Here is a 57671-nt window from a genome sequence, read left to right as displayed (position 1 = left end):
CGCAGCTGCCGCTCGGCCCCGGAACCGACTTCATCCAGGTCGTCGACGCGCACGGAAAGGTGGTCGCGCAGAGCCAGAACCTCACCGGCCGCCCCGCCCTCGCCTCCACCGGCACTCATGAGGGCCATCGGACGTACAACCTCGACGCCCTCGGCGAGAAGCACGACCAGCGCGTCACCACCGTCACCACCGCCACCCCCACCGGCCCGGTCACCGTCCACGTCGGCGCCTCGCTGCGCACCGCCGACACAGCCGAAGACATCACCACAGCGGCGCTCGCAGCCCTGAGCACCCTGCTGCTCTTCACCGTCGGCGCCCTGACCTGGCGTACGACGGGCCGCGCGCTGCGGCCCGTCGAAGCCATCCGCTCCGAGGTCGCCGCGATCAGCGACCGCGGCCTGGACCGCCGGGTGCCCGCCCCGCGCGGCGACGACGAGATCGCCCGCCTCGCCCAGACCATGAACGCCATGCTGGAGCGACTGGAGGCCGCGGGGATCCGCCAGCGCCGGTTCATCGCCGATGCCTCCCACGAACTCCGCAGCCCTCTCGCGGTACTCCGCACCCAGCTGGAGGTCGCGCATACCCACCCCGACCCGAAGGTGCGCGCCACCCTGGCGGAAGGCGCCCTCCAGGACACCGAACGCCTCCAGGCACTCTCCGCCGACCTGCTCCTGCTCGCCCGCCTCGACACCACCGTGCACAGCCGTCCCGGCGAATCGGTCGACCTCACCGAACTCGTGCGTGCCACCCTGGCCGCACGTTCCGCGGACCCCCATACCGTCGCCCTGCACACGTGCGGCGACATCACCCTCTGCGGCGACGCACTGTGGCTCGGCCGCCTGCTGACCAACCTCCTGGACAACGCCCAGCGCCACGCCCGCCACTGTGTCGCCGTGCGGCTGACGAGGGACCCGGAGACCGGCGACGCCCTCCTGGACGTCACGAACGACGGTCCCCCGATCGCCGCCGCCGACCGTGAGAGGATCTTCGAACGGTTCACCCGCCTCGACGACGCGCGCAGCCGCGACGACGGCGGCACCGGTCTCGGCCTGTCCATCGCCCGGGACATCGCGGCCCTGCACGGCGGCACGATCACCGTCCAGGACACCACGGACGGCACGGCCTTCCGAACCCGCCTCGTCGCCACGGGAAGGAAGGTGGCGACGAGGTACGACAAGTGAGCGTTCCTCTTTCACGGCACGGTCACCCTCGCCGCGATCCGGCTACGGCTCCGATGACGATTCACCGGGCAGCCCGTAGCGCCTGCTGCGTTCTACCCGCAGGGGAAGCGCCGGGTCACGGAATCGTCAGCACCTGGCCGACGTTCACCGCGTCCGGGTTGTCGATGCCGCTGGCTTGAGCGATCTCACGGTAGCGGTTTCCGTCGCCGTAGAAGCGTTCGGCGACGGCCCACAGGGTGTCGCCGGGTTCGACGGTGTAGGTGCGCGCCTCGGGGGCAGGTGGGGCTGCGGCGTCCGGTTCCTCGGCGGCGATCGGATTGTCGGTGCTGGTGTCCGATGCCCACAGAGCGCCGCCGTCCTTGCCGTACAGGACCACGTTACGGTCGGCCTGCACGACCAGCCGGTCGGCGTCCTGGCCGTTGGTGTCGGTGGCCCACGCCGCGCCGTCGCCGGTGTAGAGGGCGAAGTTGCCGTCGTCCTGGAGTACGGCGCGCTGAACCCCCGTGTCGTGGGTGCTGGTCGCCCACACGACGCCGCCCGGTTCGCAGAGCACCAGGTTGCCGTCGTCCTGCAATGTCAGGGTGTAGGCACCACCCTGCAGGGATTGACCGAGTCCGAGTTCCTCACCCACGTGCAGCGTGTCACCCATGAATGTTCCCTTCGGGAAAGAGTATTCGCCTCGCCGGCAACGGCCGTTCGCCACCAGCGGTTTCGTGGCCATACGAGAGGCATGACCAGCAGAAACGGTCCCGCATGCGGGATGTCACCCGAACGGACCATCACTTCGACACCTCCCCGATAGCGACAACTCAGCGGACACGCCCCAGTCCTGACGGGATAACGGCTGGTCCCAACGGCCAGTCCCCTGCGCCTCACCCCGTAGAAGATCGTTTGCGGGACACCCTCAGACTGCGGGCACCGGGCACGAAGCGCCAAGCGTCCCCGCGGCCAGCCGCGCTGCGGGGTCGGCGATGCGAAGCCGCTGCCCTTGAGAGCCGCTCAGAGCAGGGGCTCGGTGGGTTCGTCTACGGGGTGGGCAAGACCGTCGACCTCGACGTATGCCTCACCCGGGGGCCATGCGGTGTCGGTGTAGGCGATCAGGACAGGGGGAAGCCCGCGGGATTCCGGGGCGAGTTCGACCCGGTGGTCGCTGCCGCGGAAGTGGCAGCGGTGGATTCGGGTGCGGACCTTGCCCGGACCGGGCGTCACGCTGAGCCGCAGCTGACGCGGTCTCAGGAGCACCGGGCCCCGTCGCGCCGCACCGGCATTGGCGGTCAGTTTCAGGATGCCGAAGGCGGTGTCGGCCTGCAGGCCCTCGATGCGGGCGGGAACAAGGTTGGCTTCGCCGAGGAAGCGGGCGACGGCGGTGTCGGCCGGTTCTCGGTAGAGGTCTTGTGGCGCTGCCTGTTGGACGATCCGGCCTGCCCGCATGACGGCGATGGTGTCGGCGAAGGAGAGTGCCTCGTCCTGGTCGTGCGTGACGAGGACGGCGGTGGTACCGGCCGCGCGCAGGGTCGCGGCGACCTCGGCGCGCAGGTCGGTGCGCAGCGCGGCGTCGAGAGCGGCGAACGGCTCGTCCAGGAGCAGGAGTTCGGGGCGGGGGGCGAGGGCGCGGGCGAGGGCGACGCGCTGCTGCTGGCCGCCGGAGAGCTGGTGGGGGTGGCGTCGGCCGAGCCCGGAGAGGCCGACCAGGCTGAGGAGTTCGTCGGAGCGGTCGCGGCGTAGGGCGCGGGGCAGACCGAAGCCGATGTTGGCCGCGACGGTCAGGTGCGGGAAGAGGGCGCCGTCTTGCGGTACGTAGCCGATGCGGCGGCGCTCGGCGGGCAGTCGCCCGCGTCCGTCGTCGAGCACCGTGTCGCCGAGCGCCACGTGTCCGCGCCGGGCGGGGTGGAAGCCGGCGACGACGCGCAGGAGGGTGCTCTTGCCGCAGCCCGAGGGGCCCAGCACGCAGGCGAGTGCGCCGTCGGGAACGGCGAGTTCGACGCCCTGCAGGATCGGGGTGCGGCCGTGGGCCGCGTGCAGGTCGGTGATGGTGAGGCCGCTCATCGGGGGGTCTCCGGCGTGGGGTGGGAGCCGAGGGCACGGCGGGTGAGCAGAAGGACGGGGGGTACGGACATGAGGACCATCAGCGCCGCGTAGGGGGCGGCGGCTCCATAGGCGAGACCGCTGGTGTAGACCCAGAACTGGGTGGCCAGGGTCTGGGTTCCGGTGGGACGCAGGAGCAAGGTGGCGGTCAGCTCGGTGCTGGCGGTGAGCGCCACCATCGCGGCGGCGGCGCCTAGTCCGGGCAGGACCAGAGGCAGCGTCACCCGGGCGAGCACGGCGAGCGGGCGGGTGCCGAGGGAGCGGGCGACCTCTTCGACGCCCGGGGGCACCTGGGCGAGAGCGGCGCGGACGGCGGTGAGGGCGAGGGGGAAGAAGAGGATGACGTAGCCGGCGACGAGCATCGGGGGCTGCTGGTAGAGCGGTTGGGCGTAGCGGATGGCGAAGTAGACCACGGACAGGGCGACGGCGATCCCGGGCAGTGCGCGCGTGAGGTAGGCGGCGCGTTCGGCGCTCCGGGCGAGCCAGGTGCCGCGCCGCCAGCCGTACAGGGCCACCGGGACGGCGGCGGCGGTGGAGACCAGCGCCGCACTCACGGCGTAGCCGAGGGTGGTCAGCGCCGAGGACCACACGGAGGCCGGCGGGAGCGACGTCGAATCCCCCTTCACCAACCAGTAGCCCAGCGCGTAGAGCGGGACGCCGAGGGAGAGGGCCACGACCGCGGCCAGTGCCGCCAGGGAGGGGAGCCTCCAGCGGCCCAGGGCCGCCGGGGCGGCGCTGCGTCCCGTGCTGCCCGCCCGGGTGGTCCGCCCGCGCCGGCCCGCCCAGGCATCCAGCCCCACCAGCAGCAGGGCGAGCGCCACGAGCACCGAGGTGAGCAGGGAGGCCGACGCGGCGTCGAAGCCCAGTTTGTACTCGGTGAAGATGGCGGTGGCGAAGGTGGTGTAGCGCAGCATCGCGAACGCGCCGTACTCACCGAGCAGATAGAGCGAGACCAGCAGCGCGCCACCGGCGAGAGCGGGCCGGGCCAGGGGCACGGTGACCCGCCACAGGGTGGCCCAGGGGCCGCGGCCCAGGCTGCGTGACACCTCCTCGGCGGCTCCGTCCGTCCGCCGTAGGGTGGCCGCGACCGGCAGCATGACCAGTGGGTAGAGCGAGCAGGTCATCACGAGGACCGCTCCCCAGTAGCCGTGCACCGACGGCCAAAGGGAGACCCAGGAGTAGCCGCGGACGAACTCGGGCACGGCCAGTGGCAGCGCCAGCAGCACGGTCCACCAGCGGCGTCCGGGCAGGTCGGTCCGTTCGGTGAGGTAGGCGGCGCCGAAGCCGATGACCGCGGTCGCGAAGGTGACGGCTGCGGCCAGGGTCACCGTGTTCGTGATCAGGGTGGCGAGGACTGGGCGGCCGAGCAGCCGCTGTGCCTGGTCCCAGCCGGCTTGAGCTGCCTGCACGGCGACGAAGGCCAGCGGGGAGACCACCAGCGCCACGACGGCGAAGGCGACCGGGGCAAGCGGGGAGAGCGGGCCGTTGGCCCGCCACCGCCGCAGCGGTGACAGGCCCTCGGCGCGGTGTGGGGTGGTCACTGCAGGAGGCCGGTGTCCTGGAGGAGTTGCAGTGAGGCCTTGCCGTCTCCGAGGTCGGCGACGGGCACGACGGTTCCGATGGTGTCGAGCGGGGTGAGTTCGGCCTTGCCCGGTACGCCGGACAGGAGGGGGTATTCGTAGCTCTGGGACCCGGCGATCAGCTGCTGGGCGTCCTTGCCGTCGAGGTAGGCGAGGAAGGCCTGGGCGGCGGCCTGGTGCTTGCTGGACTTGAGGATGCCAGCCCCGGAGATGTCGACGAGGGCGCCGGGGTCGCCCTTGGTGAAGTAGTGGAGCTTGCTATGGGTGCCGGCGGCGGTCTTCTCGTCGCGCAGGCGGTACCAGTAGTAGTGGTCCACGACGCCGCCCTGCACCTCGCCGCTGTTGACGGCGACCGACAGGTCCTCATTGCTGTTGTAGACCTTGGCGTTGGCCTTCAGTCCCTGCAGCCACTTCTTCGCGCCGTCGGTCCCGTCGGTCTTGATCATGCGGGTGACGATCGGGGCGAAGTCGGTCTCGGCGGGGGCGATGCCCAGGCGGCCCTTCCACGCGGGCGTGGCGAGGTCGCGTACGGAGGCAGGCGGGGCGCTGTCGGCGGCGGTGCCCAGGTGCGTGACGAACGCGGCGGTGCGGGCGGACACGCCGACCCAGCCGCCCTGCGGTGAACTGTCTGTCGCCGGAACGGACTTGAGGGTGCCGGGTGCGACGGGTGCCAGCAGGTTCTTCTCTTCCAGGACGGTCAGCGCCGGTGGGTTCTCGGCGTAGAACACGTCGGCCGGTGAGGCCGAGCCCTCCTGCAGGATCTGGTTGGCCAGCTCGGCCTCGTCGCCCGAGCGCAGCTTCACCGAGATCCCGGTGCGCTTCTCGAAGTCCGCGGTCAGGGCCTTGACGGTCTGCTCGTGCTGCCCGCTGTAGACGGTGATCGACTGGCCGGCCAGGGAGGAGGGGCCGCCCGCCGCGGGTGTGCCGTCGGCGCTCGCGTCGCCCCCTGAGCTGCCGCAGCCCGCCAGTGCGAGAAGCGATACGGCCGTGGTCGACAGGGCCAGGAACGGCCGTCCAAGTCTGGGCACGATGAACGTCCTTACATCGATCGGGGAGCAGGCAGCACGCGGTGAGGGGTAAATACCGCTGGGGGAATTGGGGAGGAACCGCACGAGATCGGGCGCCGCACGGTTAGCTGAGGCATACCTTAATTAGAAAACCGAGCTACGTCTACACGCCTGTAGACGTAGATCTGCTCCCCGGCCCGGCCGCCCGCACCGCCGTACTCCCCCGGCGCCGCAGCACCGCAACGCGCGTACGCTCGCTCGATGCCATCGCCCAGGCATACGGCTCCACGTCCTCGTACCCGCTGAGGACCGGCGCCCTCTCGGGGCCGGCTTCAGCCCCCTTTGGCCCGCTTCATCACCTCGTGGAGGTCCTGGACCGCGTCCGCGGTGCACAGCGCGGCAGCCGTGAGGTAGACAGCCGCGACAGCTCCCCGCCATCTGCCCCCTGCCGGCCGGGGCGAGAGCAGGGCGGCGACGCGCCGCGGAACGGGCCCCGGCTCCTCGCGGCGCCGGGGCCCTCCGAGCAGCCCCAGGGCCGCGGCCGGCAGTCTGCGCCGGCCTCCTGAGTTCTTCGCCGCGAGCGCGGCCTTGCCCACGGTCACGGCCACCCGGCGCCGGTCACCGCTCTCCAGGACAGCGGCCTCGTCCGCCCAGCGCTCCAGCGTGTACGCGACCTGGCCCGCCAGCGGGCGCAGCAACGGGTTGACGGCGGCGGCCAGTTGAACGGCTGCCGTGAAGAGGTAGTGCTGACCCCGCAGATGGGCTCGCTCATGGGCGAGCAGGATCTCCCGCTCGGCGGCGTCGAGGGACTCCAGCATGCCGGTGGACACCACGATGCGGCCGGGCAGCCCCGGCATGGCGAACGCGTCAGCCGCCCGTTCCTCCACTATGACCAGCGGGTTCTGCCCGGGAAAGCAGGCGGCCTCCAGGAAGGCCGCGCACACCGCCCGCACCCGCCGGTAGGCGAAGCGCGAGCCGGCCACCGAAGCGGCCACCAGCAGCAGCGCGGCCACCACGGCGACCGGGACCCGTGCCGGATCGTCGCGCGCCAGCACCGCAGGCGACAGCTCCGCCAGCCGGGCGACCAGCGGTATGCGGACCAGACCCGCCAAGGCCAGCAGCCCCAGCACCGTGGTGCTGCCGGCGGCCAGCACCACCGCACCCGCCGTCAGCAGCCAGGTGGCCGGCCGCGGCTCCAGGCGATCGGCGAGGCGACGGGCCCCCGGCGCGGCGAACAGCGGGAAGAGCAGCGGGAGATAGACGGCGAGATGCACGGCGGACCCCGCCTACCGGCCCGCGTCCAGGTCGCCGCCCAGCAGCCGGCGCAGCAATGCCTCGTCCCGGCTGGAGAGGTCGTCGACGAAGCGCGTCAGAACCCCCTCGCGGTCCGGCACCTCTTCCATCGCCTGGCGCATCTTCCGGGCGGCGAAGCCCGGTTCGTCCGTGGCGGGAGCGTAGGCGAAGGCCCGGCCGTGCGCCGCCCGGGTGAGGACGTCCTTCTCGTACAGACGGGTCAGGATCGTCACCACCGTGCTGTACGCCAGGTCACCGCCGATGCGCTCCAGCACCTCCCGGGGCGTGAGCGGTCCGGAGGCCGAGCGGAGCACGGCCACCACCTCGGCCTCCCGTTGCCCGTTGGCCAGGCGGCGGTCCCCCTCGTGCGGGGTTCCGGTGCGGTCGTGCCCGTCCACTGTTGGCTGCCTCCTTGCCCATCCTCTACAGTCACCCTCGTCTTCTACGCGCGCGTAGAAGACGAGGGTCTTCCCCGAGTGTGCCATGCCTGCTGTCCCCCACGCCCCCGCGCCGTTCACGGCGCGACGCCAGTAATCCCCGCGCTCTCTCCGGACGGAGGCAAAGGCGCACCGGCCGGGCCACGGCCCGGCCCACGCTCCACCACCATCGCATCGGACCAACCTCAGGGACGGACGAATTGAGCACCATCGACATCGGACAGGCAACAGTCCTCGGCATCGTCGAAGGCGTCACCGAATTCCTGCCGGTCTCCTCCACCGGACACCTGAAAATCACCGAAGGGCTGATGGGCATTCCGGTGGACGACAAGGCCGTCGTCGCCTTCACCGCCGTCATCCAGGTCGGAGCCATCGCCGCGGTACTGGTGTACTTCTTCAAAGACATCGTGCGGATCGTGAAGGCCTGGGGACGCGGCCTGGCCCACCGCGAGGAGCGCCACCACCACGACTACAAGTTCGCCTGGTGGGTCATCTACGCCACCATCCCCATCGTCGCCGTGGGGCTCGCCGCCAAACCCCTCATCGAAGGCACCCTGGCGTCCCTGTGGGTGGTGGCAGGCTCCCTGATCGTCGGCAGCGGCCTCATGTGGGCCGCCGACCAGATGGGCCGCCACAAGCGCGGCGAGGACGACACCACCCTCAAGGACGCCATGCTGGTGGGCTCTTCACAGATCCTCGCCCTGCTCTTCCCCGGCTTCTCCCGCTCCGGCGCCACCATGTCGACCGGCCTCATCCTCGACCTCGAACGCGTCGCCGCCACCCGCCTCTCCTTCTTCCTGGGCATCCCCGCCCTGACCGGCGCGGGCCTGTACGAGCTCAAGGACGCCATCGGCGCCGGCGTGGACACCCTCCCGCTGGTCGTCGGCACCGCGGTGTCCTTCGTCGTCGCCTACGCCTCGATCGCCTGGCTCCTGAAGTTCGTCGCCAAGCACTCCTTCAACGCCTTCGTCACCTACCGGATCGCCGTCGGAATCCTGCTCTTCGGCCTGCTCACCACCGGCGTCCTCACCGCCTGACGGCAACGCCCGCCGTCACGGGCCCGCCGGCCGGTGCCCCGTCCATCGGCCTCAATCACCGCCTCGGCATCGTCTACAGTGCAGTAGACCGTCCATGGGACCGCAGTCACCCCGTACTCCACCCTGCGGCCCTCTGCCCGGCCCCCATGAGAGGCCCCACCTGCATGGCCGCTTCCGTCCACGCCGCGACCGACCCAGCGGTCACCTGTGCTCGACGCCCCTTCCCCGCCGGCCGCGATCGGTGTGCTGGGCGCGGCGGTGGTGCCGAGGGATCCGTCCGGCGCGCGCCCGCCCGGCCTCCGGCCGAGGCCTGACGTGCCTGGGCGCATCCTGGTCGTCGAGGACGACCACGCCCTGCGGGACGTACTGCTGCGCGGCCTTCGCGACGAAGACTTCGACCCGGTCCCGGCACCCGACGGCGCAGGCGCACTGCGGCTGGCCCAGGACGGCTTCGACGCGGTCGTCCTGGACGTCGCACTGCCCGACGCGGACGGCAGGGACGTCTGCCAGGCGCTCAGGGCACGCGGATTCAGCGCCCCGGTCCTCTTCCTGACAGCACACCACCACCTCACCGACCGGCTGACCGGATTCGCCGCCGGAGGCGACGACTACCTCCCCAAGCCCTTCCACCTCGCCGAGCTCGCGGCCCGTCTGCGGGCGGCCCTCAAGAGGGCGGGCCCGCAGCCCCCCGCCGCCGCGGGCGACCTGCTGCTCGACCCGATCCGCTACACCTGCACCGTCGCGGGAACACCCGTGGACCTGACACCGACCGAGTTCCGACTCCTGGCGGCACTCATCACCGCCGCAGGCGCACTCGTGACCCGCCGCGAACTCGTCCGCGCCGGCTGGCCCGAGGGCGCCCAGGTCAGCGACAACACCCTCGACCAGTACCTCAGCCGGCTGCGCCGCAAGCTCCGTACCGCCGGCAGCGACCGCGCGCTCACCACCAGCCGCGGCATGGGGCACCGCCTGTCATGACACTGCACCCGCGCGGCTGGAGGCCACGCACCCTGCGGGGCCGGCTCTCCCTGGTCGCGTGCGCCGCCGCGGCACTGCTGATGGTCGTGCTCACCGTCGGCTTCAACGCCGTCGTGCGCCAACGGCTCCAGCAACAGGCCGACGACCACCTCTACACCCGCGCCGCCGCCATCGCGGCGACCGTGGACACCACCGGAGCCACCGCCCGCGTCGTGGAAGTACCCAACGACGACGCGCTCGACGCCGACGTCTGGATCTACGCCGGGCCGGTACGCCTCGAAGCCCCGCCCGGCACCGTACCCGGCGGCCGGCTCGACAGAGCCGCGGACGCACTCGCCGCCGACGGCGGCCGTCACTGCGCCACCGCCGAAGCACCGGAGCCGGTCCGGCTGTGCGTCCAGCCCGTCACCGGTTCCGGCAGCGCACCAGCCGCTGTGGTCACCGCCCGCGGCCTCGCCCCCTACCGCAGTACCGCAGACACCGTGCTGTACGCGTCCCTCGCCCTGGACGCAGCCATGCTGGCCTGCACCTATGTGCTGACACGCCTCGCGGTGGGCCGTGCGCTGCGGCCCGTACGCACCATGACCGAACAGGCCACCGCGTGGAGCACACACGCCTGCGACGACCGGTTCGGCCACGCCCGCAGGCCCGACGAACTCGCCCGGCTCGGCAGCTCGCTGGACGCCCTGCTCGACCGGATCCGGGCCGGACTGCGCCACGAACAGCAGCTCACCCGGGAGCTGTCCCACGAACTGCGCAACCCTCTCGCCCGGATCATCGCCGAAGTCGACTGGTGGCAGAGCAGGCCACGCTCCGCCGCCGAGACCCAACGCGTCTGCGCCGCCGTCGAAGACGCCGCCCACGGTATGCGCACCATCTGCGACACGCTGCTCGACGACGCCCGCAGCAGCTCCGGCGCCGACCGGGGCACCGCCGACGTCCGGTCCACGCTGATCCGGCTCACCGGGCGGCTCTCCCCGCCACAGCCCATCGACGTCCGGGTCACACAGGTGGCCGGGGACCTCACGGCCGGCGTCCCGCAGGCCCTGCTCGAACGCACCGTGAGCCCCCTGCTGGACAACGCCCTGCGCCACGCCCGCTCCCGGGTCCGGCTCAGCGCGTGCCGCCAGGACGGGAGCATCCGCATCGAGGTCAGCGACGACGGACCGGGAGTGCCGCCATCTTTCGCCCCGGAGCTCTTTCACCCGGGACGGCGCGCCGACCCCGACGACGGGCACGGCGGAGCCGGCCTCGGGCTGCCGCTCGCGCGGCGCCTGGCTCGCTCCGTGGACGGTGACGTACGGCATGACGAAGGCCACTGTCCAGGGGCACGGTTCGTGGTCACCCTGCCGGCCGGCTGACCCGCTCCCCGCCCTCAACAGATCTCGCTTCGCGTGATGCTGCGTGAGGTGAGGCCGAGGAGGTCAGTCCTCCTGGAGGGAAGCTCGGCACGCTTCGACAACGCGCTCCAAGCCTTCCTCCGCCCGCCGGCAGTGCTCTTGGATCAGCGTTGCCGTCGCGTCTCCATCCGACACATCTCGGTTCAGCGCCTCCACGTCCCATCGTTCATGTGGTGAGTGTGACCGCCACCAACCCCCCGTTGCGGGCAGAGCCATGTGTTCCAGGCGCGGGCCCGCCCACACCCAATCCCCACTGACGTCGACAGGACGCCACCGTGTGGGCCCCCATGAAGCAACAGCGGGCGGGCGGCAGGGCTGTCGCGTCCCGGATGTCATGGCACGGACGCTGCCAGCCGCAGCCTGAACACATCCTGAGCGCATCGGCCACCACACCCCGAACGCCCCACCCCAAGACGGCGCCGCGCCTACGCTCCCCGCCATGCAGACCGCGCCGCCCTCCGGAATCCCCCTTGCCGCGCCCCTGGACTTCCTGCGCAGACGGCTCGGACGGGCCTCCTGCGGCGCCTACCTCGCCGCCGCGGCCCTGCCCGCCCCGGGCCTGTGGCTGCGTCACGCCCACACCGTGCCCCTCGGCGCCCACCTGCGCGTCGGCCTCAACATCACGCAACTGCTGCTCGCCGCCGTCCTCTTCACGGCCGGACTGCGGACCTGCCCACACGCCCTGACCCGGCTGCTGGGACGGCCCCGCGTCCTGCTGGCCGGCCTCGCTCTTCACCTGACCGCGCCGCTGCTGATCGTCCCCGTCATCGCCCTCACCCTGCGCTGCTCCCCCGACTCCGACGGCGGAAGCGGCATGATCGCCGCGATGATCCTCACGGTCTCCATGCCGGTGGCCGCCGGAGCCACCGTATGGACCGGCGGTGGCCGCGGTGACGAACCCGCCATGCTGGGCCTGGTCCTCGCCTCCACCGTCCTCAGTCCGCTCACGCTCCCCGCCACCATCGACAGCCTCACCCCGCTGCTGAACACGGACTACGCCCAGAGCCTGGAAGCCGCGGCGCGCGGCACCGGAAGCGGCTTCGCCCTCACCGGCGTCCTGCTGCCCTGCGCCGCCGGAATCGGCTGCCGCCTCCTGCTCCCCGAACGCGCCAAGCCCACAGGACTGAACCTGGCGGCACTGACCGCGGTCCTCGCCTCACTCCTGCTCACCTACGTCAACGCCGCAGGCGCGATCGGGCAGTTCCTCACCCACCCCCGCCCGCTGCTGCTCCTCGCGGCAGCGGGTACCGCCACGGCCGCCTGCGCCCTGTCCTTCGCCTGGGGCCGCTGGTCCGCCCATCTCCTGCGGCTGGCCGCCCCCGCCCGTACCTCCGTCACCCTGGCCTGCGGAATGAGCAACAGCAGCGCGGGCGCCGTGCTCATCACCACCACGATGCCCGACCGGCCGCAGGTCCTGCTGCCCGTACTCGCCTTCAGCCTGATGCAGAAGCTCGCCGCGAACCAGCTCACGCGTCCCCGGCCAGCGGCAGCAACAGGGTGAAGCAGGTAGGAGCCGTACCGCTCAGCGTGAGCCGGGCTCCGGCCGCCTCGGCCAACTCCCGTGCCAGAGCCAGCCCGATCCCCGAGCCGGTTCCGGTGCCGCGCTCGAAGATCGCCCGGGAGTCCAGCGCGGCGGTTCCCTCGTCGACGACGTCCAGGGCGAGCGCCGCTCCCAGATCACGCAGGCGCACCGTCACCGTCCCGCCGCCGTGCCGGTGGGCGTTGTCCAGGAGGACGTCGAGGATCTGGTCGGTGGAGCGGGCCGGTACGGGCAGTTGTCCCGCCGCCGCTTCCCAGAGCAGCGCGAGTCGGCGGCCGTCCCGGGCGAGCACACCGTGCCACCGCCGTTCGGCCGCCTCCAGCAGGTCGCCAACCGGCTGGAGCAGGGCCGGTGCGTGCCTTGCGGCGCCCGACGTGGCCAGGCGGAGCACCTCGTCGATGGTGTGGTCCAGGTGTCGTGACTGCTCCGCCGCCTCGGCGAGGGCGGCGCGCGGATCCGCGCCCGGATCGGCCAACGCCGCCTCCAGGCCGAGCTGCAGTCCGGTCAGCGGAGTCCGCAGCTGGTGGGAGGCGTTGGCGGTGAAGTGCCGTTCCCGCTCCAAGAGCCGGGCCAGACGGCCGACCATCGCGTTGTGGGCCTGCGCCACCCCGTCGATCTCCGCGATCGTGCTGCGGTCCGCCCGCGCCGCCAGATCTCCTTCGGCGATGGCCAGGGAGGTACGGGCGAGGGCCTCCAGCGGGGAGCTGAGCACGGACGCCTGCCTGCGGGCGACGACGACGGCTGCGCCGAGCGCCAGCAGACACAGCCCGAGCAGCGCCGCCCAGCCCCACAGCACCCGGTTCCACACGGTGCGGGCGCTCGTCGAGGCGCGCACCGCCCCGATGACCCGCTCGCCACTGGAGACGGGTACCGCGACGACCAGTTCACCCGCGGACCGCTTCCGCGCCACGCTGCCCGACAGCGCCTGGCGAACGGCGTCGCCGCTCGTGGCCGGGCCTGTCCCGGAGCGCAGCCCGCCGGCGTCGTAGATCCCCAGCCGCACCTCGCCCCGCCCGCCGGGCAGCTCCACGGGGTCTCCGGCGGCGAAGTCGGGTCCGACGCGGGCGACGGCGGCCATGGCGTCCCGTTCCAGCTCGCCGTTCTCGTCGGCGAAGAACGTGAACCGGATCGCCACGGCCAGTGGCACGGCCAGCAGAACCAGGGCCACAGCCGCAGCCACCAGGGCCACTCGCACCACGCGCGCTCTCATAGCGCCCATCATGGCGGCCGCGTGTCCCAGGGCCGCGGCTTCCCAAGCCGACGGCGGGTTTTACCGTCCTCTCACCCTGCGCGCCCCGGACGCTAACCGCCTGCGCCCTAGCGTCGGAAACAGAACAGTCCGACCTCCCGCGAAGGAGTACGAGGACCATGCGCCGCACGTTCCCCCTCCTGCTGGCCGCGCTCGCGGTGACCGGCGCCGCCCTCGCCGGATGCGGCGGTTCGTCCCACCCCGCCGCTCCCCCGCCGGCCGCCACCGCACCCGCCCCGGCGGAGTCCAACCCGGCCGGCGACATCCCCGACAACCAGGCCTACGTCATCTACCGGTACGACCGGGGCGGCGTGACCGTCAAGGTGCCCGAGGGCTGGTCCCGGACGGACATGGCCGGCGGTGGTGTCAGCTTCACCGACAAGCTGAACCGCATCGAGATCGCCACGGCCCCCGCCGCCTCCGCCCCCACACCCCGGACCGTTACCGCGGATGTCGTGCCGACCCTGCGCGCGCACGTACCGGGCTTCACCCCCGGCACGGTCACCACCGTCGCCCGCCCGGCGGGCCAGGCCGTCCTGCTCACCTATCAGGGCGACGCTCCCGCCGACTCCGTGACCGGCAAGGCCGTCCGCGACTCCTTCGAGCGCTACGCCTTCTTCCAGGACGGACGCCAGGCCGTCCTCACCCTGTCCGGACCGGTCGGGGCCGACAACGTCGACCCGTGGCGTACCGTCACCGACTCCTTGCGGTGGCAGCGATGAGCCCGGCCGAGCGCGAGGGCGACGTGCTCACCGCCCGCGACCTGTACCGGTTCTACCGCGCGGGCGAGGAGGAGACCCTCGCGCTGCGCGGCGTCTCCCTCCGGGTACGCCGCGGGGAAACCCTCGCCGTCACCGGCCCGTCCGGCTCGGGCAAGTCCACGCTCCTCGCCTGCCTCGCCGGACTGGACGAACCCGAGGGAGGCGTCGTCCACGTAGCCGGCGAGCGCCTCAGTCATCGCCCCGAGGCCGACCGGGCCCGCATCCGGGCCCGCCGGATCGGCATCCTGCTCCAGTCCGGGAACCTCCTCGCCCACCTCGACCTCCGTGCGAACATCCGCCTCGCACACACCGCCGCCCGCACGCCCCGGCCCACCCCCTCCGCGCTCCTCGATCAAGTGGGCCTGCACGGCAGGGGCGCGGCACTGCCCCGGGAACTGGCCGGAGGTGAACTCGCCCGCGCGGGACTTGCCGTCGCCCTCGCCAACGACCCGGACGTCCTGCTGGCCGACGAACCCACCGGCGAGCTCGACGGGACCACCGAGCAGCGCATCCTCGAACTGCTCCGCGAACGGGCACACAACGGCGCCGCGGTACTGCTCGTCACGCACAGCGCCGAAGTCGTCAGGATCGCCGACCGCGTCATCGCCCTGCGCGACGGAAGGAGCCTGCCGTGACCAGCCCCGACATCCTCGTCGGCTGCCACGGCGTGGCCCGTACCTACGGCGTGGGCGCCGCAGCGGTCGTCGCGGTCCACGGCGCCACCTGCGAGGTCCGCAGCGGCGACCGCATCGCGATCACCGGCCCCTCGGGCTCCGGCAAATCCACCCTGCTGCACCTGATGGCCGCCCTCGAAGAACCCACCACCGGCCGGGTCACCTGGCCGGGCCTGGCCCGCGGACCGGTACCGGACCAGGTGGGAGTCGTCTTCCAGGGCCCCAGCCTGATCCCCGCGCTGGACGTCGTGGAGAACACGGCGCTGCCCCTGGTCCTCGCAGGCCACCGGGAGGAGCCTGCCCGGCGGCGCGCCCTGGACTGTCTCGCCCTCGTCATCGCCACCGGCCTCGCGGACAAGCTGCCGGAGGAACTGTCCGGAGGCCAGGCCCAGCGCGTGGCCGTCGCCCGGGCACTGGCCGCCGCGCCCCGTCTGATCCTCGCGGACGAACCCACCGGACAACTCGACCGCGCCACCGGCCGGCACGTCGTCGACGTCCTTCTGGCCACCGCCGACACGCTCGGCGCCGCCCTCGTCCTCACCACCCACGACCCCACCGTCGCCCGGCGGCTGACGCTGCAGTGGTCCATGGACAACGGCCGCCTGCGCACCGAGCCCCAACCGCCTCGGCAACCGGCGGCGGCCGGCCCCCACGAGGCCACGCCATGATCATCTCGTGGGTGTCAGGACTGCTGCGGCACCGGACCGGACGCCTCGCCGCCACCGCCGCGGGCATCGCCCTCGCCGTCGCCCTCGTCGCCGCCCTGGGCTCCTTCCTCACCGCCTCGAAGTCCACGATGACGGCCCGCGCCGCCCGTTCCGTAGCCGTCGCCTGGCAGGCCGAGGTCCAAAGCGGCGCCGACCCGCACACCGTCCTGGCCATGGTCCGCGCCACCGACGGCGTACGCGGCGCCGAACCCGTCGGCTTCGCCCGCAGCACCGGCTTCCAGGCCACCGAGGCGGGCAGCACCCAGAGCACCGGACCGGGCGTCGTCCTCGGCCTCCCCGACACCTACCGCCAGACCTTCCCGGGCGCCGTACGCCCGCTCACCGGCACCGCCACCGGGGTGCTGCTCGCCCAGCAGACCGCCGCCAACCTGCACGTGGTCCCCGGGGACACCGTCACCATCGGCCTGCCCGGCTCCGCACCGGCCCATGTCACCGTCGCGGGGATCGTCGATCTCCCGCAGGCCGACTCCCTGTTCCAGAAGGTCGGTGCCCCGCCCCCGTCCCAGCCCGCCGCCCCGCCCGACAACGTCATCCTCCTGCCGCAAGCCCTCTTCGCCCGCCTGACCGCACCGGTCGCCGCCGTGGACCCCGCCGCCGTCACCACCCAGATCCACATCGCCCGCGACGCCCCCCTGCCCGCGGACCCCGCGGCCGCCTACACCGCCGTCACCTCCGCCGCCCGCAACCTGGAGGCCCGTACCTCCGGCGCAGTCGTCGTCGGGGACAACCTCGGTGCCGCGCTCGACGCCGCCCGCAAGGACGCTCTCTACGCCCAGGTCCTCTTCCTGTTCCTCGGCGTTCCCGGCGCTGTGCTCGCCGCCTTGCTGACCGCCGCGGTGGCGGGGGCGGGCGCCGACCGCAGACGCCGCGAACAGGCACTGCTGCGCACCCGCGGACTGCGTCCCCGTCAGGTGGCCGCCCTGGCCGGCGCGGAGGCCGCCGTGGTCGGCGTCGGCGGCGGCCTGCTCGGGGTGGGCATCGCCGCCCTGGCCGGCCGGGCCGCCTTCAAAAGCGCCTCGTTCGGGGCGAGCACCGCCTCCACGCTCGCCTGGTCCGGCGTCGCCCTGTTGCTTGGCCTCACCGTGGCCGGCACGGCGGTCCTGCTGCCGACCGTGCGCGACCTGCGCCTGGGTACCGTCACCGCCGCCCGCCGCGAAGTCGGCCGCGCCCGCTCCCCCCGATGGATGCGCTTCGGTGTGGACTTCGCCCTCCTCGCCGTCTCGCTGCTGGTGTTCCGGGCGGCGAGCGGCAACCAGTACGCCCTCGTGCTGGCCCCCGAGGGAGTGCCGAGCATCTCGGTGTCCTACTGGGCGTTCCTGGGGCCCTGCCTGCTCTGGCTCGGCGCCGCCCTGCTGCTGTGGCGCCTCGCCCACCTGGCCCTGGCCCACGGCAGACGGCTTCTGACCCTGCTCGCCCGCCCTCTGACCGGCACACTCGCCGGAACCACGGCGGCGAGCATGTCGCGCCGGCGCCGGCCGCTGGCCCGCGCGATCGTCCTGCTGGCGCTCGCCCTGTCCTTCGCCGCCTCCACCGCCGTCTTCAACGCCACCTACCGCCAGCAGGCGGAGGTCGACGCCCGCCTCTCCAACGGCGCCGACGTCACCGTCACCCAGTCGCCCGGCGCCGGTGTCGGCCCCAGCGCCGCGGCCAGCTTGCACGTGGCCGGCGTACGGCACGTGGAACCGCTCCAGCACCGCTTCGCGTACGTAGGAGCCGATCTCCAGGACCTGTACGGCGTCCGGCCGGCCACGATCTCCACCGCCACCTCCCTCCCGGACACCTACTTCGCCGGGGGCACCGCCCGCTCCCTGATGGCCCGTCTCACAGCCCGCCCCGACGCCCTCCTGGTCAGCGAGGAGACCGTCAAGGACTTCCGCCTGGCCCCGGGCGACACGGTCAACCTGCGCCTCCAGGACGGCCGCACCCATACCCTGCGCACCGTGCCCTTCCACTACGCGGGCATCGTCAAGGAGTTCCCCACCGCGCCCAAGGACAGCTTCCTGGTCGCCAACGCCGACTATGTGGCGCGCAGTACGGGCGACGACTCCGTCGGCGCCTTCCTCCTCGACACCGGCGGCGCGCACCAGAGCACCACCGCCGCCGCGCTCCGCCGCCGGCTGGGCACCGCCGCGACGGTCACGGACCTCACCCAGACCCGCTCCGCCGTCGGCTCCAGCCTCACCTCCGTGGACCTGGCCGGACTCACCCGGATCGAACTGGGCTTCGCCGTCCTGCTGGCGGCGGCGTCCGGCGGCATCGTGCTGGCCCTGGGCCTGGCGGAGCGGCGACGCACCTTCGCCCTCGCCACCGTCCTCGGCGCCAGGCCACGCCAGCTGCGCGGACTCGTCCTCACCGAGGCGGTCATCCTGACGGCCGGAGGACTTGCCGGCGGCGCCCTCATCGGCTGGTCCCTGTCCAAGATGCTCGTCAAGGTCCTCACCGGCGTCTTCGATCCGCCGCCCGCCACCATCGCCGTCCCGTGGGCCTACCTCCTGCTCACGGCCCTCGCCACCATCGCGGCGCTCACCGCCGCCGCGCTCAACGCCGCCCGGCACTCCTCCCGCCCGCCCGTCGAGGAACTGCGCGAACTGTGACACCTACGCCTACGCTGCTCACCATGCGCACGCCCCAGGACCGCAGCCCCGCCCCCGCCCTCCTGGTCATCGAGGACGACGACACCATCGGACGGCACCTCGACACAGGACTGCGCAGCCACGGATACACCACCACCTGGTGCCGCACCGGCAGCGAAGGTCTCGCCGCCGCCGACACGGGACTCCCCGACGTCGTTCTGCTCGACCTCGGCCTGCCCGATGCCGATGGCATCGACCTCGCCCGCGAACTGCGCAGCCGCCACCCCGACATGCTGCTCGTCATCCTGACGGCCCGCACCGACGAGATCGACGTCATCGCCGGCCTCGACGCCGGGGCCGACGACTACCTCGTCAAGCCCTTCACCCTGTCCGTCCTGCTGGCCCGGCTCCGCGCCCACCTGCGCCGCCTCCCCGCCGAGCACGGCGGCCGGGAGGCGGCGTACCGGGTCGGGGACCTCACCGTGGACACCCGCGCCCGCACATGTCTGCTCGGGGACGTGCAAGTCCCCTTGCGGCCCAAGGAGTTCGATCTGCTCGCCGTCCTGGCCCGGCACGTCGGCGCGGCCGTGTCCCGCGAAGACCTGATGGCGCAGGTGTGGGACGAGAACTGGTTCGGGCCGACCAAGACGCTGGACGTCACCCTCGCCTCGCTCCGCCGGCGCCTCCAACAGGCCGGCCTCGACTCCCGCCCGCCCGTGGACGCGCCCAGCATCACCACCCTGCGCGGCTATGGATACCGTCTCGACGAGGACCGCGGTTGATCGAGGCGGGCCGGCGCCCTCAAAGCAACGGCCGCCGGGGCCGAACGGCTCAGGCGCTCTGGCGGCGCCATTCCCCGACCAGCAGCCAGCCGAGGTAGGCGCCTCCGACCGCCATCGTGTAGATGCCGACCGGCAGGTTGTCGAACAGTGGCAGCTGCTGTGCGGCGAGGTCGGCCAGGACCAGCAGCAGTGCACCCATCAGGGTGGACGTCACCAGGTGCGGGCCTCCGCTGCGGGTGACCCGCTGGGCGATCTGAGGCGCTGTCAGGGAGATGGAAACGCTGGCGAAGAGGGAGGCCGTGAGCAGTACCAGGCATCCCACGAGGGCGAGCCCGGCCGGGCCCCGCTTCCCTGCGGTGGGGCCCGGCCGGGCCTGGGTGGCGGTGGTCACGGCGACACGAGGTTGACGTGAGCGTCCCCGCCGATGACGGATGCGGTGATCGTACCGCCGTTCGAGGGGACCGGGACGGGACCGGGGGAACCGAGGGGACTTTGAGGGTCCATCAAGCCGCTTACGGGATGGCTGTCGAGATCAGGACAACGCCATCAAACCGCTTTCGACTGCCCGTTCGACATGAAAGCCTTTCCCTGCGCCCCGTGCCATGGGCGCGCACAACGGGAGGGAAAAGACTGTGAGATCGGCAAGGTTCTTATCCTTATCCTGCGCCGCGGTGATGGCCGCTGCCTCGCTGGCCGCGGGAGGAATTGCGCAGGCCGACGACGGCCCCGCGGGCGGCACCGCCCAGGACACGGGCGGCCCGATCCCGTCGCGGCCCGGCAACGACGAACCCGACCCCGTCGTCGACGAGGAGCAGCTCCCCGAGGCCAGCGTCAGCGACGCCCACACCGAGGAGGCCCAGGAGTCCGGCTTCGACACCAGCGACGCGATCGTCATGCACTGGGGGATGGACGCGGGCGGCACCGAGTGGAAGAGCGAGGTCATGGACGCGTCCGTCACCTCGAACAACGACCCCGCGAATTTCGCCCCTTCACGCGACTCTCTTCCCGCCATCGCCGGTCAGAGTGCGAAATCGGCGGGCTGGGTGTGCTCGACGTGGGCCCGCCCCACCGTGAAGAGCCTCGGGTACCTGTCCTCCTCCAGCCACGAAATCTGCTCGGGTAATTTCCTCTACCACTACACGCGGGGGAAATTCCTGCGCTCCTCGTGGTCGGGGCCGCGCTCCTACACCCGCTGGGCGAATTCGAAGTTCGTGTACTCGCCGCACACCGTCAACGACACCATCTGGTCGATCCGCTGCCCCGGAGGGGGCACGTACAACTACAACCTGCAGGTGCAGACCCACCTGGTGGACACGCGCGGCGACCACGGCGGACCGTACGAGGTAGGCAAGTATGTCCGTGCCGCCTGCGGCACCTGACCAGGGAAGGCCACCATGCCGAAAGCGCCAGGAAGCCTGCTCGCCTTCGGGGACCGGCTGCTGAACCGGGTGGCGACCGCCATCGACGGCCCCTCCCCCACCGGGTCGTTCTCCTCCACGTCGCGCACCCCGTGGTGGCGCAGGCCTGCCCGGCACTACCGGGACGGCTTCGAGCGGCGTGAAGAACGCCGCGAGGGCCACCTCCCGGCGCCGACCGCACGCCCGATGGGGCCCGGGGACTGGCCCCCCGCCTAGCGACTCCCCCAGGCCTTCGATGAAACGGTCCGCCCCGGTGCGCTGCGCACCGGGGCGGACCGCCCATGTACCCGGCTGTCTCCGGGCAGGGGAGACGGTCTAGGGCAGGGCGCCCTCGGGCGCGAAGTTCGCGGGGTCGTTATTGGCGGGGACGGAGGCGTCGAGTACGTCGCTGTGCCATTCCAGGCCCGCGTCGTCGGCTCCGAAGTGCACGACGGACGATCCCTCCTCACCCGTGCCGCCCAAGGAGTTCACCGCGACGGCCGCCGTGGTCGCGGTGAGGGCCGTGAACGCCAGGGCGCCAATGGCCAACGGTCTTGCGATACGCACAGCAGTGTTCCCTTCGGCAGTGCCCGGCCACTCGGCGCGGGCCCACCACCCATCCTGCTGTGCCTGGCCGGGCCTGGCACGGGCAGCAGAGCACCTTGGCCGGATCCGGGGGCGTGATGGCCGGGCAGCCCCGGTGACCGCCCCCTGTGCCATCCGGCCGCGATCACCCAACGTCCGGGAGCCGCTGTTCTCAACTGGCCAGGTGTCGCTGTAGGTCGATGTGCCGCAACTGGTAGACCGCTCCGGCCTGGCGCAGCACGCCGCGGTGTTCATGGGCGTCGGTAAGGAAGGACATGAGGTCACGCGGAAGATGGCGGCGCAGTGCCAGGTAGTGGCAGGCGACGGCGAATGGGCCCCAGGCGGTGGCGGAGAAGGCGACACCCGATCCGATGCAGAGGACGATGCCGAGGCCCACCGTCAGGGTGGACAGAGGCGCCCAGGCGAGGGCCGCCGCCCCCGGTCCCAGCCCGAGGGCTGCCCCGGTCGTGAGAGTGAGTTGCCAGAAGACCCGGCGGTCCCGGGCCCACAGGCTCCGCGGGCCGACGGCCGGAGCGACCGTCCTGGGGCCAGTCCGCGGTGAACGGCTCCTCGAAGTCGCCCTGCTGCTCTGCCTCCTCGACGGCATCCAGAAGCCGACCCCGCTCTGCGAGGTCCGTGGAGTCGAACCCGAGGTGGACCACACCGTTCACCAAGCCGCTGGTGATGACGGCCTGCGCGTCGTAGTAGCGAACGCCGAGGATTTCGAGAATGGGCTGCGCCGAGTGCAGACGGACGCTGACGCTCTGGCCTGGGTCGGCCAACGGATCAGCTCAATCGTGGCGGGCTGTGTGTTCGTGTTCATAACCGCGAACCCACGACAGGTCCTCGACTGCGACCTGGGCCGGGTCCCGCGCCGCTCTGCCACCCCTGCTGCCTCTGGGACGGTCGATGTCAGAGGCATGCGCAAGGATCTTGGCCATGACCGCGACTGCTGCCGACTACGTGTGGCTCAACGAGCGCTTCCCCGATCTCGCGGAGGCGTATTGCTTCACCCTGGTGCACAACCTGGCGCCCCTGGACGTCCTTGCCCGCCTCGAAGGCCACAGCGAGCCTTCCCGGAGCGGGGTGGAGGCGATCGTGGCCGCGGCCTTCGACCTTTTGGACCGTTCGGACCACACCAGGCAGTTCATCGCCATGACCACGGTCGGCGAATGGACCCTGATGATCGAGCCCGTCGGCTACCTCGGCGTCACCGAAGAGCGAGCCCTGCCCGCCTCCGCGGGCACCCGCTGGGTCTCCCACTTCGTCAACATCAACGGCCACGACTCGTTCCTCTGGGCCCAGGACACCACCCAGCGCCTCACCTTCGAGCCCGCAATACCCGACCGCCGCCGGGGAACAACCCCTGACGACCTCCTACCCGTCATGCATCACTGCGGCTTCCAGTTCTGGGGCGAGACCTCCGACACCGAAGAACACCTGGCCGCAGAAGCAGCCTTCGCCCTCGCCGAACACCTGAGCGGTGTCCGCATCACACCGGAACTCCTCCAGGACACCACCTTCATCTGCGGCAACGCAGAGATCCGGTGAGCCGACCTAGATCTCCCTCCTCAACGACGTACCTGTCCCTGTATCCCGGTGCTCGGCAGCTTCGTTGCCGACGCGATGATGTGGATCACCGTCCATATGAGCCCCGCCCTCAGCTTGCGATTAATCCTTCGGAGTCCGGCGGTGCAGGTTCGGTTCCGGCGGCGAGGGTGACCTGAGCGGTCCATGACCAGGGCTCCTGATGGGGATCCCAGCTCACCTCGACGTTGGTGTCGTGGAAGTCTCACGCGAGTTCCGTCACCATCCGGGCCGCCGCAAATCGCGCGTCTTGTGGGTCGGTGTTGATCGGCACATCCAGACGCCCGCAGAGCATGCCGCCTTCCATGGTGAGGACGCAGTTACGCCAGCCCTCTGGCGTCGCCAACAGCACGATCCCCTTCGGGATGCCCCAGTCGGGCCGCTTCTTCTGCTCCTTCTTGCGTCTCACCATGCGGCTATCCAACATCGTTGGGGTCGCGGCGATGAGGTTGGTTGGCAGATCAGCTTGCCGGTTGCCCAGTTCTCCGGGGTCTGGTGCCGATCTTGTGGTGGGCCGGTCGGGTGTAGGACTCTCCGGTGGCGAGGACGCGTCCGACGTCGTGGCGGGTGGCGGGCCGCTGGTTCCTCAAGCCGGGCGGGCAGCCGGGGCTGGGCCGGCTGGGTTTCGGTGCACGGGCTTGCGTGCCGGTCTTCGCATGCAGGTTCCTCAACCCCCGGCGGACTCGGGCGGGGTGAGTCTGTTCGGTCTCTTGCCCGTGTGCAAGCGATCTTTGTGCGCGTGCCATCGGGTCCGAATCGGTCACCGTCTCGGTCGAATTGGTGCATGTGAGGCTGTCGGCTGGCCGGATAGCACCGCGTGTCAGCCGAAGTTCAGACGGCTGCTCCAGGCGGTGCTCCAACCACCCCGCCAGACGGCCAGTCCGGTATGGGTGAAGATGCAGCCGACGCCAACGCCCCAGTCGTCGCCTTCATTCCGGACAGCGGGGTCGGCCAGGGCAGAGCGGAGACCATCCAAAGGGATCACGGTGAAGGCGTCGCTGGCAGCGTCCGGGGTGTGCCGGACCTCGATCCAACCGTTGCGGACGAAGGAAAGCAGCGGGGCGAGTTGCCGGTCGACCCAGTCGAGGCGCTCCATGGAGCCCAGGTCGGCCGGTGGGTCCGGCCAGATGCCGAACGCCCCGGTGAGCATGCCGCTGGTTTCTGCAGCGCAGACCAGGACTTCGCGTTCGGCGATGGTGAGTTCGTCCCAGGCGGGAAGGCCGCTGGTGTCCACTGGTGGGTAGGCGCCGTCGAACCAGTGCACACGTACCGGCTGCGGGCAGTCGAGGGTGAACCGGCAGGGTGAGCTGGGATTCCCGAGCCAGTAGGCCGGGTTGGTGACGATCTCGTGGAGCTCCGAGCCGGTCAGGGCGATGGCGGAGGCAGCAGGAACGTGGCTTTGGCTCTCCTTGATGGTGAGCAGGCCGCGTCCGGCGAGGTCCAGGGCGACGGCCGCGAGCTGCGGGACCAGCTCGCGCTGCTCGTCATCGGTGTAGCTGCGCGGGAGTGGGGCGTCTTCGACGCCTGCCCAGCGCAGGGCCACACCCCTGTCTTGGACCGTTCCGGCCAAGGGCCCCCGGCCATGGCACGACGCATCAACGTCTGCTCGGTGATGGTCAAGGAGTCCCAGGAACGCATGACGTGATCCTCCCACCCCAGACGTCGACGCAGACCCACATCGAAGGCCCGCTCTGCCCGGCAGCCACAGTGCCAGCTGGTACTGGTGGAACCCCGCCACCATGACACGAGGACACGACACGACGGGGCCTCACCCCATGCCCTAGCCCTCCCCCCAGGCCTTCTTCCTCCCGACCTTCCCCGCCTGCAGACATCGCGGGCTTGGCACGCAACGTGGCTGGCCCTCATCGACCAGGCCATCGACGACCTCAAACGACAGGAAACCGAACGCAAGCAAGGCGGTCGGCAGCGGCCACCGGCACCGGACTGGGCAATCGCATACGCCTGGCGCACGTCCAGGCAGCGCGGCCGGACACCGGGCTGCCCCGGATCCCGTGTCGTACGGGCTGATGTCGCCCGCAACGGATTTCACCGGACCCGGCGGAGCCGCCGGTACGGCTGAAAGATCTGAGCCGATACCGGGAATCAGGCCACAACGAGCTCCTGCTCGCGGTCCGGCGTCTTGACCTTGGGCTTCTTGTTCGGCAGCGAGAGCCGGAAGACCTTGTGCCACGCGGAGAACACCTGCTTGGGCAGTGGCCCGGTGACGTACTCCAGCTCGTACTTTTCGAACAGTGCGCGCACCTTCACCGCGACCTCGGCGTACCGGTTGCTCGGCAGGTCCGGGAACAGGTGGTGCTCGATCTGGTGCGACAGGTTGCCGGTCATGAAGTGCATGGCCCTGCTGCCGCTGATGTTCGCCGAGCCCATCATCTGGCGCAGGTACCACTGGCCGCGCGTCTCGCCCTTGATCGACCGGCGCTCGAAGACCTGCACACCCTCGGGGAAGTGCCCGCACATGATCACCGAGTGGGACCAGATATTGCGGACCAGGTTCGCGGTGAACGTGGCGGCGAGCGTGGTGAGGAACGACGGGCCGGACAGCAGCGGGTGGATCACGTAGTCCTTGAGCACCTGCTTGCGGATCTTGCGGCCCACGGCCCTGGCCCGCGCGCGGAACTCCGGGTTCCCCCGGCGGCGCTTGTTCAAGTTCTTGCCGAGCTCCAGGTCGTACGCTGCGATGCCGTACTCGAAGAAGCAGGCGTTGATGAAGTTCCACAGCGGCTGGCCGAGGTGGACCGGGTGCCACCTCTGGTCCTCGTCGACGCGCATGATGCCGTAGCCGAGGTCGTTGTCCTTGCCGATCACGTTGGTGTACGTGTGGTGCAGCTCGTTGTGCGAGTGCTTCCACTGCTCGGACGGCGAGACGTGATCCCACTCCCAGGTGGTGGAGTGGATCTTCGGGTCTCGCATCCAGTCCCACTGACCGTGCAGGACGTTGTGGCCGATCTCCATGTTGTCCATGATCTTCGCCACGGACAGCCCGGCGGTGCCGAGCAGCCACGCGGGCGGGAAGATCGAGAACAGCAGAACGCCCCTGCTGGCCAGCTCGAGCTTGCGCTGCGCCGAGATGACCTTTCGGATGTAGGCGGCGTCTTTCTCGCCTCGGCTGGCGATCACCTCGTCGCGGATCGCGTCCAGCTCGCGGCCGAGCTCCTCGATCTGCTCCGCGCTCAGGTGGGCGGTGGGGTCGATGGCGGTCAAGGTGCTCCTACCGTTCGATGTCGCAGGGGCCCGCCGCGGCGGACACGCAGGTCTGGATGAGGACGCCCGGCCCGGCCTCGGTGATCTCGCCGGTGCGCAGGTCGCGGACGGCGCCGTCCTTGAGCGGTGTGACGCAGCCGAAGCAGATGCCCATGCGGCACCCGGAGGGCATGAGCACGCCGGCCTCCTCGCCGACGTCCAGCAACGGCGTGGCGCCGTCCGCGTCGACGGTCTTGCCTGTGGTGCTGAACCTGACCTCGCCGCCGTCGCCGGCGACGACGATGCTGGGGCGGAAGCGTTCGGTGTGCAGGCGCTCCGGTACGCCGTGCTCGCTCCAGTGCTTCTCGGCGGCGTCGAGCAGGCCCGCGGGCCCGCAGGCCCAGGTCTCGCGCTCGGCCCAGTCGGGCACGAGCTCGTCGAGACGGGCGATGTCGAGCATGCCGTCGGTGTCGGTGTGCACCTCGGTGAGGCGCAGCTTCTTGTCCGCGACCAGGTCGTGCAGTTCGTCGCGGAAGATCACGTCCTGCGGCTTCGGCGCGCAGTGGATCATGACGACGTCGTCGAACTCGGTGTCGCGCAGCATGCCCATCACGGGCGTGATGCCGCTGCCGGCCGTCAGGTAGAGCACCTTGGTCGGCTTGGCCTGCGGCAGCACGAAGTCACCGGTCGCCTGGTCGAGCTGGATCAGCGTGCCCGGTTTCGCTCTGCGGACCAGGTGGTTGCTGACCTTGCCGTCCGGGATCGCCTTCACGGTGACCGTGACGCGGCCGTCGGAGCGGTTGGTGGGCGAGGTGAGGGAGTAGGCACGCCACAGGCGGACCCCGTCGACGTCGACCCCGATCCGTACGTACTGACCGGCCGTGTGGCCGCGCCAGCCCCGCCCCGGCCTGATCACGATGGTCGCGGCGTCACCCGTCTCCGGGTGCACGGCCTCGATGCGCCCCCGCAGGTCGGCGCCCGCGCGCAGCGGGCTGACCAGGTCGAGGTAGTCCGACGGCAGCAGTGGCGTCGTGACCATTTCCAGCAGTTTCCACGCCCTGCTGCGCAGGGCTGTACTCGTCATGACCCCAGCTTGCTGCGTCTCCAGGCGTAAAGTCCTGACCGTAGGACGTGAATTTGATGGTGGGGATTGTTCGTAGGGAATAAAAACATGAGTCATGCAGTCCAGCGGGCCAGCGAGCTGGCCCTGGATGAGACGACGGTCACCGCTCTTCGGGCCGCGCTGAAGACCACGGCCGACGAGGTCGTTCAGGCGATCATCGACGAGGTCCCTCCGTACACCAACGCCCTGTCGGGCCACATGGGCGCCACCATCCGCCGCGCCGTCCGCACCGCCCTGGGGCACTACCTGGACCTCGCCAGCGGGAACACCATCAGCGGCGACGCCAGTGACGCGGCCTACGAGCTGGGCCGGGGCGAGGTGCGCGACGGCCGTTCCATGGACGCCCTGCTCAGCGCCTATCGCGTCGGCGCCCGCGTGGCCTGGCGAGGCCTGGCAGCGGGTGCCGTACCCGCAGGTCTGCCCGCCGCCGAGGTCGCCAAGTTCGCCGAGCTGACCTTCGCCTACATCGACGAGCTCTCCGCCGCGAGCGCCGCGGGCCACGCCGACGAACTGGCCGCCCGGGGCCGGGCTCACGAACGCCATCTGGAGCAGTTGGCCCGCGACCTCCTCGCCGGCGCGAGCCCGGACATACTGCTGGCCTCCGCTCAGCGAGCCGGGTGGCAGCCTCCCGTTTCCCTGACCGCGGTCCTGCTGCCCGCCGCCCAGGCCCGGCCCGCCCACCGCACGCTCGACCCGAGCACCCTCGTCCTGGACGATCTGCCGGACGCCACCGGTGTGCTGCTCGTCCCCGATGCCGACCGATCACATCTCCTGCGGCAGCTGACCGACCGCACCTCCGTGGTCGGCCCGGCCCGGCCATGGACTCGTGCGTCCGCCTCGTACGCACGAGCCGTACGCGCGCGCTCCCTCTCCCCTGATATCCGCGACACCGAGGACCACCTGCCCGAGCTGGTGCTCAGCGCCGACGTGGACGCGTTCGCAGACCTGCGTACCCGAGCCCTCGCACCGTTGCGGACCTTGCCTGCCGCGACCGCACGGCGGCTGGAGGAGACATTGCGGGCGTGGCTGCTGCACCAGGGCAGGCGGGACGAGGTGGCGGCAGCGTTGTTCGTCCATCCCCAGACGGTGCGGTACCGGATGTCGCAGCTGCGGGAACTGTTTCCGGATCTCGCATCGCCACACCGGGTCCTTGAACTGACGCTGGCGGTCGGTCTTCGGGGCAGCTGACGCGTACGTCGACCGTCCACGACCGCGTCCGCGAGCGATCCAGGAATCGTGCCTCGTTCTCGGTGCCATCAGCTGGCTCATCACAAGGCCTCGGGAAGCCCGTCGGGAACGCTGTCTCCGAGAAGCGCAGTGGCGGATACAGCTCGACTGGATCCGGTGGACGAAGCACACCGGCCCGCTCGTCGACGCGCTCATCGAGCATCTGGTCGGCGATCTGGGCCACCATGCCCTGGAAAACGGCTTTCATATCGTCGTGGAAGGCGCGCTGTCCTGGCACGAGCCGACCCGCGGGCGCGCGGCAGGCTGCAGCTGGATGACCGGCGGGGCGGCCAGGCCGGGTCACCAGGGCGAGGCCGGGCCGCTCGCGCCGGGGACCACCGTTATTCTGCGACGGCCCCGCGCCTCCCTTCCGACAGGTCAACCGGACGACCGACCGGGCCGGCCCGGCACACCGCGCAAGGGATGATGGGGATGGAACGACGGAACTTGAGGTCAGGAGCATCCATGGCGAACCGGGTTCACCGACCCCGTGAGGACGCGGAGTTCAATTTCATCCTCGGGATGAGCGGAGTTCCGGTCCTCGCATACTTCACCGGGACATGGCCCAAGGCAATCGAGCCCTGCCGGGTGATGGACCTCGTCGTGGGTGGCATCGCCGACGACTACACGGGCCGCCTGACGGCCATCCGCGCCGACATCACGCGTTGTCCGGCCGCAACCGAGCGATACGGGATCACCGGCGCCCCGTCCTACGTCCTGCTGAAGGAGGGAGAGGCGGTGGCGCACGGCACGGGGCCCATGACCAACACCGAGGTACGGAAGTTCCTGGACGACCACCTCTGAGCAGCCACTGCGGCACGCGGCCGCGACGCCCGTCACGTCTCATCTATCGGAGCTGCGCCGCCTGCAACACCTTGGGGCTGAGACACCCCCACAGGTCACGTAACCCCGTCGAAAACGGCGCCCTACGGCAGATGCGCAGCCGCGCGCACGATCTCGGCGAAGGCATCGGCCAGGGTTCCGCCGCTGCGCGAGCGGACCCTCACCCGGCCCTGCCGCCCGTGACTCGCCAGCGCCCGGAAGTCGTCCCACTTGGGCTCAGCGGCACACCCGGGCGGGAGCTTGGGCTTCTCGCTGGCGGCCGCCAGCGTCGGCTCGGGCCGCGACCAGGAAGAGGGCAGGGTCGAGTCCTTCCCTCATACGCCTTGCGCACTGGCTCAGCTCCCCGAGTTGCCGGGCGGCCTCAGCGGCCTGCCCCGCAGACGGTCGGGCTGCCCCCGACCACCTGCCCGTGCGTACTGCGGCGACGGACCGCGCAGGGCGCTGGAATGGCTACGCGGGTGAGATCAGGCATCATCCGGACCGACCGCCGACGCCGCGGTAGCCAGCCATGCCTTGGCAACGGGGCGGTGCCGGTGCCTCGGGGTCCGGCTGTCCGTGAAGCAGGCGGCGACCGGTCAGGTCACCCCGGGAGGGGCCGCACGGATCCGCTCACGCCGAGGTTCTGGCGTGCCTGCTCGATGTATTCCTGTCGCGCGGCGCGATAGTCGGCATACGCCCGGTCCCAGCTGCCGCTGTGGTCCTGGCCGGGAGTTGCCCGGGCCAGTGCTTCCAGCAGCCACAAGCACTGGTTCATCCGTTTCATCGCCGCAATGGTGTGCCTGTCCGCCAGGAGGAGCAGGGCTTCGGACAGGGCCGTGCGGTGGACTTCCGCCTCACCCAGCCTGTCAAGTACCGCCCCAGTAGGCTCCAGCGGGTGAGGACCGGCGGTCAACCCCCGGGCCACCGCGATGCGCCGGTACTGGTAGGCGAGATCCTTGACCGCGTGCGCATATTCGGCATAGGCCGTCAGGCGCTGCTCGTCCCACCGCACGGATTGCTCACGCCGCCACTTGGCCCGCTCGTTCAGACTCGTCACCACAAAAGACATGGCAGCACCGACAGCGACACCGGCGAGCGGAAGGACCTGACTGGCCATGTCCATGGACCCCCCGATCACGCGACACCAGAACTCCATTCTCCCGCCACGCCCCAAACCGAACCAGAGACCGCGCAGCAAAGACAGCACCGCCCACGGTGAGCCGGGAAGCCACAGCGCGCAAGAGACCGACCCCCACAGCGGCTACCGCGCCCAGGGGCCGCCCCAGAGAGCAGCCCCTGGGCGAGGTGACCGCAGCGCGGGCCACACAGGCGGAAACACCCAACCCATCGTTACCGCAGGCCCCTTTCGCGGATCCCCGGTGCGGAACGCGGACGCCGAGCGGCCGGGCCGCGTTCCATCGACCTGTCCTGATCCCCCGGAGAACCTGGCCGACCCCTCCCCCGAGTTCGCCAGGACGCTCGACCGGCTCGGGTGGCTGTTTCACCTTCTCCGGGAAGCGTTTATCGCCGTCTTCGGGAGTCACGCGTCACTGGTGGAGAAGATCAATATTGGTGAGAACTGAAGTCGCTCACGCGCGCGAGTGCTCGTGCTGGCATGGAGGGGTAGGTGCGACGTTCAGCGATAGTTGGCGTTCGCATGCTACTTGGCCAGCCGAACGCGACGGACTGGGACATCCGCCACCTGGTCAACCGCGTGCGCGCGACCGTGCGCATCGCCCGTGAATGCGACGAACCCACACTCATCGGATCGCTGCGACGGCGCTGGCGACGTCAGAGGCGACGGGCGCGGACAGATGGGACACCGCGCGACGCTCTCGATTCGCCTGCGCGAATCTGTGCGGACCAAGAGAATGCGACCATGGACGCGGTGATCGTCGGCGCTGCGGCGGGCCTGTTGGGAGCCGCGGTAGGTGCTGGAGGTGCAATCGGGGCGGCTGCTTTCGCTGGCCGCCACCAGGCCAAGACACAAAAGGATCATTGGCGACGCCAGTTTCAGCGTGACACCCACGTGGCGTTCGCGGTGGCCTGGGGTAACTTCCACCGAACGCTGATCGAGGCTTCCGACTTGTTCAGGATGGGGGCCATCCCAGCGGCGGAGCAGCTGACTTCAGCCTTGACGCTCGCCGATCAGCAGCGCGAGAAAGCGTCGGATGCACTCTCCGTGCTCCAACTGGACGGTGTCCGGGCAGTGTTCATGCCCGCATGGCAGGCCCACGAACACCTCGTATCTCTCAGCCATCTGCTGCAGAGTGCGTCCGATCCGAACCGCAGGCACGAAGCTGTGTGGGCAGAAGTTTCACGTCACGTGGGGGCGGCGAGACAGGAGTACGAGCACTTCATCGACGCAGTTAACGAGACCAACTCATAGAGGGGGCAGAAGCCCCAGTATTGCCTCCCGCCAATCAATCACGGTCACTCCGCCACCTCGACCGTCTTGCTGTAGCGACAAAAGCCGCTGCCCCAGTGGCCAGATATCTCTGGGCGAACTGGCCAACCACCCTTGAGTACGGACCACTCGTCAGCGAGTTTCCCACCGACCGTGGCCACCTATCGCTGGAGGTCACAGTAGGGCCGTAGCATGGACTCCTCGACGAGGCGGTAGGGGCAACGGCTGTGGAGATCACCGTCCAGTGGATCCGGACGACCTGGACGAAGGAATCGCGAGGCGGGGACGCTGCGGCTCGAAGGAACGCGACCCCGGTCGGCTTCGCACTCCCGCATGAGGCGGCTCCTCTCGCGCATGTGATCCGGATGCATGAGCGCGACGGCTTCGAGCCGTATGAGGGCCGGGAAGCCCTGAGCAAGATCGATGTCCAGCTCCGTGAAGCAGATGATCGGCTGAGGGTATTTCCGCGAGTGCAGTCGCCGTTTGCCCTGCCGCCTCGGAAGCGGCGGCCGCCGGGTGTCCGGCTCGTCCCTGGCCAATGGGTGCGCTGGCAGCTCAACTATCGTTTCAGCAGTGCACTGGGGATTCGGGGCTGGACGTACTGGCTGGACACGTTCAACATCGCATACGGCCCGGTGAATGCCGATGTCTTCTTGTCAGCGCCCCCCGTGTTCATCGATGAGCGCGGACCACTCCGGTAGTTCGTGCGGACGTGGTCACTCGATGGATCGTTCGGCCTGGGCTTTGGTGTGGGCGAGGCGGTAGGAGTCGGTGCCGGTCGCGATGATGTTGCCGCCGAAGGTGATGCGGTCGACGATGGCCGCGCAGAGCCTGGGATCGGTGAATGTCTTCGTCCACCCGCCGAACGACTCGTTCGAAGCGATTGCCACAGAATTCTTTTCCTCGCGCTCCGTCAGAACCTGGAAGAGGAGTTCGGCGCCCCGGCGGTCGAGTTCCATGTAGCCGAGTTCATCAATGCATAAAAGATCGACGCGTCCGTAGCGGGCGATGGTCTTGGCAACCTGCTTCTCGTCGGCGGCCTCGACCAGCTCGTTGACCAGCTTGGTCGCCAGGACGTACTTCACCCGGTACCCCTTCACCGCCGCCTCGGTCCCCAGCGCGATGACCAGATGGGACTTGCCCATGCCCGAGTCGCCGATCAGGCAGAGCGGGTGGCCCTTGCGGACCCATTCGCAGGTGGCGAGGGTGTTGATGGTCGCGGCGTCGATGTTGGGATTCGCGTCGTAGTCGAAGGCCCGCAGTGACTTCTCGCGCGGGAACCCGGCGGCCTTGATGCGCCGCTCCGAGCGTCGGCGGGCCCGGTCGTCGCACTCGGCCAGCAGCAGCTCCGCCAGGAAGCCCCGGTAGGACCTCTGTTCCTGGGACGCCGCCTCGGCGAGATCGGGGAACTGGTAGCGGATGGTGGGCAGCCGGGGCATCCGGCATGCCTGGTCGATGGCGGTGGTCGCGGCTTCCTCGGTCAGCCCGCGGTTGCGTTTGGCGTTCATGTCGCTTCTCCCTCACTCGGAGCACTCCCGCCGCGCCGTCGCAGCAGCTGGTCATAGGCAGCAACCGACGGCAGCGGCCGGGTGTCGGGCGGCAGGTGGGACAGCCGTCAGTCGGCGAGAAAGGTGACGGTGGCCCATGCCGGCCCGACCGCTCCGGGCTCTGGCGGTGGTGAGGGCATCGGCTGGTCCGGCACGTCGCCGTCGGCGATCTTTCGGGCCTCCAGCGCGACCGCGTCCGCTGTCAGCACCCCGGCCCGCAGCGCGACCGCGAGCCCGGCGACCACATGCTCGTGGCTCATGTGCCGGGCCAGCAGCAGCACCTGGATGAGGGCCTTGGTGCCTTCCTTGTCGCCGTGGGCCGCGCGGGCCGCGTCCCACCAGTCGTCGTGGACCGGCGTGAACCGGCCGGCCGAGCGAGCCTGTTCCAGAGCTGTTGACCCGGGGAAGGCGCCCGGCTTGCGCACCAGGGCTTCCAGGTAGTGATCGAGGACCAGGCGCGAGCCGCCCTGCGTGCTCAGCCTCTCGTGCCGGGCCACTTCCCGGCCGTCGTTGAAGACCACCAGTTCGGAGGCGTGCAGCAGCACTCGGAGAGTCTTGCCGATCAGCCGGACCGGCACCGGGTACCGGTTTGTGCGGACCGTGATCTGTCCGTAGCGGTCGACCTGCGGGGTGAACCAGCGGTCCGTCTCGAACGGCTCGACGGGCAGCGGCTTGAGCTGCGGCTGTTCGACCGCGAAGTACTCGCCGATCGTTCGGGGACGGGAGCGGATGCGCCGGCCCTCGTCTTCAAGGTCCCACCGGTCGACCATCTCGTTCAGCTCGGCGAGGGTGGCGACTTCGGGGACCGGCACGAAGTGGTTGCGGCGGAAGTAGCCGATCTGGCCCCCACCCCGCCCTTCTCGTGGGCGCCCTCGATTCCCGGACGACAGTAGAAACTCTCGATCCCCCAGTGCGAACGGAAAGCAATCCACCGCTCCGGTTCCGTGCGCTGCCGGGAGAAGCCCAGGACCTGGGCGACCGCCGTCTTCAGGTTGTCGTAGCGCACCTTGCCACGGGGCACCCCGCCCAGGACGGACAGCGCGTGAACATGGCCATCGAAAAACGCCTCCTGGCCGCAGGAAGCCGACACCCGGTGCACCGCCTTGCCGGAGTACGACAGCCGCAGCGAGAACAGGTAGCAGCGGGTGGGCACCCCCGCCAGCACGATGTGGACATCGCCGACATCGACCTCCGCTTCGTCCCCCGGCATGTGGGACTGCGGGACGCACATCTCCTCCGGGCCACGGCCGGTCCCACCGGATCTCCTTGCGCCGCACCGCGACATAGCCGCGGACCATCTGGTAGGAGATCCCGGCCGCCGCGTGCTCATCCAGCAGCCGGTCGAAGATCCTCTTGACCGTGTGCTTCTGCTTCGGCGGCGCGTCGAGGTCTGCTTCCAACATCCCGTCGATCACCGGCTTAAACGGGTCCAGCCGGGTCGGACGCGGTGCCTGCTTCTTCCGGGGCTCAAGCCAGTTCGAGTCCAGGGCCCTGCGGATTGTCCGCCAGGTCGCCCCGTACTTCCGCTCCAGAGCACGCCTCGACAGACCGGCACGATGGTCACGGCGGATCGCCGCGTACAGCTCGACCTTGCTCGTCGATATGTGCATTCGGACCCCCAGCGGGAGAAGCACACCGATCGTCCCCCTGCAAGGCTTCAAGTGCCGTCAAAACTGGGCAACATCACCCTTCGCGGCACGAAGCCGCCTCCCGCACTGAACGACAAACGCCACCCCTGCTCACCTACATAGCCACTCGGGCTCCGTCGCGCTGCCGGCCGCACCGAGATCTGTTTCGACAGCGCAATGGCCCCGGGCCTCTGACTGACCGGCAGCAATGGACTGCCGATCGCTCAGCGCGCGAGTTTCCATAGGCGGATCGTCTGGTCGGCGCTGCCGCTCGCCAGCAGGTTTCCGTCCGGGCTGAAGGCCACGGAGTAGACGGCGCCGTGGTGACCGGTCAGGGGACCCCCGATGGCGACCGGGCCAGTGGATTCGCTCACGCGCCACAGTCGGATCGTGGTGTCGCTGCTTCCGCTGACCAGGACCTGTCCGCTGGGGCTGAAGGCAACGGTGTTGACGGCGTCCTTGTGTTCGGTGGCGTTGCCGAGGAGCACCGGGCGCGCGGGGTCGGTGACCTTCCACAGGCGGATGGTTCTGTCACCGCTGCCGCTGGCCAGCAGGTGGCCGTTCGGGCTGAAGGTGACGCTGTAGACGCGGTCGGTGTGGCCGGGCAGCGCCGGGCCGATGGGTGCCAGAGGGTCCGCCACGTTCCACAGCCGGACCGCGTGGTCCGACCCGCCGCTGCCCATGACGCTCTCGTCGTGGCTGAAGGCCACCGACAGGACGGCATCAGTGTGCCCGTAGACGGGTGTGCCGACGAGTGTGGGGTGTGCGGAGTCGGTCACGTTCCATAGTCGGATCGTACGGTCGCCGCTGCCCCCGGCCAGCAGGTCCCCGCTGGGGCTGAATGCCACGGAGAAGACGGCGTCGGTATGGCCGGTGGTCGGTCGGCTGGCAACAGCTGGTTTCGCGGGGGCGGTGACGTTCAGCAGCCGGACCTTCTGGTCGGCGCTGGCGTCGGCCAGCAGGTTGCCGCCGGGGTGGAAGACCACCGAATAGACCGTGTCGGTGTGGCCGTCGAGAGGGAGACCGATGGGCGTGGGGTGCAGCGGATCCGTCAGGTCCCAGAACCTGACGGTTTGGTCGCGGCTGCCGCTGGCAAGGACGTGGCCGCCCGGCCGGAAGGCAACTGAGTAGATGCGGTCGGTGTGGCCCAGGAGTGGCTGTCCCAGCGAGGCGGCTGCCGCGTTGGACGTCCTGCTCGGGGCTCCGCGATCTGACGTCGTCGCCGGTCCGGTAGGACGGCGGGTGAGCGTCAGGACGGTGTTGGCGACGGTCAGTCCGGCGGCGCCCACAGCGCTCAGCAGCGTGCGCCGGTCCAGCAGGGGCAACTGCCCGGCCGCAGGTTGCGCGAGGGGTTCCGGCGGTTTCCTGGGGTGGTCAGGGTGGGCGGCGTTGCGGGCGAAGAGGAAACCGTGAGCCCCTCGGGCTCCGCTTTCCACTGGCTCGGGTAGTCCCGCGTCCCGTAACCGGGCGTGTAGTTCAAGGAAGATCCGGTCCAGGCGCAGGTGCGGCGCCGACACCTCGCGGATGCCGTTGCTCACGATGTCCAAGAAGCCTTTGGTGAAGTAGGTGAGTGTTCCGTTGACGGGCGTCTTGGCCTTCTTGGTGCTGGCGCTGGCACCGATGACGTACAGGCCCTCAACCGGGTGAGCCTCTTCGACGTCGGCCGACTGGAACACATGATTGGACTTGGTGGCGAGTTCGGCATGGCAGCAGTCCAAGAGGACGAGCTTGGTCTCCGCCCGGCAACTGCGGAGAATCTTGGCGAGACCCTCATAGAGCATTGCGGTGTAGGGCAGCGCTACCCAGCGTGGGTCGGTGTCGCCCACTGTCAGGGCGAGTTGCCCCTCACCGGTGCGCAGTCCGTGGCCGACGTAATACACCAGAAGTGTGCCTTGGACGTCGCTGACAGCCTTGATCACTTCTCGGGCCAGGGCGTCTGACGACGCCACGTCCACCAAACACGTCACGCGCTCAGCCGGCCATCCGCACAACTCGCTGGTCAGCAGGTCGGCCATCGCGCTGACGCACTGGGCGGCAGGTAGATTCCGGAGTCCTGAGTCCGCGTAGACTCCGTTACCGATCAGGATGGCGCGGGAGCTGCTCAGGTCACGCTCCACCTAGCCATTCCTCCAGCACCGGGCGGGCCTCTTCGAAGGTTTCAGCAGTGATCGTCAACCGGACAGTGCCGTGCCGCACCTTCAGGACGAAGCCCGGCCCCCTTGAGTCCAGCAGCGACTTGACGATGCCCAAGAACACCGCGACAGCACCGCCCGACGCACAGGCTGCCGTCAGCAGGTCCACCGCTGTGCCGAGGTCCTCGGGCTCCATCGGCGCGGGCACGGCATCCACCGCGATCCCGCTGCGGCCTTGCAGCTCACCGAACAGGATGTCGAAATCGTCCGGATCCTCTGTCGAGATCTCGACCGTACCCACCCGCGCCCCCTTCGCGCCTGGCCTTCGGTCCGCCAGCAAACGTCAACAAGATGCCGCCGCCGCTCGCCGCCCTGACCCTGGAGACCTCAGACCGACATATCGGCCCATCCATCTGCCGTCCGCGCCCGGAGATGCGGATGAGTCCTCGACGATAGAGGTGCCGCGGTCACCGTACGCCGCAAGGACAAAACCGTCCATGAATTGTCCGCACATGACTGGCGGCGATGCGGAAAAGCACGGTTCTGATGCTTTCCGGGAGCTGTTTCCGATCTTCAGCTGGCACGTCGCTCGCTCGGCGACGGGACGTTGCTTCACGGTGGGGGTGTGCTCCGGTCGGGGATCGGGAGGTGAGGTTCTCGGGAGGCACATGCCTGCACGCAGTCGTCCCGGCCCTTCGCTCTTCCATCTCCGCTGCCGGCAGGGGCCTGGGGACCGGACATGTCACCTGAAGTGGTGGGCCCGGTCGAGGCCGCGGTGTCACACGAGGCGCCGGGTCACCTCGACGGCGAGGACGAACCTGTGTCACCCACAGCCGAGGCCGCCGCTATCAGCGGGCGCTGCGCGGCGGCTCCCGGCGGGGTTCAGTGGTAGACGTCGACGACGACGCGGTTCGGAGAGGTCAGGGTGAAGATTTTGTACTGGGAGTGGTCGCCCAGCGCAAGGCCGAACGTCACGTTGCCCTCGTAGCCCGCGGCCAACTCCACACCCTTGAGGGAGGGCAGGGAAACGGACTGCACCCGGGGGGTGGCGTAAGCGTCAGGCCCGCTGGGGAGAGCAACAACTCCACCGGAGACGTCGAGGAGCAGGTAGGACTTCCCCGAGATCTGCAGGTGTCTGATCTCGTCGTCACCTGCCGTGTGATACATGCCGTCCGCGCTCGCGGTGGCCCGCACCTGGGGCAGGCCGGTGCCACCCAGGTCGAAGACCAGACGGTCGAAGTCCGGGTGGGCGCCGGCGCGGGCATCCAGAACGCAGATGTTCGGGCAGGAGGTGACGGGGGATGTGGTGCTGGCCTGGGCAGGTGCGGGTCCAGCGAGGACGAGGGCAGCGGCCACGGCGGCACCAGCGGCGTATACCTGTCGGATGATGCTGGTCTTGGGCATAACGGTTCCTCACATGTGCAACGTTTTGTCGTGCTGATGGCATGCGGTGGACGAAGCCGACGGCATCACTGGATGCCGCCGGCTTCCGGTCACGAGGTCCGTCTGGGTCCTTGGTGGTTGCGGGGCTTGGCTGGTGGCAGCGGTACGGGGCGGTGGGGCCGGGCCGACGCCCCGGTGGTCACGGCGGGCCGGGGCGGGCACGGTGGGGCACGAAGACGATTCAGGTTCTGTCGCCGGGGTCCCCTCCGGCTCGATGGACACGATGACGACGGTGGTCGCGCCCAGGGAGATCCCGACCCGGGCGCCCGCCAGCAAGGTCGGGTGCCATGGACTCGGCGAGGAGCAGGAGGGCGATCGTGCTCGCCGCTCGCGCCCCAAGAGCGCAGCCCCGGCCGAGTTTGTCGCCGACCGCCGTTCTCAGGCTCTGAGGTACGGGGGCTGGGGGCTGGGTGGGTCTTGAAGTAGTCGGACCGCTGAGTGGATCTGGCGGCCGCCCAGTGACGAACGCGCCACGATCCTCATCTCCACCCGAGTGGAGCAGGTGGCACCGGTACGTCTTGCTGGGCGATGCCGGGCACGGTTGAGTGCCGGGTAGCTTCGGGAACCATCCTCGTTCTGACCGTGATGGCTGATCAAGTCGCCATCCGCAACCATGGCTTACAGCTCCAGGTGCCAGTTCTGCTCGGCGGGGTCTCCGCCGGCGCACGTCCACAGGGTCACCCAGGTGCCGTTGCCGAAGTTCCCCCCGTAGTTGGTGAGGCACTTGTTGGAGTGGCTGGTCTTGATGTTCCTGAAGAAATCCAACTCGGACTGGTCGAAGTCCTGGCTCTCGGCACCCGTACACGGCCACAGGGTCAGCACCGCACCGTTGGAGTAGATACGGTCACCCTCCGGGGTCAGGCACTTTCCGCTCTGCTCGTGCACGATCCTGTCGCCGCTCCACCTCCAGACCTGGGCGTCACTTCCCGTGCAGTCCCACAGGGTGATGCGCGTTCCGTTCGCGGTGCTGTTGCCCTGAGGTGTCGCACATTTGTGTGGACCGGAGGGAGGGATGTTCATCAACGGCATGCCGGGAATCTCGCCGCCCGAGGCTTCGGCGTGGGCTGAAGAAACACCCGGCAGAGCGAAGCCGAGCAGCAACGCGGCAGTGGCCGCAGCACGTAGCGCGCGAGTGCGCATGATACGAGTCCTCCCGTGGTGATCGCCTGATCTGAACAGGTTGCTGGAATGGCCGCCCGCCGAGCGCTGCGCACCACGCGGGCCCGCATGGTCGGGGTGTACAGCGCTCACGCCGAGACGGCGTCCCCGGCGACACCGAATCTAGGCCGACGCGGTGCGCGGGAGTATGCGTGGCGTGCCGAGCCTCTACACAATGCGTGCACAACCAGGTAGGCAACAGGCACACCGGAGGTGTCCCGGCTGGGGCCTGACGTCGATCGCCGCGTCCGCGCCATCAGCCAACCGGCCCCGGAGAAAGGACAGCCCGGCCGCCATAGCGCCCCCTCCTCCACGCTGCACGACTGGGCTGCCCAACGCCTTCCACAGCCGCGCCGAACCCTCAGCCACCCCCAGGGCCACCGAATGTCCGGCAGGTCACGGGCTGGCTCACCCGCCGGCCCTCCTCGCTGACCGAGGACGACCACCAGCAGCTCAAAGCAGTTCTGGATCACCGCCCCGAGCTGGCCACCACGCACCAACTCGCCCGCGACTTCGGCGACATGCTCACCCAGCAGACCGGCGTGCTCCTGCCCGCCTGGATCGACGAGGCCATCGTGGCCGACCTGCCCGGCCTGAGCGGCTTCGCCCGCAGCCTCACCAACGACATCGACGCCGTGACCGCCGGGCTCACGCTCCGCTGGAGCTCGGGCATCACCGAAGCCGCCGTGAACCGCATCAAAAAGATCAAAAGGCAGCTCTACGGACGCACCGAATTCCAACTACTCCGCAAGATGATCCTGCTCCAGTGACCGCCCGTGACGGCTCCCCGTGATCGCTGACAGAGCCCGCTACCAGCCGTTCAAGCCACCACGGATGCCGCGGACGCCTTCGCGGGAAAGTTCGGCTGGGATCCGCGGCCGGAGGAGGACACCTTCGTGTACCTGTGCGTGACACCCCGGACCGTGCGCGCCTGGCGCGGAACAGCGGAACTGCGCGGCAGGGTCATCATGCGCGACGGGGAGTGGCTGAGCAGCACGGGCGCGTAGGACGAACGCGTCCGCCACAGCCGCTCGTCGACGGCCGCTACGAGGACGGCCTCTCGTAGCGGACCGCGAATTCCCGCGTGAACGCCCCGTCGCAGGTGTCACCGGAACCGGTTCGCCACGGCGTGGAAGGACAGCTTGGGCTCCCACTGCCCGGTCTCCGCGTAGCCGCGCCGTGTCCCGGTGGGATAGGTCTTGACCAGCGCGAAACTGGCAATGTCCAGGTCGCGGCGGCGTCGCGGGGAATGGGGAGAGTCGGGGGCGATGAAGTTGTAGACGAACGCGCCGTGCAGCCGCTCGGCCGCGTAGAGGTCCAGCAACTCGCCGACCTCGTCGGCCTGTTCCCGCTCGTTGCGTGCGTAGCCGTCCTTGACCACGGGAGGCTGCCGCTCCCAGTCCACCACGTTGAACCCCGAACCTCCCCGCTCCTTGGCCCCGGTGAAGGTGCAGCAGCCGAACTCGGTGATGACGACGGGCTTGCCGTGCCGTCGCAGGGCCCGCAGCTTCTGGGTATAGGTGGCCCTGTTGTCCGCGTCGCGGTAGAGGTTGACTCCCAGGACATCGAAGCCGTGCCAGGCGACCTCCTCCCACTCTCCCGAGCTGTAGGTGACCTGTCCGTTGAACAGGGGGCGTACCGTCTTGAGCGCCCTGTCGAGAAAGACGTTGAGCCGCTCCTGGAAGCCGGCCTCGGGGCGTGCCAGCGCCTGGGCCCGCTCGTTGTAGTCCCTGCCGGGCACCAGGCCGGACATGAAGATGGTCAGTTCGGTGCCGACCGAGATGCCCACGCCGGGGTGCCGGGCGCGCAGCCGCTCGGCCGTGCGTGCCACCGAGGCGAGGAAGGCGAGGGTGCGCTCCGCGTCCTTGTCGAACTGGCGCGGCTCGAACCAGACGAACAGGCCATGTGAGGCGGCGATTTCGGCGGCCTGAGCGAGCCGGTCCAGGTCGTGGCCGAGCAGCAGGACCGCGTTGCCGTGCAACTGCTGCCGGATGGCCGCGATCTCCCGGCGCACGAACTCCAGCCGCCAGACCTCGCGGTCCGTATCGAAGTTGACGCCCTTGTAGGTGAACGATCCAGAGGTACGCGACGACGCTGCCGGAGCGGTGGACGGCGTGCGGGCGAACGCGTTGCCGGTGATGCAGGTGGCGGACAGGGCCGTGGCACTCGCGAGGACCGTCCGGCGGGCGATCGGTGCTGATGTCATGGCACCAGCCTGTACGGAGTGCCGTGGGCGGCACGTCGGCCTAAAGGCTCGCGCCCCTTGACCAAAGTCGCTGCCGCGCTTGACCTTCGGCGCGGGGAGCCTGTGACGGCGACGGTCGACCGGTGAGCGGAGCCCGGGACACCGCTCGTGCACGGGGTCACTGCAGCCGGCACACGCCCCGGAGTCGAATCGGTGACGCCGGCTGACGCCGACGCCATATCGGCCCGCCTCGCCAGCTCCGCCGCGATGGTGTCTCAGTCCGGTCCGTGCAGCCACAGGTTCTCGGCCACCTCCCGCATCAGCACCGGCTCATCCGGCCACTGCCGGCTCGACCACCCGCCTTTCGAGAGTCAGTGTGCGGTCATCAGGCGGGTCTGGACCAGCTCGCCCCTGGGGCCGTCGTAGAGCCCCACAAATACCCGGCCGGTCTCGCCCGGCTTGAGTGGACGGTCCCGCCCATCGACGGGCTCGGTGAGCACCTCCTTGTAGCGCTGCGGCTTGCTGTTGCAGTTGAGCAGTCTGCCCTTGGACTTCATATAGAAGTCGGTCCCCGGGGCCGTCAACTCGACGACGAGGGTGCGCCGCAGGTCGGAACGGCACCGGTAGGTGAACTCCACAGAGCTCGGCGCGGTCAGCCGGTTCACCACAATGATCTCGGGCGCCTGGAACGGCTTCCCGCCTGCCTGCGCGGGTACAGCGGTAGCGGCGGCGACCGCGGTCGCCATCACCGTGGCGGTAACGATCCTTCGTAAGTACACGGGCTCCCCTGTTCTGTCCCCATAGGCGTGTGAGTGCGCGCTGCGATTGTTCTCCTCTGGTCGGCAAGGTCACCAGACCGCAAATAACGACCTTGGGAGCGATATCAGCTCCCGGATCTGCGTCGCGGCCTGGGCCCCTGCGCGATCAGGACGCCGCTGACAGGAGTGACGCCGGTCAGGCGGATCGCGGTTGTTGCAGTCTTGACCGGCGCGTCTTGGTCAGGGAGTGGACCGCAGTGGCGGTGCATGCCGCGTCATCCCCGGCGGCTGGAGTAGGGGCGGGGGCTCGGGGCCGGGGTCATCGGTGTCGACGACTCCGGCGGCCGTGTGGTCGAAGTCGGCGGGCCAGCGGGTGTGCTCGCTGGCCCAGGCGCCGGTCAGGCGTGCTTCGGCAAGGTTGGCGGTGCTCAAGTCGGTGCCGCGCAAGTCGGCCATGCGGAGGTCGGCGCGGTGGAAGACCGCGCCGTGGGCGTCGGCCTTGCGCAGGTTTGCCTCGCGCAGGTCGGTCTCGGTGAAGTCGGCGTCACGCAAGTCGGTTTCGACCAGCTTCGCGGCCCGTAGGTCGGCCAGAGTGCAGCGAGCCCGGCGGAGAATCGCAGTCGTGAGGTCGGCGTGCCGCAGGTTGACCGAGACCAGGGACGCCTGGGTCAGATTGGCGTGGTACAGGCCCGCCGCCTCCATCCCTGATCTTGCGTGGGTATCCCCGGCTTCAGCCGGGGAGGGAAACGCATCTCAGGACTGCTCTGACCTGCAGGTCACAGCGGACGTTTTTGCTGCTCGATGTACTGGCGGATCACGGTGAGTGGCGCGCCGCCGCATGAGCCTGCGAAGTAGGAGCGGGACCAGAAGACGGACCCCATGCCGATCCTGTTTATGCGGCCGGGGTACTCGGCCCGCAGGTAGCGGGAGGAGACACCCTTGAGGCTGTTGACCAGCTTCGAAAGGGCGACCTTGGGCGGGTAGTGCACGAGCAGGTGGACATGATCGGCCTCGCCGTTGAACTCCCGCAGTTCGGTCTCGAAGCTGCCGCACACCTCTCGCATGATCTCTTCGCACCTCTTGAGCATGGCGTCATCGAAGACGCCGCACCGGTACTTCGTGACGAACACCAAGTGAGCATGCAGGTTGTAGGCGACGTGGCGGCCGGTGCGGATATCGGGGTTTGGATTCCAGCGCGGTGACATACGCCAAGCGTCGTATGATCACGCGAGCCGACCTGGAAGGGGGTGGGCCAGATGATCCGTGCATACAAGTTCCTCATGCGGCCCACCGTTGGCCAGACGGCAGCGCTCGGCGAGATGCTGCGCGATCATTGCTCGCTCTACAACGGGGCGTTGCAGGAACGTCGTGACGCCTACCGGCATGCCTCCAAGACCTCGATCAAGTACGGGCAGCAGTCCGCCCAGCTCAAGGACATCCGTGCCTTCGACCCGGAACGTCAGGGCCGTTGGTCGTTCTCCTCCCAGCAGGCCACCTTGCGTCGCCTGGACAAGGCTTTCGCCGCGTTCTTCCGACGAGTCAAGTCCGGGGAGAAGCCTGGCTATCCCAGGTTCCGTGGCGTGAACTGGTTCGACACGGTGGACTTCCCCAAGGACGGCGACGGCTGCCGCTGGGACTCCACCCCGCACGACCCCGTCATCCGAGTGCGCCTGCAAGGCGTGGGGCACGTCAAGGTCAACCAGCACCGGGCCGTGACCGGCAAGGTCAAGACCGTCAGCGTCAAGCGCGAAGGCCGACGCTGGTACGTCATCCTGACCGCCGAGCAAGAGCAGCCCGAGCCACTACCCGCGACAGACAGCGTGGTCGGTATCGACATGGGCATAGTCAACTTCCTCGCCGACTCAGGCGGCGGGTTCGTACCCAATCCCCGTCACGGGCGCCACGCCGCAGCGAAGCTCGAAGCCGCACAGCAGGATCTCGCCCGGTTCCCCCGCGTGCGCCGTGACAAGCGCACCGCCAACCACCAGCGGGCCGTCCAGCGCGTTGCCGACCTGCACCGCAAGGTCCGCCGACAGCGCTTGGACCACGCCCACAAGACCGCTCTTAACCTCGTGCGCGAACACGACTGCATCGCGCACGAAGACCTCAAGATCCGCAACATGCTCAAGTCCCCCGCGCCGAAGCCCGATCCCGAACAGCCGGGCAGCTTCCTGCCCAACGGGGCCGCAGCGAAGGCCGGGCTCAACCACTCGATCTCGGATGCCGGATGGGGGGTGTTCCTGACGATCCTGCACGCCAAGGCTGCAAGCGCCGGACGGGAAGTGATCGCCGTGGACCCCCGCAACACCTCCCGGACCTGTCCCGAATGCGGGCACATCTCAGCGGAGAACCGGCCCACCCAGGAAAAGTTTCACTGTCAGTCCTGCGGCCACCAGGCGCACGCGGACATAGTGGGTGCTCTAAACGTTCTACGGGCCGGGCTGGTCCGTCGCGACGCCAACCCGGCATAGCGAGAAGCCCCCACCTTTAGGTGGGGGAGGAGTCACAGCCGTACGGGCCGGGAACACTCCTGTCGGGACGACCGCACCCGGGCCGGGCGAGTGCACGTCACACTCCCGCGTTGTGCTCGGCTCCGCCCACGTCAGGGTTGAGAGGGCAGGCGGCGAGCTCCGCCGAAAGATCTTGCCGACGAGTGAGCACTGTGCATGGTGATGTTGCTGGTCACGGGTCTGGTGTGGACGGGGTTCGGGATGCTCGTACTGGTCGTGGGTAGACGACTTCGGCGAGGATCGTTGACCACCGGGGCCCTTCGTGGTCACCGGGCCCCTTCGCGGTTCTCGGGGCCCTTCGCGGTTCGCGAGAACCAGCGGAGACCTGACCAGGGCGGTCGCCCACGTCGAGTCAGTGCGGACCTTGCCGAGCACGCGTCGGTCCTTGAGGTGGGCGAAGCCGTGCTCTGCTGATGCCCGGACAACTGCCAGAGCGGCGGACGACGGCTGCCGGCCAGGGGTCAGGGGCCGGTTCCGGGGCGGTCTCGTAGCCGGTGAATACCACCGGGTCGGCGCCGGACCGCCGTCGTCGAGCCCAAGCTCTCGTTCGCGCCCACCTGGATCAGCATGGGGGAAATCCGGTCAGGGCGGCGGAGACGACCGGGCTGAGCAAGGGCTGGTGGGGATCGGCTCCGGCGAGGTGCATGGTCCCGGCACGTTCAACGGCCTTACAGGTGAAGATCGGGTGTGGGCGATCAAGCGGTGGTGGGCGGCGGAAGCGTACGTGGGGTGCAAGGGCCTCGGACCGGCGATGGACTCGCTTCGTGAACGGGCCAGCCCCGTACCTCGGCTCTGACCGCCGTTGTCCCGGGACACCCTCAGGACAACAACCCTGGCGACCGGGACACCCCGCGCCGGAGGATTCGATGTGTCCGGAAACAACCGGGTCGGGCCTGATCCCAGGGCCTGCCCCACGGACTTCGGAGCACCGCTCCGCAACGCAGGAAACACTGCGGTGCTCGGCTACGACGGCCAGTTCGTCGAGATCGAAGCCATCGCCGCCGTGCTTGACTCCTGAACCGACAAGCCATCTCCGCCGAGGGCTCTCGCCCCTCGGATTCTCTCAATGACCCGCGAGACGATTTCGAGGTCTTGGCCTTCGTCGCGCGGCCCCGGCCGTCGGTGGTCCTCGTAGCCGTGCACCGGAGCGATGTCCTCGCCCTCCACCGTGGTGCCGTGTTGCGCACGGTCGTCCTGACGCCGTCCGTGAGGACCCGGTGCCCCTGGAGCACGCCCGCGAACTCACGGCCTACGCAGCCCGGTTCCGCAGCGTGGCGGCGCCGACGACAGCACGGAGGGCGGTCGGCCGCACCCACGTACTGCCGCGGCAAAGACCCGGGGGCAAGGCCTGGCCCTCTCGGGCCGGGCCTTGCCCCCGGTGCTGTGATGGTGATGGTGCCGGACGGGCCGAGTGGTCACGCTCTCGGCCCGTCCGGCGGGTGGGGATGTGTCAGGGGCGCGTCCACTGCGCGTTGGTGCCGTTGCCGCACTGCCACAGGCCGACGACGGACGCGTTGGCAGTGGCTTCGCTGAACACGTTCACGCACTGGTTGGGCTTGATGGCGCTGCTGATCGTGGCGTTGTCGGTGTTGACGTTCCACTTCTGCTCGCCGCGGCCGTCGCAGTCGACGACCTTGAGGTGCGAGCCCTGGTTGGCACCGGGCTCGGCGGTGAGGCACTTGCCGCCCGAGCGCAGCTCCTTGGCGGCCGTGGTCACCCACTGCTGGTTGGCGCCGCCCCAGCAGTCCCAGATGACGGCGTCGTTGCCGTTGTAGCTGTCGAGGCAGCGGCCGGACTGCTGGCCGCGGAAGGAGCTGCTGGCCCAGCGCTCGCCGCCGGAGTTCCAGCGCACGACGAGGGAGCCGTTGGTCTCCAGGGAGGCGTACGAGCCGGCGCCGCTCCACGTCTGCGTGGACCACAGGGCGCCATCCCTGCCTTGGCCACCGTCCTTCTTGTACAGGACGAGGTTGCCGTCGTTCTGCATGTGCAGGTACGAGTACCAGTCCCAGGTGGTCTTGCTCCACAGCTCACGGCCGGTGGCCAGCTCGCGGATGAGGACGTTGCCCTGGATGTCCATGAGGAGGACGGTCTTGCCGTTGGTCAGCCACTGGCCCGGCATCAGCTTGGTGTCGGAGGCGAGCTTGTCTCCGCGCGGTCCGGTTCCGGTCTGCCACAGGAGCTTGCCCGTGCCCGCGTTGCCGTTGGTGACGATCTCGGAGACCACGAGGTTGGCGTCGGCGCCCAGCGCCAGGGTGGCGCCCGCGTGACCCCAGGTGCCGCTCGCCCACAGGGCGGAGTTCGCGACGGAGTCGCCGCCACCCTTCTTGTAGACGACGAGGTTGCCGTCGGCCTGCATCCGGGCGAACGCGCCCGGGTTGCCTCCCGTGCCGGACGCCCACAGGGCGCCGCCGCGGCCTTCCCCGCCGGTGCCGTGGTAGATGACCAGGTTGCCGTCGGCCTGCATGACGAGCTTGCCGTACTCGGAGGTGAGCGTCGCGCCGGAGGACAGCGTCGCCCCGGACCTCAGAACCGCCGGGCGCTGCTTGGCGGAGGCGATCCAGTCGTTCAGGCCATCGGTACGGGCGGCGACGGCGCCGGTGCGGGTCTCGGACGGGTTGGTGCCGAGGCAACCGCCCATCCAGGAGCGGCTGTTGACGCCGACCAACTCGCCTGCGGCGTTGAAGAGCGGGCCGCCGGTGTCGCCCTTGCAGATCGCGTCCGTGCCCTTGCCCGTGATGGCCAGGCTGGTCGGGTTGGCGGTGGTGACGGCGAAGGAGCCGGTGTGGAGCTTGCCCGGCACCCACTCGGTGGCGGTGCGTCCGAAGCCGGCGGCGACCAGATCGGTACCGGCGGTGGGGGCGGTGGCGGCGCGCGACGCAGCGGAGACCGAGGTGACGGGCGCGGCGAGCCGGGCCAGGGCCACGTCCCGGTCGTCGCGGGCGACGATGTCGGTGACCTCGAGGGACTTGCCGTCGCTGAGGGTCGCCGTGGTCGCCAGCGCGGGGCGGCCGGAGGGGACGGAGGAGCCGGGGGTCGCGGCGAAGCAGCTGGCGGCCGTCATGATCCAGGACGGGTCGATGAGCGTCGCGGTGCAGCTGCGGCCACTCTCCACGTCGCCGATGCTCAGCTTGACGGCGGAGGCGAGCTGACCGGCGGCGGCCTCCGGGCCGGTGACCGCCTGCGCGGTGCCGACGGTGACCAGCCCGGCGGTGACGGCGGTGGCGGTCACCACCAGACCGGCCGTCCGCATCAGACGGGAATACAGCAGGGACATGCGGAGTGATCCTTCGAACAGGAGCGGGCTTTCGCGCACACGGGCGCGAGCCGCGCGGGGATGCGGAGGCGCAGGAGCGGCCGCCGCGGATTTCGGGGGCGAGCCGCTCAGATCTTCCAGACCTGGTCGGCGTAGCGCGAGTCACAGCCGACCTGGGTCACCGGGGCGCCCCACTCGGGCGTGCGCCACGAGACGTACATGCACTTGTCGGTCACCGAGTTGCGCACCGAGTAGCCGCCACCGGTGACCGGCTCCAGCTTCCACACCTGATCGGCGAAGTCGGCATTGCAGTCGTACTGGGTGACGGGCGCGCCGTCCTCGGGAGTGCGCCAGGACACCACGAGGCAGCGGTTGCTGTTGTGGTTGCGGATCAGATAGCCGCCCTTGACCGGCTCCAGCTTCCAGACCTGGTCGGCGTACTGCGGGTCGCAGTCGACGGCCTGGGCCGGGGCGCCGTTGTCGGGAGTGCGCCAGCCGACGTACGCGCAGCGGGTGCTGTGCGCGTTCTGGAGCGATGCGGTGGTGAAGCGGACCTGCTGGAGCCAGGGGGCGAGGTCGTCCGTGCGGCTGGCTACCGCGCCGGTACGGGTCTCCGTCGCCGGGGCTCCCAGACAGCCGCCCTGCCAGGAGCGGGAGTTGACCGCGCCGATCCGGCCGGAGGCGTCCAGCAGCGGGCCGCCGGTGTCGCCCTTGCAGAGCACGTCGGTGCCCTTGCCGGTGATGGCGAGGGTGGTGGACGTGGTGGCGTTGAGGGCGAAGGTGCCGGTGTGGGGCTTGTCCGGCACCCACTCGGTCTTGGTGCGCCCGAAGCCGACAGCCTTCAGCTCGGTGCCGCTCGCCGGGGCTGTGCCGGACAGGGCGGCGGGGGCGATGGAGGTGACGGGGGCGGCGAGGCGCAGCAGGGCAACGTCGCGGTCGGTGCGCGGGGCGACTTCGGCGACATCGAGCGTCCTGCCGTCGCTGAGCGTCGCCCGGGTGGCGAGGGCGGGCTTGCCCGCCTCCACCGAGGCGCCCGGAGTGGTGGCGACGCAGCTCGCGGCGGTCAGGACCCAGAAGCGGTCGACCAGCGCGCCGGTGCAGGCGCGCAAGGACTCGTCGGTGCCGATCGACAGCTTGACGGCGTAGGGGTGCGCGCCGGTCGCGGCCTCGGGGCCGGTGACCGCGGCGGCGGGGGTGGCGGTGATCAGGCCCATCGACAGCAGGGCCGAGGTGGCGAGCAGGCCGGAGATCCGCGTAGCGCGCGGACGGTGTGCAGACACGTATGTCCTTCGAAGACAGGGTGGGCGGACGGGGCCGCGCGGACGGAGAGGGGGTCGGCCCGGGGGCCGACGGGCTCACACGAGCGGCGGCGCGGTGCGGCGCCGACCGGTCCTTACTTGCTGGTGCGGATTTCCAGGAGCATGAAGTCGCGGCCCTTTTCGTCCGCGGTCTCGCCGACAGCGGTCCACGTGTTCTTGTCGACCGGGAACGTCTTCTGCTCGGTCCCGGTGGTCATCTCGACCTGAGCGGCGTAGTTGTTTCCCTTTACCCCGAACACGGCTGGGACCTCCAGGCTCAGATACCCCTTGTCGCCGGTGACCTTGAAGCAGATCTTCTCGTTCTGGTGGGAGAAGACCTCCATCAGTTCCGGAGCGCCCGTGCAGGGGGCGAGAACGATGTGGCCGTCGCCTCGCTTGAGCTTGATCTTCTGCTCGGCGAGGATTTTGTCGGCGTTCGGATACGCGAAGTCCTCAATGGCGTAACCCGGGCCGTCCTCGGCGACCGGCTTGCTCGCGATGGCATCGCCGTTGGCGCCGCTGCTCGCCCCACCGGCGATGACTGCCCAGGCCAGAGCCCCTGCGGCTGCGGCGGTGGCAGTGATGCGCAGGACGGTGCTACGTACCTTCATTTTCGTCCTCAGATGTCGTTCCAGAGTTTTCCCCGCATGCGTCGGCGCCTCTGGAAGAACACGCGCGCATACATGGGCAAGAGGGTTCCACGATGTATTGCGCGTCCCCCCGGACAGCACCGGAAAACGCCGATGGAGGGGATCTCCGAGGGCGCTGGCCGGTGGCTGACGATCTCCTGAATGAAAGCAGCCATGCAAGATCCAGCCAAGTGGATAAATGGTACATAAACTTGTAAATCCACCACTAGGTCCGTGACTTGGGTCACAGACTCAAATGGTTGTATCGGTTTTGCGAAAACTTGAGGGCGAGATCCAGCCATCTTTGCGCCAGGCGCAGGGTCAGATTCCGGCCAGGTGTTCCCGGACCGCTTTCCGCGCATAAAGTCAGGCGACCGCCGCCACGGTGAGATATCCCGGGCGGGATAGGTCCTCACCCGAGGAATCGAGACCAGAAAGGTCTTTCTGTGCAGGAAACGTTTTGGAGTCGGCGCCGTTTCACGACCGCCGTCGCGGCGGGCACGGCCGCACTCTCCACTCCCTGGCTCTTCACCACGCCCGTGCGGGCCGCCACCGGAACCCCGACGGCCGCAGACGCGCTGGCCCTTCCTGACACCGACCGCGCCAAGGCCGTCAAGGCCTGGATTCTCGGCGGGCGTTCGGTCAAGCAGGCCGCGGCGTACGCGCTCAGCGGCACCGACCAGGACATCACCACCTTCCTCACGGAGCAGCTGCCGCGCGCGACGCGCATCGACAACCGCGTCGCCGCCTTCACCTACCTCGGCAACGGCGGCAAGAGCATCCGCCGGGACGCCACCGCGGCCCTCAACGGTGGCGACGACGCGGTGGCCGCCTTCGTCAAGGACGGGTTCCGCTCCGCCATCACCGAGGACATGCGGGTCACGGCCCTCACCGTGATGGCCAACAGCGGCAGGAGCGTCAAGCGCGAGGGCAACACCGCGCTCAGCGCCGGCACGGACGGGGCACTGGAGCAGTTCCTGCTCACCACCCAGTACAACGCCCGGCTGGAAGACGCCCGGGTGGACATCCTGCGCAGCCTCGCCACGGCCGGACCCGAGGTCAAGAAGTACGCGAACCGGGCCCTGAGCGGGACCGCCGACGACGTGCAGTGGTACCTCGACACCGGAGTCCACATCGCCCGCGCCCGCGACCAGGAGGCCGCCACCATCGGCCAGTTGGTCGCCATCGTGGAACGCGAGAGCGCCCGCGCGCGCGAGCAGACGGACCTCGCCGTCGAGGCATCGGAGCGCGCCAAGACGGCCGCGGAACAAGCCAGGCTGAAGGCGGAGACCGCCGCGGCCGAGGCCGAGCGCGCCAAGGAGGACGTCCGCAGGTCCGCCGAGGCCGCCCGCCAGGCCGCCACCGCAGCGAGCGGCGCCGCGTCCGCGGCCCGGACGGCCATCCACGCCTCCACCGCCGCCGTCCAGGCATCCCAGCGCGCTTCCTGGGCCGCCACCGCGGCATCCCAGGCAGCAGCGGCGGCCGGTTCGGCCGCGACCCGCGCCTACAACGCGGCGATCGCCGCGTCGAAGGACGCCTCGAAGACCGAGGAGGCGAAGAACGCCGCCGTCGCCGCCCGCGACGCCGCCGCCAAGGCCAACAGCGCCGCCAAGGCGGCCGACGACGCTGCCACCGCCTCGGACCAGTCCGCCAGCGCCGGCCTCGCCGCCGCCTCCGCGGCGCGCAACGCCGCCGCGGCCGCCAACGCCTCCGCCCAGGCAGCGAGCGCCTCCGGCGTCGCCCAGGGCGAGGCCGCCGAGGCCAAGCGCCAGGCCGACATCGCCTCCTCCGCCGCCAACCAGGCCACCAACGCCGCCTCCACCGCCCAAGCCCTCGCCTCCACCGCAGCCCGCGCGGCGCGCGCCGCCAACGCCGCAGCGAAGTCCGCCGCGGCACACGCGGAGAACGCGGCGGCCGCCGCGGAGGAGGCCGTCAAGTTCGCCGGGCAGGCCGTCGACTTCGCCAACAAGTCCACGGCGTACGCCGACGAAGCCGTCAAGGCGGCCAACCTCGCCACGCAGGCCATCGCCGACGCGCTGGTGGTGGAGAAGAACGCTCGCGACGCCGAGGCCGCGATGCTCGCCGCCGACCGGCTCCAGGGCATGAAGGAGGCCGCCCAGCTCGCCCTCATCGACAAGAGCGAGCGCGCCGAGGCCCTCAACAAGCGCGCACAGGCCCAGCAGACCGCCCAGGCCACCAAGGACCTCATAGCCCGGGCCGAGCAGACCCTCCAGAGCGACAACCTCGCTCTCGCCGCCACCCTCGGCCGCCAGGCCGCCACCGCGCTGCTGGAGTCCCGGGGCACCTGGACCCGCCAGGCCGCCCGGTTCGCCCTCGCCGGCACCGACGACGACGTCTACTCCTGGATCGACCTCGACCGCCAGCTCGCACAGGCCCAGGACGACCGCGAGACCATCCTGTTCATCGCGCAGGTCTCCGAACCGGCTGTCGCCCGGGCCGCAGTCCAGGCCCTGGCCGGGGGCGTGCCCGCCCAGGGGGACTTCAACACCGGCGGCGTCATCAAGTCCCGGGCGGACGACAACAGGGTCAACATCCTCAAGATCCTCAACTCCAAGCCCGGCAAGACCGTCACCAAGGCCGCCAACGACGCACTCAACGCCAACACCCCCGAAGCCCTCCAGAAGTTCTTCGACGAGGACCTCACCCACGCCATCGCCGAGGACGACGCCGTCGCCACCATGAAGGTGATCGCCTCCGGCGACGCCTACGCCAAGGCATACGGAGAAGTGGCGATGGAGGGCCCCGCCTGGATGCGCCGGCGCTTCGTCGAGACCGTCCAGCACAAGGCCGCCCAGCTCGACTTCGACTCCCTCAGCCACGCCGCCGCCATGCAGGCGACCATCGCCGCCGCCGCCAAGATCGCCCAGGAGGCACAGCGCGACGCCGCGCTCGCTTCCCAGGTCGCGGCCGAGGCACGGGACGCCGGGGTCAAGGCCCAGGAGTGGGCCCAGAAGGCGGTCAACGCCTCCACCGCAGCGGACAGCTACGCCAAGCAGGCCCAGGACCACGCGACAGCGGCAGACAAGTCCGCCAACGACGCCCAGGCATCGGCGAACAAGGCCAAGGACGCGGCCGCGACCGCGCAGGGGGCCTCGCGGGCGGCCAACTACTCCGCCAACCGCGCCATCGACGCGGCCCAGAGCGCCCTGGCCTCCTCCTATGCGGCCGCGGCCTCCGCCGCCAACGCCCACCAGGCCGAGCTCGCCGCCGGGCGGGACGCCAAGACGGCCGCCACAGCCGCCGCCGAGGCCCGCCAGACGGCGGCCGACAAGCGCACGGCCGAGATCCAGGCGGCCGCGCAAGCCGCCGCCGAACAGGCCCAGAAGGACAAGGACGCCAACCGCAACCCCTCCAACTCCACCACCAACGACCAGGTCAACCCGAAGGGGACCCAGCCCGGGAGCGGAAGCCAGCCCGGGACCGGCGGCCAGGGCGGCAAGGACGAGTGGTGGAACGACGCCAAGTGGTGGGCCGACACCGCCGACAAGGTGAGTGTCGCCGCCGGACTCCTGGCCACCGGCTTCGGCATCGCCTGCGTGTTCTGGCCCGCGGCGCCCGTCCTCGGCAGCATCGCCGCCGTCTGCCTCGGCGTGTCCGCCGTCGCCTCCGGCATCAGCGCGCTCGCCAACGGCATCGAATACGGCTTCGGCAGCGCCCAGTTCGCCGCAGCCGCCGGCCGCAGCGCCCTGCAGCTCGTCACCCGCGGCGGCGGGAAGGCCGCCTCGGTGGCCAAGCCGGTCGTCAAGAAGGTCGAGAAGGTCGCCGAGGACGTCGTCTCCGGCATCGTCAAGGTCTTCTCCTGACCCACGCCCCGCCCCCGCGTCCCTCCTCCCGCTGAGGACGGTCACGCACCAGGGCGGCGGGAGAGCCCGGTGGTTCCCGGGCTCTCCCGCCGCCCCGGCTCCCCCTGCCCCGCTCCGGCGCGCCACATGCGCCCCAGGCACGGGGAGCGGTCTCCAGCACGGCCACGCGGGCCGTGCTCCTACCGAGAGAAACCATGCTTTCACCACGCGCAAGACGCATACTTCCGGGCGTCCTCCTCGCCCTCACCATCACCGCGACCGGCACGGCCACGGCGGACGGGCACCCGGCACCGGCACGCACCGCCGGCGATGCCTCCACCGGCAAGACGCTGGGGTCCCCGGCCCACCCCAAGGTGGGCCGCATCGACCAGGGCCCCCACTCCCCCGCTGCCGTCCCGACCCGGACGCTCCCCCTCAAGCCGGGCTCCGGCGAGCGGTGCGAGCCCACGCTCGCCGGCTCGCGCGAGCGCAGGGCCGGTGCCGTCAAGGCATGTGTCACCACACGCACCAAGCCGGTGGCACAGCCCAAGCGCCAGGCACGCGCCGTCGCCCAGCCGCAGGCCGCCGCCGCTGCCACCAATGAGGGCAGCTGCGCCATCGCGGCTCCCGGGACGTGGAACTACAGCCGGTTCGGCTACTGCGTGAACGGCCTCGAGGTGCTGTACACGCTCAAGGACACCAACGGCAAAGTGGTCGGCACGGGCACGCTGACCGTGGCGAGCAGCGCCCTGCTGCCCGCCGCACGCACGGCGTGGAACGAGAACGTGACCGTCGCCATGACCGGCGCCACCGGGGCGGTCACCACCCTGACCGCCAAGTTCCGTGCCGAGTGCTCGGCAGGCTGCAAGGTCACCAAGGCCGCCCCCTGGTACGGCGGCCAGCTGACCACCGGCCAGTCCGTCAGCGGCAACGTGTCCTACTCCTCCTCCCCCGCCCCGGGGACCAAGGTCGACTTCACCACCTCGTACAAGCTGTACGTCACCGCCCCCGGCGCCCAGGCCACGGACCCCAACGCCTCCTGGGACAACCCGGAGAAGGTCCGCTGCGACGACGACGTCCGCGACACCAGCGCCCCCAACAGCACCCCCGCCGCCGGATGCGTCGTGCCCAGCGTCGTGCCGGTCGTCAGCATGAGCACCTCGACCTCGGGCGCGGCCGCCGCCGGATACCTGTGGGCGCAGCAGAACCTCACCGACGGCTGGGGCCGCGCCAAGCCGCTGACCCGCGCCCGCAGCGGCATCGCCGACCGCACCGACCGCACCTGCGGGGGTTCGCAGCCCTTCGCGGACAGGTCCGACCTCGTCCCGAACGACAGCTGCGGCGAATTCCCCTTCGCCTCCACCCATGAGGGCGGCACCGACGGCGCCCAGTGCGCCGAGGTGATCCCCAACGCCAGCAACGGCGGATGGGACATCTACGACCTGGGCGGCGCGGACTCCAGCAAGCGGTGCGTTCGCGCCCACGTTCCGCAGGCCGACAACCAGGCCGCCCTGGCACAGCTCGCCGAGGGCTACGCGAACCAGCGTGTACTGGAACGCGACCAGTTCAAACTGGACATCGCCAGCACCACCTCCCAGCCGCGGGGCGCCTGCCTGCAGACGAGGCCGTCCGACACGCTCCCCAACGGCGACGGGTGGATCAAGAACACCACGGAGACGGTGGCCCACCGCAACAAGAACACCACCCCCACCCCTGACGTGGCGGGTACCAGGCCGACCGCCGCCGAGGCGTGCCTCGGCAAGAAGATCGGCAACGGCACCTCGGCCTCGGGTGACATCACCGGCTGGCAGGACGCGCAGATCTACGCCAAGCCGCTCGCCGCACCGGGCACCAAGGCACCGTACGGCCTGGCCCGCTGCCACCTGATCGCCAACATCCTCGGCGGCAAGGGACGCACGCGCGACGGCGGCCAGGACAACCTCGTCCCCTGCTGGCAGGTGGGCATGAACACCGGCACCCCCAGCATGCGCACCTATGAGTACGAGGCGCAGACCCTGCTGGGCGACAACAACTTCGGCGCCAACGACGCGATCTTCTACCAGGTGACGCCCACCTACCTGGACGCGACCAGCACCGTGCCGGTGGGAGTCACGATGAAGGCCACCGTGCAGCGGGCGGACGGCACCACGCAGCCGCTGTTCCCCGACGTCTACATCCCCAACACCAAGGCCGATACTGGCCAGCACAACCTCGGAAACTAGCCCTACCCGCTCACGCCATCGGGAGCCAGCATGAGTCGTACCACCCCCGCGCGGCCGCTCGACGTCGCCGCGCTCTTTCCTCGGCTGGCCCCGCTGGCACGCACGGCGACCCGGCTGCACCCGCACCCGGGGTCGCCGTCACCGCACGACAGCTCCGTCGGCGGGCCGCTGCTGTGGCCCGCCGACGAGCCCTGGCCCCACTGCGACGGCCCGCACGTATGGGACCGGGTCAACCCCGCGCTCTCGCCCGAGGACGTACGGCAGCGGCGCCGCATCAGGGCTGCCGTGGCGAGCCGTCCGTCCGGCATCCCCGAGATGGAGCGCTACACCCCCGAGGAACGCGCCATCGACCAGCGGATCGCCGCGGGCCGCCCCTGGCCGGACGGCCCCGTCCCCATGCTGCCCGTGGCCCAGCTGTACGTACGCGACGTCCCTCAGCTGCGGCCTCCCAGGGCGGTGAACGCCGACCTGCTCCAAGTGCTGTGGTGCCCCTTCGACCATCCGGCGCACCCCAGGACCGCGCTGTACTGGCGGTCGGCCGCCGAAGTCACCGACGTCCTCGCAGCGCCGCCCGAGCCATCCGCGATCCAGTTCCCCGGCTACCTTCCGCGCCCGTGCCTGCTGACACCCGAGCAGATCACCGAGTATCCCAACCTCCTTGAGCTGGACGAGGAGGACCAGCAGCAACTGGGCGAGTGGCAGAGCTGGCAGCCGGCCGGGCCGGCGGTGGACAGGTCCTACCAGTCCGCCCCGGAGGAGTTCTACATGGACCAGGTGTCCCACGCGCCCGGCTGGAAGGTCGGTGGTTGGACCCGGTGGGGTCTGACCGACCCGGTTGACCGGGTGTGTGAGGTGTGCGCCAGCGCGATGGACCCGCTGCTCACCATCGCCTCGGCGGAATGGGACCCCAGCTCCGAGAGCTGGATTCCCGAAGAGGACCGGGCCCGGTCGATACAGACACCTGCCGACCCCCAGCCGTGGAACCCCACGATGCTCGACCTGGCTCGCGGCTACGACCTCCAGCTCCACGTCTGCCCCGTGTCCCCCGACCATCGACACCTCGAACTGGTCCAGTAGCGGCCTTCCCTGACGCGCCGTGAACCACGAGCCGCGCCCCCGCTCCCGGAAAGTCACATCACCACAGAGGGCGCCTCGCCGGTTGCATTCCCATCGCTGCGGCATTGGCCCTGATTCAAGTCGGATGCGCGGCATCTTCCTCACCGAGCGCCTGGAGCACGCCCTGCGTACACCCCAGCCATGCCCGTACCCGCCGGCAGGGGCGCCCACCCGGGGGCTGCAAGAGCCCCGGCCCAAGACGGGCGTTTGAGATGTCAACGCGGGCCTACGTCTTCCCTACGTTGTTCAGCGGGACAGGGTGAGCCCCTCGTATGGTTGACCCGCCCAGGGGCATCAGGTGTGGCTCTACGTCTTCTGCCATTCATGGCTTCCGT

Annotated in this window: 49 protein-coding genes and 2 pseudogenes (1 of these 51 running past the window's edge); 23 read left to right on the top strand and 28 right to left on the bottom strand. The window is 70.2% G+C overall.

What is annotated here, in order from left to right:
- A protein-coding gene (locus tag IE252_RS38390) for a sensor histidine kinase (protein ID WP_229849075.1) crosses the window boundary here: on the top strand, positions 1-1181 show its 3' portion. 316 nt of this gene lie to the left of the window's left edge; only the last 1181 of its 1497 coding nucleotides appear in the window; its start codon lies beyond the left edge, outside the window; the stop codon is at positions 1179-1181.
- Between the two features lie 115 nt (positions 1182-1296).
- Here IE252_RS38390 and IE252_RS44200 read toward each other — a convergent pair whose 3' ends face one another.
- The 6 genes from IE252_RS44200 to IE252_RS38360 form a co-directional block, all read right to left on the bottom strand.
- Complete coding sequence (locus IE252_RS44200; protein WP_190094132.1) at positions 1297-1830, bottom strand: LysM peptidoglycan-binding domain-containing protein; 534 nt, start codon at positions 1828-1830, stop codon at positions 1297-1299.
- Positions 1831-2180: 350 nt separating this feature from the next.
- Positions 2181-3227: an ABC transporter ATP-binding protein gene (locus IE252_RS38380; RefSeq protein WP_190094131.1), complete on the bottom strand. Its 1047-nt coding sequence runs from the start codon at positions 3225-3227 to the stop codon at positions 2181-2183.
- Positions 3224-4807 carry an ABC transporter permease gene (locus IE252_RS38375; protein ID WP_229849074.1) on the bottom strand — a complete coding sequence of 528 codons (1584 nt, stop codon included), beginning with the start codon at positions 4805-4807 and terminating at the stop codon, positions 3224-3226. Before IE252_RS38375 ends, IE252_RS38380 begins: the two co-directional genes overlap by 4 nt.
- The gene (locus IE252_RS38370; RefSeq protein WP_190094130.1) at positions 4804-5874 is read right to left on the bottom strand and encodes an iron ABC transporter substrate-binding protein; all 1071 of its coding nucleotides are present in this window, start codon (positions 5872-5874) and stop codon (positions 4804-4806) included. The genes IE252_RS38375 and IE252_RS38370 overlap by 4 nt, the downstream gene beginning before the upstream one ends.
- Positions 5875-6185: 311 nt before the next feature.
- The gene (locus tag IE252_RS38365) at positions 6186-7127 is read right to left on the bottom strand and encodes a M56 family metallopeptidase (RefSeq protein WP_190094129.1); all 942 of its coding nucleotides are present in this window, start codon (positions 7125-7127) and stop codon (positions 6186-6188) included.
- 12 nt (positions 7128-7139) lie between these two features.
- Entirely contained in the window at positions 7140-7544 is a 405-nt protein-coding gene (locus IE252_RS38360; protein WP_229849073.1) for a BlaI/MecI/CopY family transcriptional regulator, read from the bottom strand.
- Positions 7545-7783: 239 nt separating this feature from the next.
- On the opposite strand from IE252_RS38360, the gene IE252_RS38355 reads away from it, so the two are divergent.
- The 4 genes from IE252_RS38355 (at position 7784) to IE252_RS38340 (ending at position 12499) form a co-directional block, all read left to right on the top strand.
- Positions 7784-8620: an undecaprenyl-diphosphate phosphatase gene (locus tag IE252_RS38355; RefSeq protein WP_190094127.1), complete on the top strand. Its 837-nt coding sequence runs from the start codon at positions 7784-7786 to the stop codon at positions 8618-8620.
- Between the two features lie 315 nt (positions 8621-8935).
- Complete coding sequence (locus tag IE252_RS38350) at positions 8936-9598, top strand: response regulator transcription factor (RefSeq protein ID WP_190094126.1); 663 nt, start codon at positions 8936-8938, stop codon at positions 9596-9598.
- Complete coding sequence (locus tag IE252_RS38345) at positions 9595-10959, top strand: sensor histidine kinase (RefSeq protein ID WP_190094125.1); 1365 nt, start codon at positions 9595-9597, stop codon at positions 10957-10959. Before IE252_RS38350 ends, IE252_RS38345 begins: the two co-directional genes overlap by 4 nt.
- Positions 10960-11437: 478 nt before the next feature.
- Positions 11438-12499: a bile acid:sodium symporter family protein gene (locus IE252_RS38340; protein WP_190094124.1), complete on the top strand. Its 1062-nt coding sequence runs from the start codon at positions 11438-11440 to the stop codon at positions 12497-12499.
- On the opposite strand, the gene IE252_RS38335 is transcribed toward IE252_RS38340, so the two are convergent.
- Positions 12465-13748: a sensor histidine kinase gene (locus IE252_RS38335; RefSeq protein ID WP_229849072.1), complete on the bottom strand. Its 1284-nt coding sequence runs from the start codon at positions 13746-13748 to the stop codon at positions 12465-12467. The genes IE252_RS38340 and IE252_RS38335 overlap by 35 nt on opposite strands.
- Positions 13749-13906: 158 nt before the next feature.
- Here IE252_RS38335 and IE252_RS38330 point away from each other — a divergent pair, with 158 nt between their 5' ends.
- The 5 genes from IE252_RS38330 to IE252_RS38310 are packed head-to-tail and all read left to right on the top strand — an operon-like array spanning position 13907 to position 19305.
- Positions 13907-14509: a hypothetical protein gene (locus IE252_RS38330; RefSeq protein WP_190094123.1), complete on the top strand. Its 603-nt coding sequence runs from the start codon at positions 13907-13909 to the stop codon at positions 14507-14509.
- Complete coding sequence (locus IE252_RS38325; RefSeq protein WP_190094122.1) at positions 14506-15183, top strand: ABC transporter ATP-binding protein; 678 nt, start codon at positions 14506-14508, stop codon at positions 15181-15183. The genes IE252_RS38330 and IE252_RS38325 overlap by 4 nt, the downstream gene beginning before the upstream one ends.
- Positions 15180-15890: an ABC transporter ATP-binding protein gene (locus IE252_RS38320; RefSeq protein WP_190094121.1), complete on the top strand. Its 711-nt coding sequence runs from the start codon at positions 15180-15182 to the stop codon at positions 15888-15890. The genes IE252_RS38325 and IE252_RS38320 overlap by 4 nt, the downstream gene beginning before the upstream one ends.
- Positions 15887-18544 carry an ABC transporter permease gene (locus IE252_RS38315; protein ID WP_190094120.1) on the top strand — a complete coding sequence of 886 codons (2658 nt, stop codon included), beginning with the start codon at positions 15887-15889 and terminating at the stop codon, positions 18542-18544. Before IE252_RS38320 ends, IE252_RS38315 begins: the two co-directional genes overlap by 4 nt.
- A 23-nt stretch (positions 18545-18567) precedes the next feature.
- On the top strand, positions 18568-19305 hold the full coding sequence (locus IE252_RS38310) for a response regulator transcription factor (RefSeq protein WP_190094119.1): 738 nt from the start codon (positions 18568-18570) through the stop codon (positions 19303-19305).
- 49 nt (positions 19306-19354) lie between these two features.
- Here IE252_RS38310 and IE252_RS38305 read toward each other — a convergent pair.
- Positions 19355-19579 (bottom strand): annotated as a pseudogene (locus tag IE252_RS38305) (iron chelate uptake ABC transporter family permease subunit); the annotation flags it as partial.
- A 397-nt stretch (positions 19580-19976) separates the two neighbouring features.
- On the opposite strand from IE252_RS38305, the gene IE252_RS38300 reads away from it, so the two are divergent.
- Both IE252_RS38300 and IE252_RS38295 read left to right on the top strand, forming a co-directional pair.
- Positions 19977-20684, top strand: coding sequence for a hypothetical protein (locus IE252_RS38300; RefSeq protein WP_229849071.1), 708 nt, complete (start codon positions 19977-19979; stop codon positions 20682-20684).
- A gap of 15 nt (positions 20685-20699) precedes the next feature.
- On the top strand, positions 20700-20939 hold the full coding sequence (locus tag IE252_RS38295; RefSeq protein ID WP_190094116.1) for a hypothetical protein: 240 nt from the start codon (positions 20700-20702) through the stop codon (positions 20937-20939).
- A gap of 99 nt (positions 20940-21038) precedes the next feature.
- Here the strand turns inward: IE252_RS38295 and IE252_RS38290 are convergent, their stop codons facing one another.
- Positions 21039-21251 carry a hypothetical protein gene (locus IE252_RS38290; RefSeq protein WP_190094115.1) on the bottom strand — a complete coding sequence of 71 codons (213 nt, stop codon included), beginning with the start codon at positions 21249-21251 and terminating at the stop codon, positions 21039-21041.
- Between the two features lie 208 nt (positions 21252-21459).
- The gene (locus IE252_RS38285; RefSeq protein ID WP_229849070.1) at positions 21460-21684 is read right to left on the bottom strand and encodes a hypothetical protein; all 225 of its coding nucleotides are present in this window, start codon (positions 21682-21684) and stop codon (positions 21460-21462) included.
- A gap of 542 nt (positions 21685-22226) precedes the next feature.
- Here IE252_RS38285 and IE252_RS38280 point away from each other — a divergent pair.
- Positions 22227-22838 carry a DUF6461 domain-containing protein gene (locus tag IE252_RS38280; RefSeq protein WP_190094114.1) on the top strand — a complete coding sequence of 204 codons (612 nt, stop codon included), beginning with the start codon at positions 22227-22229 and terminating at the stop codon, positions 22836-22838.
- Positions 22839-23079: 241 nt separating this feature from the next.
- On the opposite strand, the gene IE252_RS38275 is transcribed toward IE252_RS38280, so the two are convergent.
- The 4 genes from IE252_RS38275 to IE252_RS38260 all read right to left on the bottom strand — a co-directional run bounded on the left by IE252_RS38275 (position 23080) and on the right by IE252_RS38260 (position 27159).
- Positions 23080-23286, bottom strand: a complete 207-nt coding sequence (locus tag IE252_RS38275) for a hypothetical protein (RefSeq protein WP_190094113.1) — start codon at positions 23284-23286, stop codon at positions 23080-23082.
- 408 nt (positions 23287-23694) lie between these two features.
- Positions 23695-24417, bottom strand: coding sequence for a hypothetical protein (locus IE252_RS38270; protein ID WP_190094112.1), 723 nt, complete (start codon positions 24415-24417; stop codon positions 23695-23697).
- A gap of 560 nt (positions 24418-24977) precedes the next feature.
- Positions 24978-26096 (bottom strand): fatty acid desaturase family protein, encoded by a 1119-nt coding sequence (locus IE252_RS38265; RefSeq protein WP_190094111.1) that lies wholly within the window; start codon positions 26094-26096, stop codon positions 24978-24980.
- A gap of 7 nt (positions 26097-26103) precedes the next feature.
- Positions 26104-27159, bottom strand: a complete 1056-nt coding sequence (locus IE252_RS38260; protein ID WP_190094110.1) for a ferredoxin reductase — start codon at positions 27157-27159, stop codon at positions 26104-26106.
- An 87-nt stretch (positions 27160-27246) separates the two neighbouring features.
- Here IE252_RS38260 and IE252_RS38255 point away from each other — a divergent pair, with 87 nt between their 5' ends.
- Together IE252_RS38255 and IE252_RS38250 are read left to right on the top strand one after the other, a co-directional pair.
- Positions 27247-28386, top strand: a complete 1140-nt coding sequence (locus IE252_RS38255) for a PucR family transcriptional regulator (RefSeq protein ID WP_190094109.1) — start codon at positions 27247-27249, stop codon at positions 28384-28386.
- 504 nt (positions 28387-28890) lie between these two features.
- Positions 28891-29229: a thioredoxin family protein gene (locus IE252_RS38250; protein WP_190094108.1), complete on the top strand. Its 339-nt coding sequence runs from the start codon at positions 28891-28893 to the stop codon at positions 29227-29229.
- A 619-nt stretch (positions 29230-29848) separates the two neighbouring features.
- Here the strand turns inward: IE252_RS38250 and IE252_RS38245 are convergent.
- Positions 29849-30364 (bottom strand): hypothetical protein, encoded by a 516-nt coding sequence (locus tag IE252_RS38245; protein WP_229849069.1) that lies wholly within the window; start codon positions 30362-30364, stop codon positions 29849-29851.
- A gap of 762 nt (positions 30365-31126) precedes the next feature.
- Between IE252_RS38245 and IE252_RS38240 the strand changes: the two genes are divergently transcribed.
- A complete protein-coding gene (locus IE252_RS38240) occupies positions 31127-31636 on the top strand; it encodes a hypothetical protein (RefSeq protein WP_190094106.1) in 510 nt (169 codons plus the stop codon).
- A 245-nt stretch (positions 31637-31881) separates the two neighbouring features.
- Positions 31882-32355, top strand: a complete 474-nt coding sequence (locus tag IE252_RS38235) for a hypothetical protein (protein WP_190094105.1) — start codon at positions 31882-31884, stop codon at positions 32353-32355.
- Positions 32356-32370: 15 nt separating this feature from the next.
- Here IE252_RS38235 and istB read toward each other — a convergent pair whose 3' ends face one another.
- From istB to IE252_RS38205, 6 genes and pseudogenes are all read right to left on the bottom strand, one after another.
- Positions 32371-33162 (bottom strand): IS21-like element helper ATPase IstB, encoded by a 792-nt coding sequence (gene istB / locus IE252_RS38230; RefSeq protein WP_190094104.1) that lies wholly within the window; start codon positions 33160-33162, stop codon positions 32371-32373.
- Positions 33159-34811: pseudogene (gene istA / locus IE252_RS38225) on the bottom strand (IS21 family transposase). Before istA ends, istB begins: the two are co-directional and overlap by 4 nt.
- A 242-nt stretch (positions 34812-35053) precedes the next feature.
- The gene (locus tag IE252_RS38220) at positions 35054-36946 is read right to left on the bottom strand and encodes a caspase, EACC1-associated type (RefSeq protein ID WP_190094103.1); all 1893 of its coding nucleotides are present in this window, start codon (positions 36944-36946) and stop codon (positions 35054-35056) included.
- Positions 36936-37262, bottom strand: a complete 327-nt coding sequence (locus IE252_RS38215; RefSeq protein WP_190094102.1) for an effector-associated constant component EACC1 — start codon at positions 37260-37262, stop codon at positions 36936-36938. The genes IE252_RS38220 and IE252_RS38215 overlap by 11 nt, the downstream gene beginning before the upstream one ends.
- Positions 37263-37843: 581 nt before the next feature.
- Positions 37844-38365, bottom strand: coding sequence for an AMIN-like domain-containing (lipo)protein (locus IE252_RS38210; RefSeq protein WP_190094101.1), 522 nt, complete (start codon positions 38363-38365; stop codon positions 37844-37846).
- 657 nt (positions 38366-39022) lie between these two features.
- A complete protein-coding gene (locus tag IE252_RS38205) occupies positions 39023-39424 on the bottom strand; it encodes an RICIN domain-containing protein (protein WP_229849079.1) in 402 nt (133 codons plus the stop codon).
- A gap of 461 nt (positions 39425-39885) precedes the next feature.
- Between IE252_RS38205 and IE252_RS38200 the strand changes: the two genes are divergently transcribed.
- Entirely contained in the window at positions 39886-40332 is a 447-nt protein-coding gene (locus IE252_RS38200; RefSeq protein ID WP_190094136.1) for a transposase, read from the top strand.
- 335 nt (positions 40333-40667) lie between these two features.
- Here the strand turns inward: IE252_RS38200 and IE252_RS38195 are convergent, their stop codons facing one another.
- From IE252_RS38195 to tnpA, 4 genes are all read right to left on the bottom strand, one after another.
- Positions 40668-41768 (bottom strand): glycoside hydrolase family 113 protein, encoded by a 1101-nt coding sequence (locus IE252_RS38195; protein ID WP_190094099.1) that lies wholly within the window; start codon positions 41766-41768, stop codon positions 40668-40670.
- 350 nt (positions 41769-42118) lie between these two features.
- A complete protein-coding gene (locus IE252_RS38190; protein ID WP_190094098.1) occupies positions 42119-42493 on the bottom strand; it encodes a hypothetical protein in 375 nt (124 codons plus the stop codon).
- 252 nt (positions 42494-42745) lie between these two features.
- A complete protein-coding gene (locus IE252_RS38185) occupies positions 42746-43207 on the bottom strand; it encodes a pentapeptide repeat-containing protein (RefSeq protein WP_229849068.1) in 462 nt (153 codons plus the stop codon).
- Positions 43208-43281: 74 nt separating this feature from the next.
- On the bottom strand, positions 43282-43710 hold the full coding sequence (gene tnpA / locus IE252_RS38180) for an IS200/IS605 family transposase (protein ID WP_190094097.1): 429 nt from the start codon (positions 43708-43710) through the stop codon (positions 43282-43284).
- A 51-nt stretch (positions 43711-43761) separates the two neighbouring features.
- Here tnpA and IE252_RS38175 point away from each other — a divergent pair, with 51 nt between their 5' ends.
- On the top strand, positions 43762-44976 hold the full coding sequence (locus IE252_RS38175; protein ID WP_190094096.1) for an RNA-guided endonuclease InsQ/TnpB family protein: 1215 nt from the start codon (positions 43762-43764) through the stop codon (positions 44974-44976).
- Between the two features lie 907 nt (positions 44977-45883).
- On the top strand, positions 45884-46033 hold the full coding sequence (locus IE252_RS38170) for a hypothetical protein (protein ID WP_190094095.1): 150 nt from the start codon (positions 45884-45886) through the stop codon (positions 46031-46033).
- Positions 46034-46465: 432 nt separating this feature from the next.
- Here IE252_RS38170 and IE252_RS38165 read toward each other — a convergent pair whose 3' ends face one another.
- The 3 genes from IE252_RS38165 to IE252_RS38155 all read right to left on the bottom strand — a co-directional run bounded on the left by IE252_RS38165 (position 46466) and on the right by IE252_RS38155 (position 50177).
- Positions 46466-48289, bottom strand: coding sequence for a trypsin-like serine protease (locus tag IE252_RS38165; protein ID WP_190094094.1), 1824 nt, complete (start codon positions 48287-48289; stop codon positions 46466-46468).
- A 107-nt stretch (positions 48290-48396) separates the two neighbouring features.
- On the bottom strand, positions 48397-49548 hold the full coding sequence (locus IE252_RS38160) for an RICIN domain-containing protein (protein ID WP_190094093.1): 1152 nt from the start codon (positions 49546-49548) through the stop codon (positions 48397-48399).
- Positions 49549-49661: 113 nt separating this feature from the next.
- Positions 49662-50177, bottom strand: coding sequence for a hypothetical protein (locus IE252_RS38155; RefSeq protein ID WP_190094092.1), 516 nt, complete (start codon positions 50175-50177; stop codon positions 49662-49664).
- A gap of 464 nt (positions 50178-50641) precedes the next feature.
- Between IE252_RS38155 and IE252_RS38150 the strand changes: the two genes are divergently transcribed.
- From IE252_RS38150 to IE252_RS38140, 3 genes are all read left to right on the top strand, one after another.
- Positions 50642-54019 (top strand): hypothetical protein, encoded by a 3378-nt coding sequence (locus tag IE252_RS38150; protein ID WP_190094091.1) that lies wholly within the window; start codon positions 50642-50644, stop codon positions 54017-54019.
- A 194-nt stretch (positions 54020-54213) separates the two neighbouring features.
- On the top strand, positions 54214-56220 hold the full coding sequence (locus IE252_RS38145) for a DNA/RNA non-specific endonuclease (protein ID WP_190094090.1): 2007 nt from the start codon (positions 54214-54216) through the stop codon (positions 56218-56220).
- Positions 56221-56250: 30 nt separating this feature from the next.
- The gene (locus IE252_RS38140) at positions 56251-57297 is read left to right on the top strand and encodes a hypothetical protein (protein WP_190094089.1); all 1047 of its coding nucleotides are present in this window, start codon (positions 56251-56253) and stop codon (positions 57295-57297) included.
- Positions 57298-57671: the final 374 nt, after the last annotated feature.

This window comes from Streptomyces melanogenes (genome assembly GCF_014649795.1).
GTDB lineage: Bacteria > Actinomycetota > Actinomycetes > Streptomycetales > Streptomycetaceae > Streptomyces > Streptomyces noboritoensis.
This window is presented reverse-complemented; position numbering and strand designations above follow the sequence as displayed.

Excerpts from the sequence above, each read along its gene's own strand:
- IE252_RS44200 (WP_190094132.1), bottom strand. The coding sequence starts at position 1,830 with ATGGGTGACACGCTGCACGTGGGTGAGGAACTCGGACTCGGTCAATCC.
- IE252_RS38380 (WP_190094131.1), bottom strand. The coding sequence starts at position 3,227 with ATGAGCGGCCTCACCATCACCGACCTGCACGCGGCCCACGGCCGCACC.
- IE252_RS38345 (WP_190094125.1), top strand. The coding sequence starts at position 9,595 with ATGACACTGCACCCGCGCGGCTGGAGGCCACGCACCCTGCGGGGCCGG.
- IE252_RS38340 (WP_190094124.1), top strand. The coding sequence starts at position 11,438 with ATGCAGACCGCGCCGCCCTCCGGAATCCCCCTTGCCGCGCCCCTGGAC.
- IE252_RS38335 (WP_229849072.1), bottom strand. The coding sequence starts at position 13,748 with ATGAGAGCGCGCGTGGTGCGAGTGGCCCTGGTGGCTGCGGCTGTGGCC.
- IE252_RS38330 (WP_190094123.1), top strand. The coding sequence starts at position 13,907 with ATGCGCCGCACGTTCCCCCTCCTGCTGGCCGCGCTCGCGGTGACCGGC.
- IE252_RS38325 (WP_190094122.1), top strand. The coding sequence starts at position 14,506 with ATGAGCCCGGCCGAGCGCGAGGGCGACGTGCTCACCGCCCGCGACCTG.
- IE252_RS38315 (WP_190094120.1), top strand. The coding sequence starts at position 15,887 with ATGATCATCTCGTGGGTGTCAGGACTGCTGCGGCACCGGACCGGACGC.
- IE252_RS38310 (WP_190094119.1), top strand. The coding sequence starts at position 18,568 with ATGCGCACGCCCCAGGACCGCAGCCCCGCCCCCGCCCTCCTGGTCATC.
- IE252_RS38295 (WP_190094116.1), top strand. The coding sequence starts at position 20,700 with ATGCCGAAAGCGCCAGGAAGCCTGCTCGCCTTCGGGGACCGGCTGCTG.
- IE252_RS38280 (WP_190094114.1), top strand. The coding sequence starts at position 22,227 with ATGACCGCGACTGCTGCCGACTACGTGTGGCTCAACGAGCGCTTCCCC.
- IE252_RS38275 (WP_190094113.1), bottom strand. The coding sequence starts at position 23,286 with ATGGTGAGACGCAAGAAGGAGCAGAAGAAGCGGCCCGACTGGGGCATC.
- IE252_RS38260 (WP_190094110.1), bottom strand. The coding sequence starts at position 27,159 with ATGACGAGTACAGCCCTGCGCAGCAGGGCGTGGAAACTGCTGGAAATG.
- IE252_RS38255 (WP_190094109.1), top strand. The coding sequence starts at position 27,247 with ATGAGTCATGCAGTCCAGCGGGCCAGCGAGCTGGCCCTGGATGAGACG.
- IE252_RS38250 (WP_190094108.1), top strand. The coding sequence starts at position 28,891 with ATGGCGAACCGGGTTCACCGACCCCGTGAGGACGCGGAGTTCAATTTC.
- IE252_RS38245 (WP_229849069.1), bottom strand. The coding sequence starts at position 30,364 with ATGGCCAGTCAGGTCCTTCCGCTCGCCGGTGTCGCTGTCGGTGCTGCC.
- IE252_RS38240 (WP_190094106.1), top strand. The coding sequence starts at position 31,127 with ATGGACGCGGTGATCGTCGGCGCTGCGGCGGGCCTGTTGGGAGCCGCG.
- istB (WP_190094104.1), bottom strand. The coding sequence starts at position 33,162 with ATGAACGCCAAACGCAACCGCGGGCTGACCGAGGAAGCCGCGACCACC.
- IE252_RS38210 (WP_190094101.1), bottom strand. The coding sequence starts at position 38,365 with ATGCCCAAGACCAGCATCATCCGACAGGTATACGCCGCTGGTGCCGCC.
- IE252_RS38205 (WP_229849079.1), bottom strand. The coding sequence starts at position 39,424 with ATGAACATCCCTCCCTCCGGTCCACACAAATGTGCGACACCTCAGGGC.
- IE252_RS38195 (WP_190094099.1), bottom strand. The coding sequence starts at position 41,768 with ATGACATCAGCACCGATCGCCCGCCGGACGGTCCTCGCGAGTGCCACG.
- IE252_RS38190 (WP_190094098.1), bottom strand. The coding sequence starts at position 42,493 with ATGGCGACCGCGGTCGCCGCCGCTACCGCTGTACCCGCGCAGGCAGGC.
- IE252_RS38185 (WP_229849068.1), bottom strand. The coding sequence starts at position 43,207 with ATGGAGGCGGCGGGCCTGTACCACGCCAATCTGACCCAGGCGTCCCTG.
- tnpA (WP_190094097.1), bottom strand. The coding sequence starts at position 43,710 with ATGTCACCGCGCTGGAATCCAAACCCCGATATCCGCACCGGCCGCCAC.
- IE252_RS38175 (WP_190094096.1), top strand. The coding sequence starts at position 43,762 with ATGATCCGTGCATACAAGTTCCTCATGCGGCCCACCGTTGGCCAGACG.
- IE252_RS38165 (WP_190094094.1), bottom strand. The coding sequence starts at position 48,289 with ATGTCCCTGCTGTATTCCCGTCTGATGCGGACGGCCGGTCTGGTGGTG.
- IE252_RS38155 (WP_190094092.1), bottom strand. The coding sequence starts at position 50,177 with ATGAAGGTACGTAGCACCGTCCTGCGCATCACTGCCACCGCCGCAGCC.
- IE252_RS38145 (WP_190094090.1), top strand. The coding sequence starts at position 54,214 with ATGCTTTCACCACGCGCAAGACGCATACTTCCGGGCGTCCTCCTCGCC.
- IE252_RS38140 (WP_190094089.1), top strand. The coding sequence starts at position 56,251 with ATGAGTCGTACCACCCCCGCGCGGCCGCTCGACGTCGCCGCGCTCTTT.